The organism is Kurthia huakuii LAM0618 (assembly GCF_000505545.1).
Lineage (GTDB): Bacteria > Bacillota > Bacilli > Bacillales_A > Planococcaceae > Kurthia > Kurthia huakuii.
On the sequence record NZ_AYTB01000008.1, the window covers coordinates 57672 to 115342 of the forward strand.

57 protein-coding genes, 4 tRNA genes and 2 rRNA genes (2 of these 63 cut by a window edge) are annotated in these 57671 nt (G+C 41.8%); 41 read left to right on the forward strand and 22 right to left on the reverse strand.

Annotation, left to right across the window (positions count from 1 at the left end; translation table 11 throughout):
- Positions 1-303: the 5' portion of a ComEC/Rec2 family competence protein gene (locus tag V514_RS0104510; RefSeq protein WP_029498578.1), read on the reverse strand. The gene continues 573 nt to the left of window position 1, outside the view; the window shows 303 of its 876 coding nt (coding positions 1-303); its start codon is at positions 301-303; its stop codon lies beyond the left edge, outside the window.
- A gap of 93 nt (positions 304-396) precedes the next feature.
- On the opposite strand from V514_RS0104510, the gene V514_RS0104515 reads away from it, so the two are divergent.
- Positions 397-1173 carry an SMI1/KNR4 family protein gene (locus tag V514_RS0104515; RefSeq protein ID WP_029498579.1) on the forward strand — a complete coding sequence of 259 codons (777 nt, stop codon included), beginning with the start codon at positions 397-399 and terminating at the stop codon, positions 1171-1173.
- A gap of 119 nt (positions 1174-1292) precedes the next feature.
- Here V514_RS0104515 and V514_RS0104520 read toward each other — a convergent pair whose 3' ends face one another.
- The 3 genes from V514_RS0104520 to V514_RS0104530 all read right to left on the reverse strand — a co-directional run bounded on the left by V514_RS0104520 (position 1293) and on the right by V514_RS0104530 (position 3952).
- Positions 1293-2327 (reverse strand): PTS transporter subunit IIC, encoded by a 1035-nt coding sequence (locus V514_RS0104520; protein ID WP_029498580.1) that lies wholly within the window; start codon positions 2325-2327, stop codon positions 1293-1295.
- 173 nt (positions 2328-2500) lie between these two features.
- Positions 2501-3403 (reverse strand): EamA family transporter, encoded by a 903-nt coding sequence (locus tag V514_RS0104525; protein WP_029498581.1) that lies wholly within the window; start codon positions 3401-3403, stop codon positions 2501-2503.
- Positions 3404-3466: 63 nt separating this feature from the next.
- Positions 3467-3952, reverse strand: coding sequence for a nucleoside 2-deoxyribosyltransferase (locus tag V514_RS0104530; protein WP_029498582.1), 486 nt, complete (start codon positions 3950-3952; stop codon positions 3467-3469).
- A gap of 275 nt (positions 3953-4227) precedes the next feature.
- Here V514_RS0104530 and V514_RS0104540 point away from each other — a divergent pair, with 275 nt between their 5' ends.
- The 3 genes from V514_RS0104540 to V514_RS0104550 all read left to right on the forward strand — a co-directional run bounded on the left by V514_RS0104540 (position 4228) and on the right by V514_RS0104550 (position 7266).
- Positions 4228-4428: a DUF6501 family protein gene (locus tag V514_RS0104540; protein ID WP_029498584.1), complete on the forward strand. Its 201-nt coding sequence runs from the start codon at positions 4228-4230 to the stop codon at positions 4426-4428.
- 74 nt (positions 4429-4502) lie between these two features.
- The gene (locus tag V514_RS0104545; RefSeq protein WP_029498586.1) at positions 4503-5363 is read left to right on the forward strand and encodes an AAA family ATPase; all 861 of its coding nucleotides are present in this window, start codon (positions 4503-4505) and stop codon (positions 5361-5363) included.
- Positions 5364-5373: 10 nt separating this feature from the next.
- Positions 5374-7266 (forward strand): vWA domain-containing protein, encoded by a 1893-nt coding sequence (locus V514_RS0104550; RefSeq protein WP_029498587.1) that lies wholly within the window; start codon positions 5374-5376, stop codon positions 7264-7266.
- Between the two features lie 41 nt (positions 7267-7307).
- Here the strand turns inward: V514_RS0104550 and V514_RS0104555 are convergent, their stop codons facing one another.
- From V514_RS0104555 to V514_RS0104570, 4 genes are all read right to left on the reverse strand, one after another.
- Positions 7308-7946, reverse strand: a complete 639-nt coding sequence (locus V514_RS0104555; RefSeq protein WP_029498589.1) for a DUF1269 domain-containing protein — start codon at positions 7944-7946, stop codon at positions 7308-7310.
- A gap of 740 nt (positions 7947-8686) precedes the next feature.
- Positions 8687-9862: a toxic anion resistance protein gene (locus V514_RS0104560; protein WP_029498590.1), complete on the reverse strand. Its 1176-nt coding sequence runs from the start codon at positions 9860-9862 to the stop codon at positions 8687-8689.
- A 14-nt stretch (positions 9863-9876) separates the two neighbouring features.
- Entirely contained in the window at positions 9877-10728 is an 852-nt protein-coding gene (locus V514_RS0104565; protein WP_029498591.1) for a 5-bromo-4-chloroindolyl phosphate hydrolysis family protein, read from the reverse strand.
- 139 nt (positions 10729-10867) lie between these two features.
- Positions 10868-12595 carry a globin-coupled sensor protein gene (locus V514_RS0104570; protein ID WP_029498592.1) on the reverse strand — a complete coding sequence of 576 codons (1728 nt, stop codon included), beginning with the start codon at positions 12593-12595 and terminating at the stop codon, positions 10868-10870.
- 111 nt (positions 12596-12706) lie between these two features.
- Between V514_RS0104570 and V514_RS0104575 the strand changes: the two genes are divergently transcribed.
- From V514_RS0104575 to V514_RS20755, 4 genes are all read left to right on the forward strand, one after another.
- Positions 12707-12982: a DUF1033 family protein gene (locus tag V514_RS0104575; protein WP_029498594.1), complete on the forward strand. Its 276-nt coding sequence runs from the start codon at positions 12707-12709 to the stop codon at positions 12980-12982.
- A 230-nt stretch (positions 12983-13212) separates the two neighbouring features.
- On the forward strand, positions 13213-13413 hold the full coding sequence (locus V514_RS0104580) for a cold-shock protein (RefSeq protein WP_029498596.1): 201 nt from the start codon (positions 13213-13215) through the stop codon (positions 13411-13413).
- Between the two features lie 97 nt (positions 13414-13510).
- A complete protein-coding gene (locus tag V514_RS0104585) occupies positions 13511-13867 on the forward strand; it encodes an ion channel (RefSeq protein WP_029498598.1) in 357 nt (118 codons plus the stop codon).
- A 35-nt stretch (positions 13868-13902) separates the two neighbouring features.
- Positions 13903-14034 carry a hypothetical protein gene (locus V514_RS20755; RefSeq protein ID WP_268744206.1) on the forward strand — a complete coding sequence of 44 codons (132 nt, stop codon included), beginning with the start codon at positions 13903-13905 and terminating at the stop codon, positions 14032-14034.
- 159 nt (positions 14035-14193) lie between these two features.
- On the opposite strand, the gene V514_RS0104595 is transcribed toward V514_RS20755, so the two are convergent.
- Positions 14194-15033, reverse strand: a complete 840-nt coding sequence (locus tag V514_RS0104595) for an aldo/keto reductase (protein WP_029498601.1) — start codon at positions 15031-15033, stop codon at positions 14194-14196.
- Between the two features lie 104 nt (positions 15034-15137).
- On the opposite strand from V514_RS0104595, the gene V514_RS0104600 reads away from it, so the two are divergent.
- From V514_RS0104600 to V514_RS0104690, 18 genes are all read left to right on the forward strand, one after another.
- Positions 15138-15659 (forward strand): dihydrofolate reductase family protein, encoded by a 522-nt coding sequence (locus V514_RS0104600; protein ID WP_029498603.1) that lies wholly within the window; start codon positions 15138-15140, stop codon positions 15657-15659.
- Positions 15660-15902: 243 nt separating this feature from the next.
- Positions 15903-15977 (forward strand) — tRNA-Gly (locus tag V514_RS0104605).
- 5 nt (positions 15978-15982) lie between these two features.
- Positions 15983-16071, forward strand: a tRNA-Leu gene (locus tag V514_RS0104610).
- A gap of 17 nt (positions 16072-16088) precedes the next feature.
- Positions 16089-16165, forward strand: a tRNA-Arg gene (locus V514_RS0104615).
- A gap of 107 nt (positions 16166-16272) precedes the next feature.
- Positions 16273-19201, forward strand: a 23S ribosomal RNA gene (locus V514_RS0104620).
- A gap of 243 nt (positions 19202-19444) precedes the next feature.
- Positions 19445-19560, forward strand: a 5S ribosomal RNA gene (gene rrf / locus V514_RS0104625).
- Positions 19561-19633: transfer RNA gene (locus V514_RS0104630), tRNA-Lys, on the forward strand.
- A 350-nt stretch (positions 19634-19983) separates the two neighbouring features.
- A complete protein-coding gene (locus V514_RS0104635) occupies positions 19984-21219 on the forward strand; it encodes a dihydrolipoamide acetyltransferase family protein (protein WP_029498605.1) in 1236 nt (411 codons plus the stop codon).
- A 12-nt stretch (positions 21220-21231) separates the two neighbouring features.
- Positions 21232-22260 (forward strand): pyruvate dehydrogenase (acetyl-transferring) E1 component subunit alpha, encoded by a 1029-nt coding sequence (gene pdhA / locus V514_RS0104640; RefSeq protein ID WP_029498607.1) that lies wholly within the window; start codon positions 21232-21234, stop codon positions 22258-22260.
- On the forward strand, positions 22260-23237 hold the full coding sequence (locus V514_RS0104645; protein WP_029498610.1) for an alpha-ketoacid dehydrogenase subunit beta: 978 nt from the start codon (positions 22260-22262) through the stop codon (positions 23235-23237). Before pdhA ends, V514_RS0104645 begins: the two co-directional genes overlap by 1 nt.
- A gap of 577 nt (positions 23238-23814) precedes the next feature.
- Positions 23815-24570: an adenosylmethionine decarboxylase gene (gene speD / locus V514_RS0104650; RefSeq protein ID WP_029498613.1), complete on the forward strand. Its 756-nt coding sequence runs from the start codon at positions 23815-23817 to the stop codon at positions 24568-24570.
- A gap of 6 nt (positions 24571-24576) precedes the next feature.
- Positions 24577-26040, forward strand: coding sequence for an aminotransferase class I/II-fold pyridoxal phosphate-dependent enzyme (locus V514_RS0104655; RefSeq protein ID WP_029498614.1), 1464 nt, complete (start codon positions 24577-24579; stop codon positions 26038-26040).
- Entirely contained in the window at positions 26041-26895 is an 855-nt protein-coding gene (gene speE / locus V514_RS0104660) for a polyamine aminopropyltransferase (RefSeq protein WP_029498616.1), read from the forward strand. It begins immediately after the preceding gene.
- Positions 26882-27739: an agmatinase gene (gene speB / locus V514_RS0104665; RefSeq protein ID WP_029498618.1), complete on the forward strand. Its 858-nt coding sequence runs from the start codon at positions 26882-26884 to the stop codon at positions 27737-27739. The genes speE and speB overlap by 14 nt, the downstream gene beginning before the upstream one ends.
- Positions 27740-27757: 18 nt before the next feature.
- Positions 27758-28957, forward strand: a complete 1200-nt coding sequence (locus tag V514_RS0104670; RefSeq protein WP_029498619.1) for a saccharopine dehydrogenase family protein — start codon at positions 27758-27760, stop codon at positions 28955-28957.
- Positions 28957-30084: a carboxynorspermidine decarboxylase gene (gene nspC, locus V514_RS0104675; protein WP_029498620.1), complete on the forward strand. Its 1128-nt coding sequence runs from the start codon at positions 28957-28959 to the stop codon at positions 30082-30084. The genes V514_RS0104670 and nspC overlap by 1 nt, the downstream gene beginning before the upstream one ends.
- Before the next feature lie 321 nt (positions 30085-30405).
- Positions 30406-31101, forward strand: a complete 696-nt coding sequence (locus tag V514_RS0104685; RefSeq protein WP_029498621.1) for a YjjG family noncanonical pyrimidine nucleotidase — start codon at positions 30406-30408, stop codon at positions 31099-31101.
- 127 nt (positions 31102-31228) lie between these two features.
- Positions 31229-31663 carry a hypothetical protein gene (locus V514_RS0104690; RefSeq protein ID WP_161630165.1) on the forward strand — a complete coding sequence of 145 codons (435 nt, stop codon included), beginning with the start codon at positions 31229-31231 and terminating at the stop codon, positions 31661-31663.
- A 23-nt stretch (positions 31664-31686) separates the two neighbouring features.
- Here the strand turns inward: V514_RS0104690 and V514_RS0104695 are convergent, their stop codons facing one another.
- On the reverse strand, positions 31687-32853 hold the full coding sequence (locus V514_RS0104695) for a cation:proton antiporter (RefSeq protein ID WP_029498623.1): 1167 nt from the start codon (positions 32851-32853) through the stop codon (positions 31687-31689).
- 570 nt (positions 32854-33423) lie between these two features.
- Here V514_RS0104695 and V514_RS0104700 point away from each other — a divergent pair.
- The gene (locus V514_RS0104700; protein ID WP_029498624.1) at positions 33424-33819 is read left to right on the forward strand and encodes a hypothetical protein; all 396 of its coding nucleotides are present in this window, start codon (positions 33424-33426) and stop codon (positions 33817-33819) included.
- A 72-nt stretch (positions 33820-33891) separates the two neighbouring features.
- Here the strand turns inward: V514_RS0104700 and V514_RS0104705 are convergent, their stop codons facing one another.
- Positions 33892-34215: an AzlD domain-containing protein gene (locus V514_RS0104705; RefSeq protein ID WP_029498625.1), complete on the reverse strand. Its 324-nt coding sequence runs from the start codon at positions 34213-34215 to the stop codon at positions 33892-33894.
- Positions 34212-34919: an AzlC family ABC transporter permease gene (locus tag V514_RS18765; protein WP_035944300.1), complete on the reverse strand. Its 708-nt coding sequence runs from the start codon at positions 34917-34919 to the stop codon at positions 34212-34214. The genes V514_RS0104705 and V514_RS18765 overlap by 4 nt, the downstream gene beginning before the upstream one ends.
- Before the next feature lie 171 nt (positions 34920-35090).
- On the opposite strand from V514_RS18765, the gene V514_RS0104715 reads away from it, so the two are divergent.
- On the forward strand, positions 35091-36308 hold the full coding sequence (locus V514_RS0104715) for a PPC domain-containing protein (RefSeq protein WP_029498626.1): 1218 nt from the start codon (positions 35091-35093) through the stop codon (positions 36306-36308).
- A 60-nt stretch (positions 36309-36368) separates the two neighbouring features.
- On the forward strand, positions 36369-36647 hold the full coding sequence (locus V514_RS0104720) for a hypothetical protein (protein WP_029498627.1): 279 nt from the start codon (positions 36369-36371) through the stop codon (positions 36645-36647).
- A gap of 68 nt (positions 36648-36715) precedes the next feature.
- Here the strand turns inward: V514_RS0104720 and V514_RS0104725 are convergent, their stop codons facing one another.
- Positions 36716-36934, reverse strand: a complete 219-nt coding sequence (locus V514_RS0104725; protein ID WP_029498628.1) for a KTSC domain-containing protein — start codon at positions 36932-36934, stop codon at positions 36716-36718.
- Between the two features lie 239 nt (positions 36935-37173).
- Positions 37174-37962: a pyrroline-5-carboxylate reductase gene (proC, locus tag V514_RS0104730; protein ID WP_029498629.1), complete on the reverse strand. Its 789-nt coding sequence runs from the start codon at positions 37960-37962 to the stop codon at positions 37174-37176.
- A gap of 261 nt (positions 37963-38223) precedes the next feature.
- On the opposite strand from proC, the gene cyoE reads away from it, so the two are divergent.
- Entirely contained in the window at positions 38224-39147 is a 924-nt protein-coding gene (gene cyoE, locus V514_RS0104735; RefSeq protein ID WP_029498630.1) for a heme o synthase, read from the forward strand.
- Positions 39148-39186: 39 nt separating this feature from the next.
- On the opposite strand, the gene V514_RS0104740 is transcribed toward cyoE, so the two are convergent.
- Together V514_RS0104740 and V514_RS0104745 are read right to left on the reverse strand one after the other, a co-directional pair.
- Positions 39187-39801 (reverse strand): DUF4352 domain-containing protein, encoded by a 615-nt coding sequence (locus V514_RS0104740; RefSeq protein WP_029498631.1) that lies wholly within the window; start codon positions 39799-39801, stop codon positions 39187-39189.
- A 13-nt stretch (positions 39802-39814) separates the two neighbouring features.
- A complete protein-coding gene (locus V514_RS0104745; protein WP_029498632.1) occupies positions 39815-41197 on the reverse strand; it encodes an alkaline phosphatase in 1383 nt (460 codons plus the stop codon).
- A 189-nt stretch (positions 41198-41386) separates the two neighbouring features.
- Between V514_RS0104745 and V514_RS0104750 the strand changes: the two genes are divergently transcribed.
- Complete coding sequence (locus V514_RS0104750) at positions 41387-41731, forward strand: zinc ribbon domain-containing protein YjdM (protein WP_029498633.1); 345 nt, start codon at positions 41387-41389, stop codon at positions 41729-41731.
- A gap of 49 nt (positions 41732-41780) precedes the next feature.
- On the opposite strand, the gene V514_RS0104755 is transcribed toward V514_RS0104750, so the two are convergent.
- Positions 41781-42626, reverse strand: a complete 846-nt coding sequence (locus V514_RS0104755) for a cation transporter (RefSeq protein ID WP_029498635.1) — start codon at positions 42624-42626, stop codon at positions 41781-41783.
- A gap of 103 nt (positions 42627-42729) precedes the next feature.
- Here V514_RS0104755 and V514_RS0104760 point away from each other — a divergent pair, with 103 nt between their 5' ends.
- On the forward strand, positions 42730-43431 hold the full coding sequence (locus tag V514_RS0104760) for a YwaF family protein (RefSeq protein ID WP_029498636.1): 702 nt from the start codon (positions 42730-42732) through the stop codon (positions 43429-43431).
- 26 nt (positions 43432-43457) lie between these two features.
- Here the strand turns inward: V514_RS0104760 and V514_RS0104765 are convergent, their stop codons facing one another.
- Positions 43458-44621, reverse strand: coding sequence for an iron-containing alcohol dehydrogenase (locus tag V514_RS0104765; protein ID WP_029498637.1), 1164 nt, complete (start codon positions 44619-44621; stop codon positions 43458-43460).
- Positions 44622-44710: 89 nt separating this feature from the next.
- On the opposite strand from V514_RS0104765, the gene V514_RS19620 reads away from it, so the two are divergent.
- Positions 44711-45181, forward strand: coding sequence for a GNAT family N-acetyltransferase (locus V514_RS19620; RefSeq protein ID WP_029498638.1), 471 nt, complete (start codon positions 44711-44713; stop codon positions 45179-45181).
- A 36-nt stretch (positions 45182-45217) separates the two neighbouring features.
- Positions 45218-45391, forward strand: coding sequence for a hypothetical protein (locus V514_RS20315; protein WP_161630166.1), 174 nt, complete (start codon positions 45218-45220; stop codon positions 45389-45391).
- Between the two features lie 105 nt (positions 45392-45496).
- Here the strand turns inward: V514_RS20315 and V514_RS0104780 are convergent, their stop codons facing one another.
- Positions 45497-46879, reverse strand: coding sequence for an FAD-binding oxidoreductase (locus V514_RS0104780; RefSeq protein WP_029498639.1), 1383 nt, complete (start codon positions 46877-46879; stop codon positions 45497-45499).
- A gap of 123 nt (positions 46880-47002) precedes the next feature.
- On the reverse strand, positions 47003-47173 hold the full coding sequence (locus V514_RS20320; RefSeq protein ID WP_161630167.1) for a hypothetical protein: 171 nt from the start codon (positions 47171-47173) through the stop codon (positions 47003-47005).
- Between the two features lie 203 nt (positions 47174-47376).
- On the opposite strand from V514_RS20320, the gene V514_RS0104790 reads away from it, so the two are divergent.
- The gene (locus V514_RS0104790; protein ID WP_029498640.1) at positions 47377-48537 is read left to right on the forward strand and encodes a M20 peptidase aminoacylase family protein; all 1161 of its coding nucleotides are present in this window, start codon (positions 47377-47379) and stop codon (positions 48535-48537) included.
- A 45-nt stretch (positions 48538-48582) separates the two neighbouring features.
- Here the strand turns inward: V514_RS0104790 and V514_RS0104795 are convergent, their stop codons facing one another.
- Positions 48583-49482, reverse strand: a complete 900-nt coding sequence (locus V514_RS0104795; protein WP_029498641.1) for an ADP-ribosylglycohydrolase family protein — start codon at positions 49480-49482, stop codon at positions 48583-48585.
- Between the two features lie 64 nt (positions 49483-49546).
- Positions 49547-50845 carry an aminotransferase class I/II-fold pyridoxal phosphate-dependent enzyme gene (locus V514_RS0104800; protein ID WP_029498642.1) on the reverse strand — a complete coding sequence of 433 codons (1299 nt, stop codon included), beginning with the start codon at positions 50843-50845 and terminating at the stop codon, positions 49547-49549.
- Between the two features lie 262 nt (positions 50846-51107).
- On the opposite strand from V514_RS0104800, the gene V514_RS0104805 reads away from it, so the two are divergent.
- From V514_RS0104805 to V514_RS0104830, 6 genes are all read left to right on the forward strand, one after another.
- Positions 51108-51743: a LysE family translocator gene (locus V514_RS0104805; protein ID WP_029498643.1), complete on the forward strand. Its 636-nt coding sequence runs from the start codon at positions 51108-51110 to the stop codon at positions 51741-51743.
- Between the two features lie 249 nt (positions 51744-51992).
- Positions 51993-53552, forward strand: coding sequence for a tetratricopeptide repeat protein (locus V514_RS0104810; protein ID WP_029498644.1), 1560 nt, complete (start codon positions 51993-51995; stop codon positions 53550-53552).
- A gap of 136 nt (positions 53553-53688) precedes the next feature.
- On the forward strand, positions 53689-54009 hold the full coding sequence (locus tag V514_RS0104815; protein WP_029498645.1) for an ArsR/SmtB family transcription factor: 321 nt from the start codon (positions 53689-53691) through the stop codon (positions 54007-54009).
- Between the two features lie 12 nt (positions 54010-54021).
- A complete protein-coding gene (locus V514_RS0104820) occupies positions 54022-54990 on the forward strand; it encodes a cation diffusion facilitator family transporter (protein ID WP_029498646.1) in 969 nt (322 codons plus the stop codon).
- 119 nt (positions 54991-55109) lie between these two features.
- Positions 55110-56591 (forward strand): multicopper oxidase family protein, encoded by a 1482-nt coding sequence (locus V514_RS0104825; protein ID WP_029498647.1) that lies wholly within the window; start codon positions 55110-55112, stop codon positions 56589-56591.
- Positions 56592-56726: 135 nt separating this feature from the next.
- On the forward strand, positions 56727-57671 hold the 5' portion of the coding sequence (locus V514_RS0104830; protein WP_029498649.1) for a Na+/H+ antiporter NhaC family protein. 345 nt of this gene lie beyond the right edge of the window; the window shows 945 of its 1290 coding nt (coding positions 1-945); it begins with the start codon at positions 56727-56729; its stop codon lies beyond the right edge, outside the window.

Genomic DNA, 57671 nt, shown 5'->3' on the forward strand with positions numbered 1-57671 from the left:
ACCGACATGATCGGCGTCAGGGTGCGTTGAAATGATCGCATCGAGCTCTTTTACGCCATGTTGTTCTAAGTAGGCAATCATCGTTTTTCCTTGTCCTTTATTCCCGGCATCAATGACGATGTTTTCGTTGCCAGTATCAATCCAAATGCCATCACCTTGTCCAACATCAATAATATGTACGCGGACATCGCTAGTCGTTGTGCCGTCGTTTGTAGGCGAGATAGTATCGGTTGTTTTTTCGATGAACAATGCGGCAATCACGCAAATAATAAGTGCAATAATAATTGTTGCTATTTTCTTCATACGAGCCCTCCTTTTGTAAATAATGTACCATATTGCAGGATTATTTGCTGAGGACGGGGAATAAGAACAATAATGACTGAAAGGGTGAGTAGCATGAACATTTGGCATGAACAAGAACAAACAGCTGGCGTGACGTATACAGAGATTGTCGCGGTAGAACAAGCACTTGGCGTGAAGTTACCAAAAAGTTATATTGAGCAATTAAAATATCATAATGGCGGGACATTGCGCTACACGAGCTACAATAATGAAGCGTTAGCAGAGCCGCTATTAATTGATTTTATGTATGGTACGGCAGGCTCGCCGTCATTAAAAGATACACCCGAATTAATTGAGGATTATCATTTAGAACATCATATTGTCATATTTGCCGGCGATGGTGACGAGTGGTTTGCGTTTGATTATCGTGAGGATACTGCGGAGCCGGCTGTGCTCGTTTTTACGGCCGATGAAGATATTATTGAACTAGCGCCGTCATTTGATGCTTTTGTTAAAGGGCTTGGTCATGACGGTGAGCAGTTTATGGAAGATGATGACGGGGATGTTGAGGACGACGGAGAGATGCCGATTTATGATATAAAAGAACAACTGAACAATGCCGAGTCAGCCGATGAATTGCGCGAGGCATTGGAAGCGGCCACGCATTATATGCAGCATAATCCCGATGACGAAGCGGATGTGTATTTTGTTGGCGAGTTGCTTGATGTCGCACGTTATGCAAGCCATGAAGCACACCAGTTTGTACCGCATTATTTAAAGCTATGGGAGCGTCAAACGATTATTACATCGTCGCAAGTCGCAAAGTGTATCGAGCGCCTAAAGGAGCAGCAGCTTTGGAGTGATGCGATGCAGCAAATTTATGAAGCATAAGAAGAGGTTGGGACAGAACTAAAATAAGGGTTTAAAAAACAAATCATTTTCTAGCAATTAAGTTATAATAACGACAAAAAGCGAACAATGCTGAAGATTTAGCATCGTTCGCTTTTGTATTATTCAATATCAATTTTATAATCTGCTGGCTGAATCAGTTTTACTTTCACCATAAATAGTTTAATTAATATGAAGTTTAAAAGGAATGGCACAACGAAGAACGTTAAGAGCATGACAACGGTATTCGTTAGTGACCAGCCACCATCAACAAGGTTCATATGATTTAGCGGTCCAACAAGACCAGATAAACCAAAGCCTGCTGACATCGGCGTTCCTTGAATGTTTAATAGTCCCGCCATCGCGCCGAGTACAGCAGCCGTAATGAGCATCGGTGTGACCATTTTTGGTTTCATAAAGAAGTTGCGCATTTGAATTTTTGGTGAGCCCAGTACGTGCGCTAGGGCAGTTCCTACAGAGTTCGCTTTTAAGCTTGCTAAAAACAAGCCTGTACCCGCTGCGACAATACCTAGATTAGCGGCACCAGAGGCGATACCAGAAAGTGAAATGACGGTTGCAACGCCGACCGTTGAGAGAGGTGATAAAATTAAAAGGCAGAAAATGACGGCAAGTAGTGCACCCATCACAACCGGTTGCAGACCTGTTACATAGGCAATACCTTCGCCAACATAGTCTGTACCAGATTTGACGAATGGTAGGAGCATATAGCCAATCATGCCGGGAATTAGTACGGTTAACGTTGGCATTAATAAAATCGTATAGCCTTTTAATTTTGTTCCAATCGTTTGAACGAATAGCACGGCTAATGCAGCGGTAATGCCGGTATTTAACACAACGCCAATGCCGGCGATGACCATACCTTGTTCGGTAAACGTAATAACGCCACTACCAAGTACGGCTGCTAAACCGATACTTGCGGTTTGAATCGGTGTTAATTTGAAGCTCATGCCGATTGTAATCCCGATTAATACCGGGAGCATACTCATGACGAGGACGGTGGCGTTTAATAAGTGCGATAACGCAGGGAATGTCGGAATGAGTAGCTTTAAAATTTCGCCAATTAAGGCGTTCGGAATGAGTGCAACGACAATCCCGATACTCATGCCGGTTAATAATTTATTGAAGAAATCTTTCATACTGTACAGCTCCTAATCGTGTGTAACATAAAGTAGACTTAGTTTATCGCGTTGAAGTGTAAAAGTAAATAATTAATTCTGAAAATTCGATATTTCTGAACAAAAACAACAATTTAATGCTTTTTCGAGCACAAAAAACCAGTCATTGCACACAGCAATGACTGGTTCCTAGCTTAAACGTCCAAATAACCTAAAATCATAATCCCAATAAAGATAATGAAAATAACGCCGTATTGAGCTTTTGATAATTTTTCTTTTAAGAAAATGCGTCCTAAAATCATTGAGAACACGAAGAACGACGCGATGATTGGTGCTGCTAATAATGAAGCAGAGGCCAACGCATACGTATAGAAAAATTGACCGGCTGTTTCAAGTACAGCAGCAATCGTCCCATTTTTTTGATCGCGCAGCTTGAAGTCGGCACCTTTTACTTTTAAGTAAATAAAGTACACAACCGCTACCGTAAACCACGTATATTCGTAGGCGATAATGGCAGGGCCTTCTTTAATTAACGCTAATTCATCTAATACAACGCCATCTGCGAATGTTCCAAGACCATCTAGTAGCGCGTACAATAACGGGAATGTTAAGGCGATAAAGCCGTAGCGATATTTTGAATCGACTTGAATGCCTTTACGACGTAATTCGAGGTCGTCGTATTTTTTCTCGATAAAAGCGAGCCATAAAATCCCGGCTAAAATGAGTACGAAGCCGGTAATGTGCAACCACGTAATGTCTTTTGGGAAGAAAATTAAGAATAAGAGCACGGTAATGGCACCAGAAGCATTTTGCAGTGGCGCAACAATGGATAATTCTAAATAACGTAAACCGACATAACCGAATACCATCGAAGAAATATATAGTGCAGATACTGGTAAGTACGTAATAAAGTCTTGTACTTCAACTTGCACATCTGCGGTAATCCAGTAAATCGTCGCGTGAATCCCCATAACAAGCCCGACCATAATGGCAATTTTGGCATGGCTATAACGGTCATTTGGTGATGATGCTTTCTTGTAAAATAGGTTAGCCGAACCCCATAAAATCCATGTTAAAATGGCAAATAAAAACCACATAATAAATAAAACTCCTTTTAATTGTTACGTCATTTGTTTGCATGAAAGAAATGGCCGAACAATTTAAGGGGAATCTTTTTTGCTTAATGCCGCGATTAATTCTTCAATTGACGTCGCAATGATGCCGTGTTGTTTAATTAAGCCGACAACGAATAAATTGCGGTAAATAAACTGATTTTCGGTTGCATCTGCTTTGAGTGCCGCGATTTTTTTCACATTATCGCGCCCTTGTTGACGCGTGTCTGTAAGCAAGCCAAAAATCGGACGCTGTAATGTCGCAAACGCACCGATTTCTGCTGCTACACCGCTATCGATTTCGACACCGTCTAAAACGGCAATTAAAAAATCACTGTTCATAAGCGCTGTCATATCGGCCGCAGCAATTTGTGCGCTATCTGCATACGCCTCTTTATCATTAATCGCAGCATTTTCTTGTGGCACATATAACTCGACGCCAGGAAGCGCTTGGCGTACCTCTTTTGCGATGATGTCATTGACCAGACGATCGCCAAGGCTAAACAAACCGTTTGCTAAATAACCTGTGTTCATATAGAAAAGACCTCCATTCTGCCTAAGTTTAAAGGGTGTTTCATCCCACCGCAACTAGCGGCGAGAATTCCACTCTGAATAAGCGATAAACGCAATGACAAACAGGAAGGCGCAAACGAAAAACCATGTTGGCACACCTGACATAAAGCTCAAAATCATCGAATCCCTCCTCATTCTCTTAATGATAGCATAGCCTTTTTCACCGTGGAACTACACAATGTGCGCAAAATCGGGTAAAATAAGAAAGAATTTAATAGAAAGAGGTTGTGACTGAAATGACAATCCATTTAAACTGGAAAGATGCACCAACAATTAAGAAAGTAACATGTACAAATACCGATGCGAAAAAATTCTTAGTATCAAACGTTTTAACGGTTGGAAAAGAATATGACGTAAAAAATGAAACGGAAGAATTTATTTTTGTTGTAGACAATTCTGGCCATGTTGGCGGTTTCTACAAATCGTACTTCGCGTAATTATTAGACGCTAAAGCGACTGTTTGCTACGATAAAGCAAACGGTCGTTTTTTTTTAATGGAGGAGGAATTTTCATGGAGTTAATCGAACACGTACGTGTAGCGCGTCACAAACGCTTGTATACAACGGAAGAAACAACACTCATTGCACAAGGCGGTTACCGTTCACCGGACGCATATTTATTAGAAGATGTGCTTGTGAGCATCGCACTTAAAAAACCGGTGTTATTAAAAGGGCCGTCGGGTTCAGGAAAAACAAAGATGGCTGAAACGATTTCGGCGTATTTTAACCAGCCCATGCATAGTATTAACTGTTCGGTCGACCTAGATGCCGAAAGTATGCTCGGCTTTAAAACCGTCGTGCAGCAGCAAGGACAGACGATCATTGATTTTGTCGAAGGGCCGGTTGTAAAAGCGATGAAAGCGGGCCATATTTTGTATATTGATGAAATTAATATGGCTAAAGCCGAAACGTTGCCGATTTTACATAGTGTGCTTGACCACCGGCGTATGTTGACGAATCCATTTACCGGCGAAGTCATTTACGCGCATGAAGATTTTAATGTCATTGCTGCCATTAACGAAGGCTATATTGGGACGACACCGATGAATGAGGCGCTTAAAAACCGCTTTGTGTCGTATAGCGTGCCTTATATTTCTGGGGAGCAGCTGAGCGAGCTATGGCAGGAGCGTTTTCCGACATTACCGGCCGCAACTAAAACAATGATGCTGTCATTAGCTGAAGATTTAAAAAATCAAGTGCAACAAGGTATGTTGAGTGAAGAAGCGGCATCGATTCGTAGTTTGTTGGATGCAACTGAGCTAGCACAATATATCGAGCCACTGCGCGCGATTCGTTATGCGATTGCCGAAAAATTAGCCGATCAAACGGAGCGTGAATTGGTCATTGAACTTGCAAAAACGTGGATAAAGTGAGGCGATAAAGATGGCGGAAATGGGCCGTTTTATTCAATTTAATAATGAACAGTTAAATGCACGCCAAATGCTCCAATACGACATGCTCGCCCGCGCGTTAGCCGGCAATAACGAGCTGTCGATTACCGAGCGCCAGCTAATCGAAATGAATCCGCAACAACAAAAATTATCGTTATCGGTCTTTTGGCGTCACCGCGACGAACAGGTGATGCATTTAGGAAGGTTATCGGATATTTATTTGATGGCTGCGGGATTTTGGCGCTATTTTGACGTGCGTGCGTATGTCACATATTTAGACGATATTCGTACGGCATCCTTGCCACGTTTACGGCGCCAATTATTGCTGTTAATTGAAGAGTTTCGCTTAATGGAAAAGGTCGAAAAGCTACGTCCTGGTACGAACACCGCTTTTACGGTGCGCCGTCAAACGTATGTTGTCACGCATCGCCAACAAATGAATGTCCATCGCCAAAAGCATCTTTACGCTGAATATGCGATGAACTATTTATATATCGCTGCCAATGAAGGGCTGTTAAAGCTACCATCAGACGGTTTTGAAGAGCTTCGTTGGCAAATGCAAGGGATTTATGATGTGCAATCAACAGACGATAGTATTGCGCTTACGTGGCGTCTTATGCACTTAATCGAGCCGCGCGTGCATCGCGATTTAGCGACAAATTTTTATGCGCTCGTTAATACGGTGGCGGATGCCGTTACTTTTGTAGAATCACGAGGTGCTAATTGTCTAACAAGCGGTGATACCGAGCGCGCGAAAGAAACGATTGAGGAAGTATTTCGCTCGTGGCATCGTGAAACGAGCGAACAACAAGGAACGCATTTACGCTTTGATTTAGAGCGCGGGAACAAAGGCCGTAGTTTGTCGACTGAGGCCGAACAAGGCGATGATGCCAACGATGTGAGTGAAGTTGGTATCGGTGGGGCGATTAATCACGAGGCAACACCAAAAAAGGACGCCGTACCCGACACAAAAAAACTGCAGCGTAGGGACAAAAAGCAAGCAGGGAACGCTTTTGGCGACGATAATCGTCACGTCACATACGAGGAGACGCGCGTTGAAAAAACGACCGAAGCCGAAAAGTTAGCACAGCTAATGCGTTGGCGTACTGAACAACAGCCACTTGTCAAAGCGATGATGATTGAGTTTCAAAAACAAATGGCGCAAAAACAAGTCGCAAAGCGCACACAGTTGTCATACGGCCGCTTAAACAGTAGGGAATTGCTCCAATTTGTGACCGATGAACGACCGAAGCCCTTTTATAAAAAGGATGCCCCAGCAAAGCCACTTGATGCGGTATTTGGGTTATTGATTGACGGTTCGGCATCGATGCTTGATAAATTACCGGAGACAAAGCAAGCCGTATTATTATTCCATGATGTGTTACGCAAGCTAGCGATTGCGCATGACATGGTTTGTTTTTATGAAGATGCCTATGAAGCGACGCCAGAGGAGCAACCGAATATATTTGAATGGTTACATCGTTTAGAGGACGGGGCAGCTGATGATGGTGCGCGCATTATGGCATTAGAGGCGCATGAAGATAACCGCGATGGTTTTGCCATTCGTTGGATGGCCAAGCGTTTATTACAGCGCGCTGAAAAACATCGATTTTTATTGATTTTTTCTGATGGCGAACCTTCCGCTTTCCGCTATGCGAATAACGGGGTGTTAGATACGGCCGAAGCGGTGATGGAAGCCGAGAAACAAGGTATTTCGGTTGTTCATTTATTTTTAAATACCGAGCGGCCGACCGATGAACAGCGCCATCTTTTTCAGACGATTTACGGCAATAAATCTGTCGTAACGGACGATGTCGCGCAGTTTAGCGACAGTACATTGCGATTGTTGCGCAAATTAATTCGTTATGTTATTCAAAGTACGTAAAAAGCAGGACCTACTGAATGAAAGTAGGTCCTGCTTTTGTATTAATTGTTGCGTTTAAATTTTTCTTTTAGTGACTCAAACCGAGTATGGACGCCACCACGTTTTGCGGCGGCGCGTTTTTTTCGTTCGTCGGAGCGCTCTTTCTTCATCGCAGCTTGCGCCTGATGTGCGAGATCTTCTTGCAATTTTTCCGCATATTCGATTTCTTCTTCAATGACACCGGCATCGTAGCGAATAATCATCGTATCAAATTTACCGAAATAGCGATCTAAGTCTTGTTCATTTTCTTCTTGTACGACGGCTAAAATGGCCATCTCACCGTCTTGTAAGCGTGTTGTCACAGAACGAATCAAACTATTTTTTTCTTCGGCATCATTTAAAGCGGGGAGTGAACCGAGCGTTGCACCAGCGCCCATGCCGAGTAACACGCCAAGCGGTCCACCTAAAATGCCAATAAAGCTTCCAATGACGCCGCCAATCGCCATACCGCCGCCAATTTCTTCACCATTGTGGAAGCCATCTTTTATTAAAACATTGCCATGCTCACGCTTGATGAGCGACACTTGTTCGAATAATACGAAGCCATGATGTGCTACCGCATTTTGACGAATTTCTGACAGTGCCTGAAACGCTTCACTTTCCACATTAAAATAAACGATTAAAACATGTTCATTTGCCATTGCGTAAATCGCCCCTTCATGTTTGAAATTAGTGTTCACTATTTTACTACCACAAAAATGACAACTTAAGCAGCCAATTGCTCATCAGAATTGGCTATTATGTGAAACAGCGGGTTTTCGATACAACATATATTTCAATATGCGCCAGCTCTAAGAAAATAAACCTAGAAAATAGCGAATTATTTGCGTTACATTGTCCATTTCTCAAATAAATAACATAGACGTGGCGATAGTTACAATCATTTTGTAATACAGCATTACAAAAATGGACAAAAAATGTCCGTTAGAGCCGCATTTTTAACCATTTTTACTCGTTAATCGAGCTTTTCAACACAGCGCTGTAAGGGAATCATTGATTTGATAGTGCAAGTTGTCGTTTTTTGAATAAATGACATGCTCGAATTTTTGGCGCTAAATTTTGTGTGAAAAATGCCCCGCAGAGCTTCGAAATCGACCGCTTTTGTCCTGTTTTGGGCAAAAAAGGGCAAAAGTGATGGAGCAAAAATCGTAATGATCTGATATTGAGGGCATAAATAAAAATTTTTGTTGACAGCATATGCGAGATAATTACGAAATGATGATTTTTTTGTGCAACAATGGTCGTTGTTTGGCACTTATTCTCAACTATGTTGTATCCAAAACACGCTACTTGGGCTGCTAGCTCATTTCTGACAACGATTTCATAATAGCGTGCGCCATAAAAAAAGAAGCTAGCGCTGCTGGCTAGCTTCAGAAAAACATTAACGATATTGCTGTTCATTTTTTGTGTATTGCAATTGTAGTAAGCGTTGCTTTAAGTCTTGTTCCATTTGACCAAGTTCAATTTCAGCGGCACGACGTTTTTCGCGGCCCTCTGCTTGAATTTGTAATGTTTCTTCAATCGTTTGGACAAGGTTGTCTTGTGTTTTCTTCAACGTTTCAATTTCAACGATGCCGCGTTCATTTTCACGCGCTGTTTCAACGGTATTCATGCGCAGCATTTCAGAGTTGCGCAGCAATAAATCATTTGTCGTTTGTGTTACTTGTTTTTGTGCTTCAACAGCTTTACGTTGGTTGTTTAATGTTAGTGCAATGGCGATTTGATTGCGCCATAGCGGAATCGATGTCATAATCGATGATTGGATTTTTTCGGCTAGCGCTTGGTTCGTCGATTGAATCATACGAATTTGTGGTGCTGATTGCAACGTGATTTGGCGTGATAGCTGCAAGTCATAAATTCGTTTTTCAAGGCGATCGACAAATTGATTTAAATCGTTTACTTCCTGTACTTTCATTTGGTCATTCGATGCCGCTGCTTCCGCATGTGCTTGCGGAATGATATCATTGACGATTTCATCACGTTTAATTTCAGCCGCCGCAATGTAAACATTTAACGCCTCGAAATACGTTTTGTTTTGTTCATAAAGTTGGTCAAGCATACGGACATCATCGACTAGGCCGCGTTTAGAATGTTCCAATTGCACACCAATGCGGTCGATTTGTGTACTTAATTTTTGATATTTGGTCATCATTTCGTTGACCGATTTTTGTACTTTATGGAACAATTTTTTTAAGCCTTTTGGTTTTTCTTCACGTAAATCTTCTGGGTCTAGTTGATTCAGTTTGTTCATTAAATCGGTTAAAATTGCGCCGACTTCACCGACATCTTTTGCTTGAACGTGGTCAAGCATTTTATTAGAGAACGATGATAGGGCAGCTTGCGCGTTAGCACCGTATGATAAAATCGCCTCTGTTTGGCCGATTGGAATTTGTTTTGCTAACTCATGGGCTTTTTGTTGTTCTTCAGGTGTTAGGCGGTCCATTTCACGTACAGGTTTTGCGGGTTGTACCGCTTCAACCGGTTTTTGTTGTGGTAATTGGTCCATCGTAAATGGATCTGCTAATAAGTCGTCAAGCGATTTATCATTTTGTGTCATAAAGTCATCTCTCCCTAATTGTTAAAGTGGCGGCGTTCCATGCGTGAACGTGGTTTTGTTTGCTCGCGGCGCTCTAGTGGTACAAGCTCGGGTTCGCGGAACGGGACATCTTGTTGTTCTTTTAATTCCTCTTTTTTATCAAGTGAAACGGGCTCTTTTGCAGGTTTTTGCAGTGCTGCTTCGAATTCATCCATTTCCTCTAATTGTTCAGGTTGTTCGGGCATAACAGGTTCTGTTTCGGCGCGCTCATGGAAACGTTTCGCGGTAATACTCGCAAAATCAAGCTCCATTTTTAACGATTGAATATCGTCGGCTAAGACTTCACGTAAATCTTCGTCTAAAATACGATTGTATTCATCTAACGCGTGCTGTGTTTGGCGCAACGCGATTTGGACGTCGTGGTCTTTAATTTTTTCACGTGATAATGTGACATATTTTTCAGCTAACTCACCGACAGAAGGCAAATGCGCATAGAAAAATGTTTCTGCTTGGTAAAACTTTTGTGGATTATTTCTGACGATATTGACGATGCGTTTGGCTGTTTTATTCATATCATATAGTTGACGAAAACCTTTAATTGAACGGACTTTCGTAAATAAACTAGAGAGCATACTTGTCGTATCAAGTGCTTCTTGCAGTTGCTCGTCGATTAATTTATATTCTGATTTCGTTAAATTGAATTGTTTGCGAATGGCACGTTTTTGGAAAAGTTTTGTCGCGATGGCTGTAGCACCAAAGCCAATAATTCCCGCAAAAACACTAATGAAAAATGGTAGACCGAAGCCCATCCATGTAATGCCCGTAACAATTGGCCCGATTACGAAGGCGAGTGCGTAACGCATAAAGTGATGGCCTATATTGAGCATGTGAATCCTCCTCTTTCGTTGAAAATACATTGTAGTAACTATACGAATAGAATATAGGAAAGTTTCATTTTTTCCAAAAAAAATGATTGTGTTGCCATGAAAAAGAGCCGTACCTGTAAAAGATGCGGCTTTTTTTCGTTTATGAACGTAGACGTTGTGAAGAAATTTGGTCAATCAATGCATCGATATGATGCAAGACGTTATTCGAAGCTTCTTCAAGCGTTTGCAAATGTTGTTCGGCACGCGCAATTTGATGATCGTTAAATTCGATTGCAGCGGCTTTGGCAGATTCATGGACTTGTGCGTGATAACGCTCGAGTTCGATATAAGCCTGGTCGTGACCAAAACGTTCAATCGTTTGATGATCGTTATACCACTGACCAAGGCGACAGTCGTGATGCGATGATACGTCTTCAGGATTAATCGTTTCTAAGCCGAGGAACATATTGTAAACGCGCCATTTCCATAAAATATGGTCGGCTTTTGACAGTTGTAATAACGCAAAACTAGATAGTTGAATATTGTTGTCAGCAACGATGTTGAGGCGGAATGTGTTAATTTCTTGACTCAATTTATAAATGCCGCTTGACGTTAGTTGACCAAGGCGACGAATATCTTCTTGTAAGTCATTGATTTCAACCATACGATTGGAAATATCATCAACCGCCATCGCTTGTTCTTCTGAAATCGCGGCTGTCGTACGAATATCCTCATTGATTGTTTCAATTGTATCGACAATATCTGTTAACAGCGGCAGCGAACCTTTTGCTTCGGCTGTCGCATTTGTAATAATGCACGTCGTTTCAGCGATAGAGTCGGCCACTGAACTTGAATATTGTTTTAAATGTTGGACATTGTCGGAAACGTCTGAGAGCGCATGAACGGTATTTTCAGCGAGTTTACGAACTTCCTGAGCTACGACTGCAAAGCCTTTGCCGTGTTCGCCAGCGCGCGCAGCTTCAATCGACGCGTTGAGTGCTAACAAGTTTGTTTGATCGGCAATGTCATTAACGAGCGTCACAACGTTTTCAATTTTATCGACGCGCTGTTGTAAATGTTGGAATGATTGGACGATGGCATCAAATGTTTTTTCAGTCTCAAAAATTTTCGTTAGCGCATCGCCGATTGTTGCTTTAGAATGCTCGGCCTTACTGCGCGATATTTCGGTTTTTTCAGAAATCGTTGATGTCGTAGAAGCGACTTCAGCAATCGAGGCGCTCACTTGCTCTGTCGCGGCCGTTGATGACTGGATTTCCGATGCTTGGCGGTCGAGATTAAGCGCTAAATCTTTCATATACATAATTTGTGAAGCGGTATCCATTAAATGTGATACTTCGCTAACGGAATGTTCAAGAATACGCTCGGTAATCGACTCAAACAGCATCTCTTGGTCGATGTTCATCGCCGATTGGAATGAGCGCATCAAGTCGAATGCTTTGGCAGGTTTAAAGCCAAAGTTATACAATATATGTGTAGTGATATAAAATGTAAATTGATTAAAGACGACAATTGTACGGCCTGGTTCGTATTTGTAGTGACGGAATTGGTAAAAGAAATGCAAAACATTTTCTACATAAGCTTCATCGCGTGGCTGTAAGAAAAAGTTTGTTAAGTAATCACGAATGGCTTCATCTAGAATGACATCGGTGCTATTTGGCGCAATTTCAGTTAAGTATAGACGGAAAATTTCTTCCATCGATGGTTTGACAGACGTTAATTGATCGTATAAAAATTGTAAGTTTTGTTCATCGCGATGTGAGAAGTGATTAAAGGCAAGTGTGCGCTGAAAACGCTCGAGCGTTTGAATATCGGTGCCACGTTCTAACAACTGATGTAATTCAAGTTTTGGACGAAGTGTAGAAAACATAAAAATCCCCCCGGAAAATAAGTGTTACTAGTTATCTTATCATAAATAAGATGCGCTGTAAGTGACATATCGGACTTATATTTGGTAATTATTTTCAAGGAGATGGTATGATTGTATAAAATTATTTATATGAAAGCAGATTATGAGCCATGGTGGCAATTTGATGGCTGGGAACAGCATATTGTACGCGAGCGTGCTTTTGATAATAAATTTGAAGCCGAGCGTTTTTTAAAGCAAACATTGTCGGCGATGAGTGAGCAATATCCGCATCAGGAACACCGGAAAGAATGTTTTTGGGCATTTTGGAGCGAAGAAGAAGTCGCATTTTGTGAATCATGCGATGATGATATTCAAACGTATCACGGCATTATTTGGAAAAAAGCATAAAGGGATTTTTTTGATAATTTGACAAAAAATTAGAATTTTATTTGACAATGTCTATCAACATGATATAATTAATGCAACAAATGAAATTCTGATTGACCGCGAACTTCCATTCACATATTACAAAAAGTGATCGGCTTGTCTTGAACGGTACTTTATGTAATATGTGAATTTTTGTTTTGCGTAGATTTCGTTGTTTCTTTGTTCATTTTATTTTTTGGAGGTTTTTTCACATGAAACAAGGTACAGTTAAATGGTTTAACGCAGAAAAAGGTTTTGGCTTCATCGAAGTAGAAGGCGAAAACGATGTATTCGTACACTTCTCAGCAATCCAAGGCGAAGGATTCAAATCTTTAGACGAAGGCCAAGCAGTAGAATTCGAAGTAACTGAAGGCAACCGCGGCCCACAAGCTGAAAACGTTGTAAAACTTTAATCGTTTATTTTAAGACTAGGAGCAATCCTAGTCTTTTTTTTTATGTAGAAAAACAATTTATTTTAATGTTAAAATAATAGCGAAAGGGGTGGCGACAATGATTTCGTTTATTTTGACGATTTTACGCTTATTAAAAGCAGTTATGCATATGATGAAACGTAAAATTTTCTGGTCGATTTTAATGACCGTGTGTTTTATTTTATTATCGGGAACGTTATTTTATCATCAAATCGAACAATGGAGTGTACTTGATTCATTGTATTTTGCATTCACGACACTTGTACCAACAAGCTTAGATACAGGACTTATACTCACAAACAGTTTTTCAAAAGTGTTTACGATGTTTTATTTAGTTGCAGGAATGGGGGCCATGCTGTCGCTATTATTGCTATTTGGGAGCGCAGTGCTCGAATTTGAACGCGAAGAATTGCAGGAAAAAGAAACGAAAAAGTAAGGCGTTCGGATTAAATGTTAGCAGGAATGGGAACAATGAGTGTAAGAGGTGATATGATGCTTGAAAAATTAACAACGGATTCACGTTTACAAGCGGTGATTATTACAGGGGTTGTACTTATTGGCATTGCTTGGCTCTCAGAGAAATGTGCGATTGATTTATCATAATCGACGAGGAAAGATGCATCGGTATCTTTCCTCTTTTTTTATTACATATGTTGATAAAAAAAGAGTGAGGAATGTGTCGAATAACTGACGAACGAGTAGGTTTTACACGGCATAAAAAAACAGGAAGCGCTTAACGCACTTCCTATTTTGTTTTGATTATTAACGCCCGAAGTCAAAATTTTCTGGGTCGGGACCATAATGACCATTTTCATTTAAATTTTCAATTAATAAAATATCTTCACCGTCTAATTCAAAATCAAAAATTTGTGCGTTTTCGGCGATGCGACTTGGTGTCATCGATTTTGGAATCGTCACAATATTCGTTTGTACTTGCCAGCGCAAAATAATTTGTGCCGTCGTTTTATTATATTTTGAGGCGATTGTTTTTAATGTCGCATTGTCAAGTACGGCTGCATTCATTAGTGGCGACCACGCTTCAATTTGAATGCCTTTTTCAAGACAATAAGCGCGTACTTTCTGTTGCGTTTGTAGCGGGTTTAATTCAATTTGATTAACGGTCGGGACAATCGTTGTTTCCGCTAGTAATTTATCGAGATGATGTACGTGGAAGTTGCTGACGCCAATCGATTTTACGCGCTTGTCCTTATAAAGTGTTTCAAGCGCTTGCCATTGTGGAATGAAATCGTTGTTTGTGCCTGGCCAATGCAATAAATATAAATCTAAATAATCGAGTTGCATACGCGCTAACGCATCATCATAAGCTTGTAATGTTTCTTCATATGAAATGCCATCATTCCATACTTTAGATGTGATAAACAATTCTTCGCGCGTTACAAGTCCGTCATTGATAGCTTCTCGAATGCCTTGGCCGACTGAAGCTTCATTGTTATAAATAGCCGCCGTATCGATTAAACGATAGCCTTCTTTAATCGCTGTTTTGACGGCAACTGCTAAGTCAGCGCCTTCTGGTACGCGGAATGTACCATACCCTAATTGAGGGATTGCTTTACCATTATTTAATTCTACCGTGTTTGTCACACATACTCGCTCCTTTGTAAAGAAAGATGTAAACCTATCATAGCGTATTGTTATCGGTTTTGGAAAGAAAAGGTATCTGCTAAAATGAATGTAGGGGGGATTTCATGAAACGCGTTAAAGTGTATATTGCGATGAGTTTAGACGGGTATATTTCAAGACCAGATGGCTCGATTGATTTTTTAAATGCCGTCGAAGGAGAAGGTGATAATGGCTATTTAGCGTTCTATTCAACGATAGGAACGGTTGTTATGGGGAGTCTTACATATGATTGGATTTTACGTCATGCGCGCGTCTTTCCATATGCACAGCGTAGTTGTTATGTTATGACATCGAAAGAGCGCATGAACAATGCGAATGTGACGTTTACGAATCAGTCGCCAGCAGAGCTCTTATCACAAATCCGAGCGGCTAGTGATCGCGACATTTGGCTTGCAGGTGGAGCGAAGCTTGTCGAAAGTTTTTTAAATGAAGATTTAGTTGATGAATTGATTATTACGATTGCGCCCGTTGTGTTAGGAGAAGGCGTGCCATTATTTTCAGCGGGCGTACCAATGAGCGATTGGAAGCTCATTCAAACGCAAAGTTACAATCAATTTGCTGAACTTACGTATAAAAAAGATGACTAATGATGCTAAGGAGATGTTTTGCGACATCTTCTTTTTTGTTAACGCGTAGCGAAAAAAACGCCAAAATAGCTTGTTGGTGTTTTAATTAGAAAGCGCATTGTAGCGGGCGTTGTCGCATGAAAATAAATAGCTTTTTTTTTAGAAAAGTATTGCATTCCATGTTTATACGCTATATAATAATTTATGTTCTTAAGAAAACAAGACATAAAACATTTGAATATTTAAAAAAGTTAACAAGCACATGCGGAAGTAGTTCAGTGGTAGAACATCACCTTGCCAAGGTGGGGGTCGCGAGTTCGAACCTCGTCTTCCGCTCCATATGTGCCGGGGTGGCGGAACTGGCAGACGCACAGGACTTAAAATCCTGCGGTAGGTGACTACCGTACCGGTTCGATTCCGGTCCTCGGCACCATTTATTAACTTTTATTTGCGCCCATAGCTCAATTGGATAGAGCGTCTGACTACGGATCAGAAGGTTGTGGATTCGACTTCTGCTGGGCGCACCATTGTTCTTTGAAAACTGGATAAAACGACATTGAAAGTAACAAACAAATTTCTATTATAGATTTTTTTATTATTAAGTTTTAATTTTTTAGGCTTAATAACTTATATAGGTTAAGTTATTAAGGGCGCATGGCGGATGCCTTGGCACTAGAAGCCGATGAAGGACGGCACTAACACCGATATGCTTCGGGGAGCTGTAAGTGAGCTTTGATCCGGAGATTTCCGAATGGGGGAACCCACTGTTTTTAATAGGACAGTATCTACACGTGAATTCATAGCGTGATGATGGCAGACTCAGGGAACTGAAACATCTAAGTACCTGAAGGAAGAGAAAGAAAATTCGATTCCCTTAGTAGCGGCGAGCGAAACGGGAAGAGCCCAAACCAAGGAGCTTGCTCCTTGGGGTTGTAGGACACTCTATACGGAGTTACAAAGGAATGAGTTAAGCGAAGCGGCATGGAAAGGCCCACCAAAGAAGGTAACAGTCCTGTAGTTGAAAGTTCATTCCCTCCAGAGTGGATCCTGAGTACGGCGGAACACGTGAAATTCCGTCGGAATCTGGGAGGACCATCTCCCAAGGCTAAATACTCTCTAGTGACCGATAGTGAACCAGTACCGTGAGGGAAAGGTGAAAAGCACCCCGGAAGGGGAGTGAAAGAGATCCTGAAACCATGTGCCTACAAGTAGTTAGAGCCCGTTAATGGGTGATAGCGTGCCTTTTGTAGAATGAACCGGCGAGTTACGATCCCATGCAAGGTTAAGCTGATAAGGCGGAGCCGTAGCGAAAGCGAGTCTGAATAGGGCGAATGAGTATGTGGTTGTAGACCCGAAACCAGGTGATCTACCCATGTCCAGGGTGAAGGTAAGGTAACACTTACTGGAGGCCCGAACCCACGTACGTTGAAAAGTGCGGGGATGAGGTGTGGGTAGCGGAGAAATTCCAATCGAACCTGGAAATAGCTGGTTCTCTCCGAAATAGCTTTAGGGCTAGCCTCGCGGCTAAGAATCTTGGAGGTAGAGCACTGTTTGGACTAGGGGTCCATCCCGGATTACCGAATTCAGACAAACTCCGAATGCCAATGATTTATACGCGGGAGTCAGACTGCGAGTGATAAGATCCGTAGTCAAAAGGGAAACAGCCCAGACCACCAGCTAAGGTCCCCAAGTAATCGTTAAGTGGAAAAGGATGTGACGTTGCTTAGACAACCAGGATGTTGGCTCAGAAGCAGCCATCATTTAAAGAGTGCGTAATAGCTCACTGGTCGAGTGACGCTGCGCCGAAAATGTATCGGGGCTAAACGATTCACCGAAGCTGTGGATGGACATCTCAGATGTCCGTGGTAGGAGAGCGTTCTAATCGCTGTGAAGTCAGATCGTAAGGACTGGTGGAGCGCTTAGAAGTGAGAATGCCGGTATGAGTAGCGAAAGATGGGTGAGAATCCCATCCACCGAATGACTAAGGTTTCCTGAGGAAGGCTCGTCCGCTCAGGGTTAGTCGGGACCTAAGCCGAGGCCGATAGGCGTAGGCGATGGATAACAGGTTGATATTCCTGTACCACCTCCTCACCATTTGAGTAATGGGGGGACGCAGTAGGATAGGGTAAGCGCGCTGTTGGTTATGCGCGTCTAAGCAGTGAGGTGTGAGTGTAGGCAAATCCGCACTCTTTAACATTGAGCTGTGATAGCGAAGCTCTTAGAGCGAAGTTCCTGATTTCACACTGCCAAGAAAAGCCTCTAGCGAGGTGAGAGGTGCCCGTACCGCAAACCGACACAGGTAGTCGAGGAGAGAATCCTAAGGTGAGCGAGAGAACTCTCGTTAAGGAACTCGGCAAAATGACCCCGTAACTTAGGGATAAGGGGTGCTCTGGTAGGGTGCAAGCCCGAGAGAGCCGCAGTGAATAGGCCCAAGCGACTGTTTATCAAAAACACAGGTCTCTGCTAAACCGTAAGGTGATGTATAGGGGCTGACGCCTGCCCGGTGCTGGAAGGTTAAGAGGATTGGTTAGCGCAAGCGAAGCTGAGAATTGAAGCCCCAGTAAACGGCGGCCGTAACTATAACGGTCCTAAGGTAGCGAAATTCCTTGTCGGGTAAGTTCCGACCCGCACGAAAGGCGTAACGATTTGGGCACTGTCTCAACGAGAGACTCGGTGAAATTATAGTACCTGTGAAGATGCAGGTTACCCGCGACAGGACGGAAAGACCCCATGGAGCTTTACTGTAGCTTGATATTGAATTTTGATACATTTTGTACAGGATAGGTAGGAGCCTGAGAGACCGGAACGCCAGTTTCGGTGGAGGCGTTGTTGGGATACTACCCTAAATGTATTGAACTTCTAACCCGCACCCCTTATCGGGGTGGGAGACAGTGTCAGGCAGACAGTTTGACTGGGGCGGTCGCCTCCTAAAAGGTAACGGAGGCGCCCAAAGGTTCCCTCAGAATGGTTGGAAATCATTCGCAGAGTGTAAAGGCACAAGGGAGCTTGACTGCGAGACCTACAAGTCGAGCAGGGTCGAAAGACGGGCTTAGTGATCCGGTGGTTCCGCATGGAAGGGCCATCGCTCAACGGATAAAAGCTACCCTGGGGATAACAGGCTTATCTCCCCCAAGAGTCCACATCGACGGGGAGGTTTGGCACCTCGATGTCGGCTCATCGCATCCTGGGGCTGTAGTCGGTCCCAAGGGTTGGGCTGTTCGCCCATTAAAGCGGTACGCGAGCTGGGTTCAGAACGTCGTGAGACAGTTCGGTCCCTATCCGTCGTGGGCGTAGGAAATTTGAGAGGAGCTGTCCTTAGTACGAGAGGACCGGGATGGACACACCGCTGGTGTACCAGTTGTCTTGCCAAAGGCATCGCTGGGTAGCTATGTGTGGACGGGATAAGTGCTGAAAGCATCTAAGCATGAAGCCCCCCTCAAGATGAGATTTCCCATTACGCAAGTAAGTAAGACCCCTGAAAGACGATCAGGTAGATAGGTTCGAGATGGAAGTATGGCGACATACGGAGTTGACGAATACTAATAGGTCGAGGACTTAACCAAATATACTTTCATGTCACAATTTTATCCAGTTTTGAAAGAACAATTCTTTCAAGGAACTTACGCTAAGTTCACAACGTCCATGTTGTAACGCGTAAGTCAGTACATCCTTGTACGTAAGGGTTCTGATAGGCTAGTAATACGAGGAAGCAATGAATGAACACCGGAGCATACTTCAGTATGTGAGGATGTGAATGAAACAGCTGACAATGTAGTACGAAGCAGAGCAGAAGCCGTAACTAAGAGTCTAGTGATGATGGCAAAGAGGTCACACCTGTTCCCATGCCGAACACAGTAGTTAAGCTCTTTAGCGCCGATGGTAGTTGGGGGTTTCCCCCTGCGAGAGTAGGACGTTGCTAGGCGAGTCATTAGCTCAGTTGGTAGAGCATCTGACTTTTAATCAGAGGGTCGCTGGTTCGAATCCTGCATGACTCATTTCAAAAAAACACGTTGTTTTAACTAGAGAAATCTAGTTAAACAGCGTGTTTTTTTCTATGCTGTAAACTTAAAATCTATATGTTATACCTCATACTAGTATGAAATGACAATAATCACTATAGCAACGAGAGAAAAGTCATTATACTGATGAATGTATGAAGCTCATTATTATATTCATAAAGAAATATATAATATATTACATTAGAAAAGAATGATAAAATAAGTAATTTTCAGAAAATTAAGAATATACTTATATATTGTAAAATAATTCGCAATCGAATATGATGATGATACAGACAATAAAATAACTTTAAACAGCTAAAAATAACATAAACGAGGTGATTTCTGTGGAAAGAGTGTTGTTTACAGACGTTGGTGAAGGGCTACATGAAGCTGAAATTTTGCAGTGGTTTGTGAACGTCGGCGATACAGTAGAACGTGACGAGGCACTGGTAGAATTGCAAACAGATAAGGTGGCCATCGAAGTAACAGCTCCAAAAAAAGGAATCATTATGCAACGTATTGGTGATATTGGGCAACGAATTATCGTTGGCGATACACTTGTTGAAGTAGATACAGGGGAAGGCGCAGCCGCAGCACAACCAGCCGAACTTGAAATAGCGTCCAAGCCACAATCGGAGACGGCTGCAATGGTAGCACAACCGGCGGACCGTGGGCAAGGGCCTGTACGTATTAAGGCGGCACCAAGCGTTCGAAAGTTAGCGCGCGAATTAGGCGTAGATATTCAGCTTGTCCATGCTTCTGCTGCGCATGGCCGCATTACAAAAGAAGATGTACGACATGCGGCAACCGGCGAAACACCAACAGAACCATCACAAAAACAAGAGGCAGCGAAAGTGTCGGTACATCGCGTTGCACCAGTGATGGGAGAAAAGCGCCGTGAAAAAATTTCTGGTGTGCGCAAACAGATGTATCAAAATATTGCACATTCATTGGCGACAATTCCGCACACAACAGCGATGTACGACATGCAAGTAGATGAACTTAATCGCGTGCGTAAAGACTTGAAAGCGTTTACAGAACAGTCGTTAACGTATTTGCCATTCTTTATTAAAATCGCTGTACATGTGTTGCAAGAAAATCCGATTTTTAATGCGAGTATCGATGAGGAAAATGAAGAAATTATTTACCATGAAAATATTAATATCGGCGTGGCGATGGCGACAAAACAAGGTTTAATCGTACCGGTGATTCATAATGTCGAAACGCTGTCATTAGAAGAAATTGCGGCACAGCTTTATGACTTAACAGAGCGTGGTCGCGATAATAAGTTATCACTGCATGAATTAAAAGGCGCAACGTTTACGATTTCAAGTACGGGTATGCGCGGCGGCGTCTATGCAACACCTGTTATGACGGCGCCACAAGTAGCAATTTTAGGCTTGCATGCGATGGCTGAAAAACCGGTCATTTTGCCAGACCGTACAATTGGTATTGGTACGGTGATGGGCTCGAGTTTATCATTTGATCACCGCGTTATTGACGGGGAAGCCGTTGGGTACTTTATGGAAGCCTTTAAAAGTTATGTGGAAAATCCAAATCGCTTGTTATTAAAATCATAGGAGGTGCCAGAGATGGATATGACAAAATGGCTAGACGAACAAGGAAATTTACTCGGTGATGTAACGTTGCCATCAGACGAATTGCTAACGACGATGTACGCTGAAATGAAACGTGGGCGCATGATTGATACAAAGATGTTTAAAATGCAACGTCAAGGGCGTATGGCACTTGTGGCGCCTGTTAGTGGACAAGAAGCGATTCAAGTAGCGAGCGCACTCGTGCTCAATAAAGAGGACTGGATGGCACCGAGTTATCGTGATTCTGTAGCAACGATGTTACATGGTATGCCACTAGAAAATATTATTCGTTATTTCAAAGGCTATAGTGATGGCGGCGGAGCTCCTGAGGGTGTAAATGTGTTGCCTGTGCAAATTATTATTGCAGCGCAAATGCTTCATGCCGTTGGTGTCGCTTTTGCTTCAAAAATTAAAGGAGATAGCGCGCGGACGATTACCTTTTTTGGCGATGGCGCGACGAGTCAAGGGGACTTCCATGAAGCACTTAACTTTGCCGCCGTCTATAAGCTACCTGTCGTATTTGTTTGTCAAAATAATCAATATGCCATTAGTACACCGGTGCGTAAACAAATGAATACCGACACGATTGTCGAGCGCGCCAAAGCGTATAATATGGCGTATGAGTATGTCGATGGTAACGATGTGTTAGCGTGCTATGACGTCATGAAACGTGCTTATGACAAGGCGCAAAATGGCCCGGTGTTTGTCGAGGCTGTAACGTATCGTTTGGGACCACATACAACATCGGATGACCCGAAAAAATACCGTGAACAAATAGAAGAGGAGCAGTGGCAGCAAAAAGACCCGCTTGTGCGTATGCGTGCTTTTTTAACAGCGCGTGGCTTATGGGATGAGGCATTTGAGCGTGCAATTGAAGAACGCGCTTCAGCGGAGATTGAGGAAGCTGTGGCGAAAATTGAAGAAACACCGCCACCAACATTAGCAGATATGCTCGAAAAAGTATATGCAACACCACCAACGCTTATTCAAGAGCAAATCGACGGGTTAAGGGGGAACGCATAATGAGCGAAAAAACGATTGTACAAGCGATTAATGAAGCATTATTCCAGGCGATGGAGCATGATGATGTCGTGTTATTAGGCGAAGATGTTGCGACAAATGGCGGCGTATTCCGCGTGACAGATGGCCTTAAAGAGAAGTACGGAGCGATGCGCGTTATCGATACACCGCTCGCTGAATCGGGCATCATTGGGACGGCGGTTGGCATGAGTGTCAACGGCTTACGTCCCATCGCAGAAATCCAATTTTTTGGCTTTATTTATGAGGCGATGGATCAAATGGTTAGCCAAGCAACGCGTATGCGCTATCGTTCAAATGGGCGCTTTCATGCACCGATTGTCGTGCGTAGTCCGTATGGTGCGGGTGTCAATACACCGGAACTTCATGCCGACAGTATCGAAGCGATTTTTAGTCATTCGCCAGGCATGAAAATTGTGATGCCTTCAAGCCCTTATGATGCAAAAGGTTTATTGCTTGCGGCGATTGAAGACCCGGACCCGGTACTTTTTTTAGAACCGATGAGTATTTATCGCTCAGTGCGTGAAGAGGTGCCAGATGAGGCGTATACGGTAACTATTGGTGAAGCGAAAATTGTGCAAGCCGGGAGCGATGCGACGATTGTTACATGGGGGCCCCCGGTTGTGTGGCTACAGCAAGTAGTTGAAGAATATGCGACAAATGGAGTGTCAATCGAGTTAATTGACTTGCGGACGGTCGCACCACTCGACATTGATACGATTGTTGCTTCTGTCGAAAAAACCGAACGATTGTGCATTGTGCATGAAGCAGTCAAAACGAATGGTATCGGTGCGGAAATTGCGGCGCTCGTGTCAGAACGTGCGATTTTCTCACTTGTTGGGCCAATTAAACGCGTGACAGGCTTTGATTCGCCGTACCCTGCTGGCACGATTGAGCGCGACTGGATGCCAAATCCAAGCCGCGTTAAAACAGCAATTGATGAACTATTAACATACGAATAAAAAAACCGAAAGTCACATGGAATGTTCGAGAAATGTGACTTTTTTTCATGCTGTAAAAATGTAAGAATGGCAGGTTTTCTTTAATTGTAAAATAAAAAAACACTATGAGAATTTTCTAAAAATTATTGACATGCTTGCAGTGTGTTGGTACGATAAGTGCGTTGTTCAACAGGAAAGTCGTTTTCGAGTGAGTCTTTCCGAGCAATGATTATTTGACCACTCCTACGAGAGGAGTTAAGGCCATACGGACAGCCGGGTCGACTGCCGCTTGGTGGAGCCATTCCACCTATTGATTGAGTTAGAAGCTCAAGTTTTATAAGTTGGTTACTTTACAACCAGTGTTTAAATGCACATCAACTTGTGAAATTGGTCAATATGAGTAGTAAAAGTAATTGTTTGCTATATAGACTCTAAAAAGCCATGATAGGATTAACTTCGAAACCGATACGGAATGTAGGCGATTTTTTCTGTTTTTTTCTGAACTTGTCTATTTTTTACGACTTCGTATGTTTATATCCAGAGCAAGTGATGCCCAAATGTGCATTGCTTGCTCTTTTTTTTGTTGGAGGTGTGAGAAATGGAACGGCTAAAGCTTTATGGTTTTAATAATTTAACGAAGGCGCTAAGTTTTAATATTTACGATATATGCTATGCGGAGACGTCTGCAGAGCAGCGAGCGTATATTGAATACATTGATGAGCAATATAATGCAGAGCGGCTAACAGAAATTTTATTGCATGTGACCGACATGATTGGTGCACGCGTGTTACATGTTTCGAAGCAAGATTATGATCCACAAGGTGCGAGTGTGACATGTTTAATTGCTGAGCATCAACTAGCGCGTTACGGCAGCGATACGCTTGTGGCACATTTAGATAAAAGTCATGTGACGGTGCATACGTATCCAGAATTTCATCCGGAAAATCATTTAGCGACGTTTCGCGTAGACATTGATGTCGCGACATGTGGTGAGATTACACCGCTGTCGACACTCGATTATTTAATTTCATCATTCGATTCAGATGTTATTACGATGGATTACCGCGTGCGAGGATTTACGCGTGATGTTCGTGGTAACAAAGTATATATTGATCATCTAGTCCACTCGATTCAAGACTATATTGCATCAACGACACTTGAAAAATATGATGTTGACGATATGAATGTCCCTCGCGCTAACTTGTTTCACACGCGTATGCGTTTAAAAGACTTACCACTCGAAAATTATGTCTTTGATATGGATTTAGCTGACGTGTCGCCGCTGAAAAAAGAGCAGATGCTCGCAGCGCTTCATGTCGAAATGGAAGAAATTTTTCACGGAACGGGAGTGTAACGATTCATGCAGCAACTCGTAACAATGCAGCATAAGGCACCGCTTTATGAAGCATTGATGGACTTTAAAAAACAGCGCATCGTACCGTTTGATGTGCCAGGTCATAAGCGTGGCCGCGGCAATCCAGAGCTTGCCGCATTTTTAGGCGAACATGCATTGGCTGTCGATGTCAATTCGATGAAACCACTCGATAATTTATGTCACCCTGTATCGGTCATTAAAGAAGCAGAAGAAATAGCGGCGCAAGCTTTTGGTGCGCACGCCGCATTTTTTATGGTCGGTGGTACGACGTCTGCTGTGCAGGCGATGGTCTTTAGCACGACGAAACAGGGCGATGAAATCATTTTGCCGCGCAATGTGCATCGCAGTGTACTAAATGCGCTCGTATTAAACGGGGCGATTCCGGTTTATGTGAACCCGGAGGCCAATGAAGAACTTGGCATTGCGCTCGGTATGTCAATTGCACAACTAGAACGCGCGATTACCGAGCATCCAAATGCGAAGGCCGTCTTTGTCAACAACCCAACCTATTACGGCATTTGCTCGGATTTAAAGGGCATCGTGGATGTCGCACATAAAGCAGGTATGAAGGTGTTAGCAGATGAGGCACATGGCACGCATTTTTATTTTGGTAAAAATATGCCGATGACAGCAATGAATGCTGGTGCCGATATGGCCGCCGTTAGTATGCATAAGTCTGGCGGTAGTTTGACGCAAAGTTCCTTTTTATTAATGGGACCGGACATGAATGCCGATTATGTACGACAAGTCGTCAATTTGACGCAAACGACAAGCGCGTCGTATTTACTCATGGCCAGTTTAGATTTATCACGCCGTAATTTGGCATTAAACGGTCATGCGATTTTTGAGCAAGTCGTCGATTATACAAACTATGTGCGCAACGAATTACATACTATTGGCGGTTATTATGTGTTTGGTCGCGATTTGATCAATGGCGACAGCGTCTATGATTTGGACCCGACGAAACTGTCTATTCATACTTTAAACGTAGGTTTAGCGGGAATTGAAGTGTACGATATTTTACGTGATGATTACGATATTCAAATTGAATTTGGCGACCTTGGTAATATTTTGGCGTATCTTTCCGTCGGTGACCGCGAGCGCGATATCGAGCGTTTAGTTGGCGCATTAGCCGATATTAAACGTCGCTTTGAACGCTCAAAAAAAGGCATGCTGACACAAGAATATATCGAACCACTTGTCGCAATTTCACCGCAGCAAGCATTTTATGCACAAAAGGAATTAGTACCGCTTCAGGCCGCAGTTGGTCGTACGTGCGGTGAATTTGTGATGTGTTATCCGCCGGGAATTCCGATTTTAGGACCAGGTGAAGTCGTAACGAACGCTATCGTTAATTATATTGCTTATGCAAAAGAAAAGGGCTGCCAATTAACGGGCACTGAAGATTTACACGTAGAAAAATTAAATGTCGTGAAGGAAGGTGTCTAAATGGAGCTTTGGTATAGCGAGCCGCATACAAAAGATGTGAAGTTTTCGATTAAAGTGAACAAGCAGCTTTATAGCGCACAAAGTGAATTTCAGCGCATCGACGTATTTGAATCCGCTGAATTTGGCCGCTTTTTAACGCTTGATGGTTATATGATGCTCACTGAAAAAGATGAATTTATTTATCACGAAATGCTCGTGCATGTGCCGATGGCGGTCCATCCGAATGCGAAACATATTTTAGTCATTGGCGCCGGTGATGGTGGTATTTTACGTGAGCTAGCACATTATGACACGATTGAACACATTGACCTTGTCGAAATCGATGCGCAAGTAATCGAGGTTTGTAAACAGTATCTACCGCAAACAGCGTGTGGTTTTGCCGATTCACGCGTGCATATTCATATTGCAGATGGCTTAAAATATGTCCGCCATGCCGAAAACCAATATGACCTGATTATTGTTGATTCAACGGACCCGTTTGGACCAGGTGAGGGGTTATTTACGAAAGAATTTTATGGTAATTGCTATAGCGCATTGAAAGCAGATGGTATCATGGTCAATCAGCACGAAAGTCCATTTTATGCCGAGGATCGTTTAGCGATGCAGCGCGCGCATAAGCGTATTGTCGAAAGTTTTCCGATTAGCCGCGTTTACCAAGCGCATATTCCGACGTATCCATCGGGACATTGGCTTTTTGGATTTGCATCAAAACATTATCATCCGATTAATGATCAGCAGGCGGAGCGCTTCAAAAGATTGAATATTCCGACGAAATATTACAATCATCAGTTACATGTCGGCGCATTTTGCTTACCAAATTATGTAGAGGAGTTGTTAGCCGATGTTGAAGCCTAACATTCAAACATTTATCGGTTGCGAAGCGGCTTATACCGACGCAACGCATGTACTATATGGCGTTCCATTTGATGGCACGACGAGCTACCGCCCCGGGACGCGTTTTGGTCCGTCAGCGGTCCGTGCCGAATCATTTGGCTTAGAAACGTATAGCCCGTACCAACAAAAAGATTTAACGGATTATGCGGTATTTGATAGTGGCGATTTAGAGCTGCCATTTGGCAATCCAGCGCGCGTACTAGCAGACATTGAAGCGCGTGCAGCAACGATTTTAGCTGACGGGAAAGTGCCGTTTATGATTGGTGGCGAACATTTAGTAACGCTTGGTGCTGTGCGCGCGGCCGTTAAAAAATATCCGGATTTACATATGATTCATTTTGATGCGCATACGGATTTACGCGATGACTATTTAGGTGAAAAGTTATCGCATGCGACTGTCTTACGCCGTTGTCATGACTTAGTTGGCGACGACAAAATTTATCATTTCGGTATTCGTTCGGGAGACCGCCCGGAATTTGAATGGGCCGATGCCGGGCATACGACGTTACAAAAATTTAATTTTAATGGCTTGGCTGAGGCGCTTCAAGCGATTGGTAATAAGCCCGTTTATTTCACGATTGATTTAGATGTGCTAGACCCGTCAGAATTTCCAGGTACCGGGACACCAGAAGCGGGCGGTGTGACCTTTACGGAACTTCTTACCGCCTTGATTACTGTTAGTCAACAAGCGAATGTTGTTGCCTGTGACGTCAACGAATTAGCACCAATGTATGATCCATCAGGCCGCTCAACAGCACTTGCTGGTAAAGTGATTCGCGAATTTTTAATTGCACTACAAAAATAGAAAAGAGGTTATGTAACAATGGGAAAAGCGTTAATTATTGGCTGCGGCGGTGTCGCGTCTGTAGCCATTCATAAATGTGTACAAAATAGCGAGATATTTGAAGAAATTTGCATTGCGAGCCGTACAAAATCAAAATGTGATGCGTTAAAAGAAAAATTAGACGGTCAAGGTACAATCATTACAACGGCGCAAGTAGATGCCGATAATGTCGACGACTTAATCGCCTTAATCAAGACCGTTAAACCGGATATCGTCATGAATTTAGCGTTGCCATATCAAGATTTAACGATTATGGATGCTTGTCTTGCGACGAAAACACATTATATGGATACGGCCAATTACGAGCCTGAAGATACCGCAAAATTTGAATACAAATGGCAATGGGATTACCGCGAACGCTTTGAGGAAGCAGGCATTACAGCACTTCTTGGCTCAGGTTTTGATCCAGGCGTAACGGGCGTCTTTTCAGCGCACGCGTTAAAACACCACTTCGATGAAATTAATTACATCGATATTTTAGACTGTAACGCCGGTGACCACGGCTATCCATTTGCGACAAACTTCAACCCGGAAATCAACATTCGCGAAGTAACGGCAAACGGCTCGTACTGGGAACACGGTGACTGGGTTGAAACGGCACCGATGGAAATTAAGCGCGTCTACAATTTCCCAGAAGTCGGTGAAAAAGAGATGTATTTATTGCATCACGAAGAATTGGAATCATTGGCATTAAATATTCCTGGAATCCAACGCATTCGCTTCTTTATGACATTTGGCGAATCGTATTTACGCCACTTACAATGTTTAGAAAATGTTGGTATGACATCGATTGAGCCGATTATGTACGAAGGCAAAGAAATTATTCCGCTGCAATTTTTAAAAGCGGTATTACCAGACCCAGCGTCACTTGGCCCACGTACAAAAGGAAAGACGAATATCGGCTGTATTTTCCGCGGTAAAAAAGATGGCCAAGACAAAACGTATTATGTTTACAATGTATGTGACCATGAAGCGTGCTTTGCAGAAGTTGGTTCGCAAGCGGTATCGTATACAACAGGTGTCCCAGCGATGATTGGCGCAGCGCTTGTCATGAATGGTACGTGGCAAAAACCAGGTGTTTACAATGTCGAAGAATTTGACCCAGATCCATTCATGGACGCATTAAATAAATGGGGCCTACCGTGGCAAGAAAGCTTAACACCGGAGCTTGTTGATTAATGAACATTACCGAGATTGCGACACCTGCTTATGTCGTAGATGAAACATTAATTGAGCGTAATTTGCGCATTTTAAAGCAAGTCATTGAGGATACTGGCTGCCATATTTTACTCGCACAAAAGGCGTTTAGTATGTTTAGCCTCTATCCGTTAATTGGTCGTTATTTACATGGGACAACGGCGAGTGGTTTATATGAAGCAAAGCTTGGGCATGACGAGATGGGCAAGGAAAATCATATTTTCTCACCCGCTTATAAAGACAGTGAATTTCCGGAAATTGTCGAACTTTGCGACCACATTGTGTTCAATTCCTTTTCGCAACTCGCACGCTTTGGTGAGCAAGTTATCGCGGCTGGTAAAAGCATTGGCTTGCGTATTAATCCAGAGCATTCAACGCAAGTCGGGCATGAAATTTATGACCCATGTGCAAAGGGCTGTCGTTTTGGTATTACGGCAGCACAATTTGAACGCGAGGCATTAACGCATGTTTCCGGACTCCATTTTCATACATTATGCGAGCAAGATAGCGATGATTTATGGACGACGATACTCGCAGTCGAACAACGCTTTGGTGATGTACTGCATGATATGGAATGGCTTAATTTTGGCGGCGGTCATCATATTACAAAGCCGGGCTATAATCTCCCGTTGCTGAAAAAATGCATTACGTATATGCAGCAAAAATATGAGTTGCGTATTTATTTAGAACCGGGTGAGGCGATTGCCTATGACGCTGGGTATTTAGTGACGACGGTTTTAGATACAACGTATAATGATGGTGATATCGCGATTTTAGATACGTCTGCATCATGCCATATGCCAGATGTGCTTGAAATGCCGTATCGCCCGCCATTACAACAGAGTGGTGAGGCCGGCGAAAAGCCGTTTACGTATCGTTTAGGTGGACCGACATGTCTTGCCGGCGATGTCATTGGCGATTATTCGTTTGATGCGCCACTAAAGCCGGGCGACCGTCTCGTATTTGAAGATATGGCGATTTATTCGATGGTGAAAAATAATACATTTAATGGCATGGCTTTACCGGATATCGTGATTCAACGTGCGGATGGCCAATGTCATGTACAACAATGTTTTAGTTATGCAGATTTTAAAGGGCGGTTATCCTAATGAATGGGGGAGTGGCGTGTTATGCGCGACTTCCCTTTTTTTCTTGAACTACCCCACTTAGCGTTTTCACGAGCTCGCTTGAAGTGGGGGATTCTTTTAGTAGGTGAACACCTCCTTTTTGTTTGCCTTCTAGTTTAACGAAAACAAATGTTCTGTTTATGCTTTTAAGCACCGCATTTATCCCCCTCCTACTCACTCCACGCGTTGAGGAGGATGTCTTCTGCAAAAAAATGATAAAAGTCAACATCATACAAAATCCCTACATTGATGGCGATTCTATGATAGGATAAGATTTAATTGAAATGATTTTGGAGGAACAGCATGAAGAACTATACACATTTATTATTTGATGTCGACAATACGATTTTAAATTTTGATGCGGCTGAAGAAGCGGCATTGTCAACAATTTTATCGACCTATGGACCAACGCTTGACCAAGAAAGTTTACATGCGACATATCAAAAAATTAATCGCAGTATGTGGCGTGCATTTGAACGCGGTGAAATGACACGTGAACAGTTACTAGAAACGCGTTTTTTTGAAACGTTTTATATTTATGATATTACCGTAGACGGCGTCGCGCTTGCAGCGGAGTATCAAGCATTATTAGCGGAGGGCCATGAACAAGTGGCAGGCGCTAAAGAAGTGCTTGAAGCGCTGCGAGATATCCCAAAATATATCGTGACAAACGGCATTGCTTCAACACAACATCGCCGCTTGGCTGACTCGGATTTTGCGAAATATTTCGAAGCGATTTATGTGTCCGAGGAGTTAGGCTATCATAAACCACAGCGTGAATTTTTTGATATCGTGTTCAATGAATCCCCTGAAATTATTCCTGAAACGACGCTTATTATTGGCGATTCATTAACGAGTGATATTCAAGGGGGCATCGTAGCGGGCATTGATACGTGCTGGTTCAATTTCCACGGCATCGACAACGATACGACGATTACACCAACGTATACGATCGATTCTATTGAGGGTATTTTAGCGTTATTACCAAAACTTGTATAATTACTGAGGGGTCTGTGCAAATGTGCAGACTTTTTTACTAGAATAAAAGTTTTTACTAGAATAACATTGATTTTTTTAGAAAAAATAGCACATAATAGAGACGGAGGTGGAAGACGATAATATGGTAATGAAATGGCATTCTATTGGGGAAGAAATGTTGAAATTGGGGAATTATGAAGATTATTTTTTTCAAAGCGTTACATTAAAAGACGAGGAGCAAGCGATTGTTCATGCATCGATTCAAGGCCGCTTTTTAGTCGATTTTGCCGATGCGCTCGTTGAACTATATGAGCAAGATGGCGTCAAAGAAATTAACACGTATCATAATAACACCGTGAAATTGACACGTACAGCGCAACAGCTCATTGTAGAATCAGCAACATGCGGACGCTTTGTGTATGCGTTTCATGATGGTTTTGAGCAAATTTTTACGGCGCTAAAACGCTATCTAACAAAAATCAAGCGCGACAATGCGCGCGTTGCACTAAACGATGAATATCCGCAACTTGCGAGCCGCGTTTATTGGTATGACCGCTTAACTGTCGTACATAATTCAATTTAATGAGAGTAAAAAAAGGAGTTGCATTATGCAGCTCCTTTTTGTTGTTTCGAAATAAGCGCCTTTAACATCGGTGGTGTGACCAGCGTTGAGACAACGATGGCAATGACCATTGGCGTGTAATATTGTTGTGAAAATAATCCTGCTGCTAGCCCAATTGATGACGTAATGAGTGCAACTTCCCCACGTGAAATCATCGCTGTCCCGATAATGAGTGACGATGATAAGTCAAATCCTGTAATGCGTGCGCCGAATCCGGCACCAATAATTTTCGTTGCGACCGCGACGATCGATAATACGAGAATTAATAACAGATGCTCACGGAGTCCATCTAACGATACCGCAAGACCGATGCTCGTAAAGAATACCGGAATTAGCAGAACGTTAACTGATGGCAATAATTTTCCTTCGAGATTTTCGCGTAATATATCGTTATTAGCTAATGCTAACCCAGCGAAGAAGGCGCCGATAATATTACTAATGCCCATAAATTCAGCAAACCATGAATAAAAGAAGCATAGTAGGACGCCGTAAACAATCGCTAAATCTGGAATCGGTATGCGCACGATCAGTTTTGTTATGCGCGGTAAGAGCTTATGCATAACAATAATTGCGATGAAGAATAGTACTTGTTTTAAGACAATAATCGAAATAGGCTCACCATTGCCGACAGTCATACTAATCATAATCGCTAAAATAATTAGGCCAATAATGTCATCAGCAATGGCGGCACCGAGTACAGTAGCACCTTCACGCGTCCCCATATAATTTAGCTCGCGGAATGTTTGCACCGAAATACTAACCGATGTAGCTGTTAAAACAATCCCTAAGAAAATGGCATGGAGTGTATCCATACCGAAGCTTACACCGACAACATAGCCACCAATAAACGGTAAGATTACACCGAATACCGCAACGGTTAATGCCGATTTCATACTGCTCGTTAAATCTTTTAAATTCGTTTCGACACCGGCAAAGAACATTAAGAAAATAACGCCTAATTCACTGAGTAAATGAATGACATCCTGTCCATCTGTATGTACAAGGCCAAAAACGGCCGGACCGATTAAAATCCCGGCAATAATTTCGCCTAACACGCTCGGTTGACCAAAACGCGAGGCGATTGCGCCACAAACTTTTGCTGCGACAATAATAATGATGAGTTGAGCTAATAATTCGCTTAACTCTAGCATATAAAACCCTCCAGTTATGAAAATCCAGAAAAATACATCGTTTTCATTACTTCGCGATATTATTTTTTCATAGGCATGGGTTACTAAAAGTACTGAACAAATGCCGATACTATTATATCATAATATATCGAATATGTCTGACGCTTTACGTTGGAATAACGGGAGACAATGCATGCATAAAAATAAATTTTTTGAATTAAATATACATTTTGGTCTTTTTGGTAAACCGGAACCATTAGGCAATTAATAGTTTGAATGTTCGTTAATAAATGAAATATATCGTATAATTTTTTTGAATGTTCGACTATACAACGTGCGAAAATAACTGTATAATACGCATTTTAACAGCAAATAGCATAAAAATAGAAAAAATAATGCGTAGTTAACAAAAAATAAATAATGACATAAAGCGACTTAATTGTTAGAATTATTTTATTTTTTTATATACGTTGACGGCGCGAAAATGAATTGATATTGTATATTTACAACAATATAATTTCCATATTGGGATTGGAAATATACTGCTATAAAAAAACGAGTGATTCATTTTCACAAAAGGGGAGTTTGCTTATGACAGTAACAATTGAACTAACACAAGCATTACAAATCGAGGCATTACGCAGTAACGGTTTAACGAATGATGAAATTTTATACAAATTAAAACGCCATCAATTGGAAGCGTTCACGAAAAAAGTGGCGAATTTAGAATTTGATACGTTATTAGAAGCGTACAATGAGAATACGACCATTTTCGAACAAGTATTACGTGTAGGATACGAAGCAAAAACAATGACAGTTGACGCTGCCATTGCATTACTCGGTTATTTATTCTCTGCAAAAGAAGGCGATCATTTTGTAGTGGCCGATGATCGTATCCAAATTATACGTCTATCTGATAAGCAACGCGCGACATTTAATGCCATCTTACCAGCGAGCTGGAAAGAATCGATGTTACAAGCAAACTAGGGGTTATGAATTGTTTTCACAAAGAATAATTCATAAAAAAAGAGGTTCGGATTATGTCCGAACCTCTTTTTTTTATGCGAAAAAATAACGTAATATTGCCATCGTGATGACGCCAACAATTACCGTTTTCGATAAGCTTTTTGTCCAAAGCGCAATGAAGAGCGTTGGAATAAATGCGCCGAAATTGAGCCATGCTACAGTCGTCATATGTTCGCCTTCTGTAAATAACGATTCAAAGACGAGCGCGCTTAAAATACAAATGGGAATGTAGGCCAACAAGCGCATCACAAACGAAGGAAGTGTCACGCTTTTGACGAGTATAAACGGGATGACGCGCGGCAACCACGTAACGAGTGCGCAAGCGGCAATTAACAAAACCATTGTCCATGTTGTCATTTTTCTGTTAACACCCCAATCAACGCTACAAGCAATGTGCTAATTAACACAGCTAAATGGCCCGGTAAAAAATTCATCAGCACAAACATCGCGATGCCCATATAAAGAATAAGCAATAAATAATGCGTTACTTTTCCTTTTGGTGTGCTCTGTAAATTTAAAATAAGCAACGCCACAAACATCGCTGTTAATGCGAAATCTAACCCCCAACTTTCAGGGTTTGGAATCCATTTACCAACGACGGCGCCGATGACAGAAGCAGCAATCCACGACAAGTAAGCGGTCATATTTAAGCCGTCCATCCAGTTAGCGGATAAGCGTTGTCCTTGTGCTAATTTTGTCATGGCGACACCATACGTTTCATCGGTTAATAATGTACCGAAGCCGACATTGCGGAGCATCGAGTCCTTTTTAAATGTAGGTGCGACCGAGAGAGCCATTAAAAAATGGCGTAAATTAACGATAAATGTTGTTAAAATAATGGCTGATGCGGGTGTTCCAGCGACAAAAAGACCGCAAAAAATAAATTGTGCTGCCCCCGCATAAACGAGCAGTGATAATAAGAAGATTTCAAACGTTGATAAGTGCGATGCGATGCCAACGACACCAAAAGCAAAGCCAATGCTAATATAACCAAATAGCGTTGGAAGACAGTCTTTGACGCCATCAAAAAATGTTTTTTCATTATGTATAGGTTCTGTCACAAGTCACACCTCCGCTTCAATAGTACCGAATATTCTGATTAAAGTCTATGCGTTGTTTTGTAGGTCTTTTGCGGAGATATAAGTAATAGGAATTATTTTGAAAAAACGACTGTAGAATCTACTATTTTATTGCTATTATTAATAAATATAAGAGATTTAGGGGGATTATAGATGAAAAACATCATGAAAAAAAGCGTCGTAACATTGTTTGCTGGAGCGATGGCTGTGAGTGCTGCAACGATGCCTGCGAGTGCATTAGAACAACGTGTAATTGACGAAACAACAGCAAAAACAACAACGACTTCGATAAATGGACAATTAGACAGCGATACGATGGACGTTATTAAAGTAACGGTGCCAGAAAATGGCGAATTAAAAGTACATATTGCTGATGCAAAAAATAAAGGATTGTCGGTCATGTTAACGACAAAATTAAACCCGTTTTATTCATATGAGTTTAAAACACTTGGCGATATTTTTGACTATTTACGCCCGGTAAAATTAACGGATATTGAAACGGTATTAGAAGAGTTACTTGATTCATCATCGGCGATTAACTACGGTGTGAACGAAAAATTCTTAACAGAAGGCGATGATTCGTATGAAAGTTTAACAGGCGAATACTTACCATTAGAAGAACCGTCCCCAACGTTTAAAACAGGTGTGAAAAAAGGCACGTATTATTTAGTCGTGACAGGTGCATCATTAAAAGAGCAAAAAGATCCAAGCTATCGTTTAGCGATGAAATATGAGGCGAAAAACAACGTCGAATTAGAAAGCAATAATGACCGTAAAACCGCAACAGCATTACCACTCAATAAAACATTTACAGGTGTGGCACATGATTTAGACCCAATGGATTACTTTAAAGTGGACGTAAAGGAATCTGGGAATTTAGTTGTGAATGCAACATCATCAAATAGTGCGGCAGACCTTGGCTATGTTTTATATGATGCCAATCGTAAATTAGTCAATAATTTTGAATATGTTGCCAATCGCCAAGCGACGACGTTAAAAAGCTCAACATTCGTCAACAAAGGCACGTATTATGTACGCGTAGCAGGCTCTGACGAGGAAGTATTTGGTCATACAAACTACACTGTTAAAGCCAATGTCGTCTCAAAAACAATGAAGCGTTCAAATGTGGCTATAAAAAATGCGGCAACGAGTAGCATTACTGTAAAAGCATTACCAATCGGTGCAACAGTAAATGTGTATAGCGATGCAAAGAAAACGACAAAAATTGCTAGCTTTAAAGCGACAAAAGCAACGGAAACGAAAACACTTAAAGGGCTAAATAAAAAAGGCGGCAATGTGTATGTGACGCTGAAAAAACCAACGCTTGCAGAAGGTGCTGTAACAAAGGTGCCGTACAACAAAGCAAAATAGTTTACGGGATTATCTAGTGGGTATAAAAAAGGTAAGACGAAACTAGGGGAGTTGATGGTGTTGAGTTTACTTGATTTGCTTGGACAGGTGCAGGCCATTACAGGAGGGAAATATGGTTTATCTGATTTATTATCAGAGGATTTTATCCGTGAAAAAACCGATTTTGCTTCTGTTGAGCAATTGTTAAAAGAATTGCCAATTGATGTTAGCAATGTTGCCGATGTCCAGCAGTTATCAGAGAGCGACTTAAATGTTTTTGTAAAAGAACATTCTTGTTACGACACATGGAAAGAACTATTAGCAGAGGCCATGCATTTTCTCGACAATCAACAACACTAATCAACATGTTGGCGTATGCAAAGATAAAAAAAGCAGGAATCCGCGGATTCCTGCTTTTTTTATCGAATTTAACCAACTTTCACGTAGCGATAACGGTCTTTAATCGAGCGCGTGAAGTAAGTACCATGCGAATCTGCTTCCATAAGATCGTTGTACACAAGCTCAGGTACACCATAGTATTCAAAGACGCCATCTTTATGGAATTCAACACGCAAAATCATCGGGCTTGCCTCGTAGCCAATCGCCTGAATTTTAGATGATTCTACCGGGATCATATGTGAGTGCATCGTAAAAACTCCTTTCTTTTATGAAAACGTTTACATTTTGTAACTAAACTATATCGAAAAAGAAAATGAAAGTCAATCTAATTACGACAAACAGTAAGAGAGGCTTTGACAAAACAGTTCCTGTTCCTTTTTTAGCGTTCGCCACAAAAAACCGGAACCGCGCCACTGCGCGATTCCGGTTTTTCTTATGCTCATATGAGATGGTGTTGTTAGACGTATGTCCGAGCTTCTCTACACTACTATTCAAATGTACGGTCTTTTTCAATCACTGCATGAACCGCTTCGTGGATAGCGTGTTCAAAAGACTGTGCCTTTAATGTCATGACGCCTTCAATCGTCGTACCACCAGGAGAACATACTTGATCGACAAGTTCAATTGGGTGTGTATGACTTTCTAAGACCATTTTAGCACTACCTAAAACAGCATCTGCCGCAATTTGTAGCGCTAACGGTTTTGCCATGCCTTCTTTTACAGCGGCGCGTGCAAGTGCATCGATATAGACGTAATGGAACGCAGGTGCAGCACCAGCAATCGCTGAAAAAATTGCGAACTGTTCTTCAGGCAATGCAATCATTGAACCAGTTGCTTCTAACAGCGCAATTGCTTGTGTTTTTTGCGCGTCAGTTACGGCGCTTGAAACGGCATAACTCGTCGTAGAATGCCCAACAGCAGCATTAACATTTGGCATAATGCGCATAATCGCCTCATGTGCAAACATCGTTTGGAGTGCGGCGATATCTTTTCCTGCTGCCATCGAAATTAGGAGTTGAGAAGGTTTTAAGTACGGCTGAAGTTGCACCGCAATATCGTCTAACTGCTGTGGTTTCACACCAAGAAAAATAATATCGGCCGCTGCTGCTTGCGTCAGTGAAGTTGCGACGGTAATCCCAGTGTCAGTTGCCAGTGCCGTTGTTTTTGAAGTTGTTCGGTTATAACCAGTGATAAATGTGGCGTCGTCGTGTGCGCTAGCAATACCGCGCACAATCGCTGATGCCATATTACCAAGACCAATAAAACTAATCGTCATGAATAAAAACCCCTTTCGAATGTTTTTAGTATAGCGAATGGGGCATAAGAAATATAGACATTTGCTTACGATAGTAAAAGTGTAAAAATTACTGATGAATCGTGACTTTTATGTGAAATCGTCAAATACAATAGGTAATTGAATTATTTTTTGTTATGATAGGAGTATTGCAAGAAGTAAGCACGAATAGAATTAGTCTTATTAGCTCGACTAATTTGTAAAGGAATGAAGTACATGCGAAGTCAGCAAAAAACAAAAAATATGGCAAGTCAAAATGCCGCTGTCGTCGTCGAGAATCCTACGATGATGGAAATGTTAGCGCAAACAGTTAAAACCGGCATTATCAAATCGAATTTGATTACGATGATTGCAGGTCTTATGCTTGCGATGTACACATATCGTGTCAATCCATTTGATGAAAAGCTTGCCATTTTATTAGCGATTGCAGGGACAGCTGCTGTAATCGGTGGAGCTGGTGCGTTTAATAACTGGTATGACCGTGATATTGATGCAAAAATGCGGCGTACGCAAAAGCGTCCAACGGTGACCGGCGAAGTATCGCCTGTTGCGGCGTTAGTCATTAGTTTCTCATTATTAATTGTTGGTGTGGCGATGCTTTATTTCGCATCGCCAATGGCTGCGTTACTCGGCTTTTTAGGGTGGTTCCTCTATGTAGTGCCGTATACAATGTGGACAAAACGTCATACTGTATACAATACAGAGGTTGGTAGTTTATCAGGTGCGATGCCACCATTAATCGGTTGGGGTGTTGTTAGCAATGATATTTTTCACCCAGCGATTATTAGTTTGTTCGTCATTGAGTTGATTTGGCAAATGCCGCACTTTTATGCGATTGCCATTCGTAAGATGGAAGATTACCGCGCGGCGAATGTGCCCATGTTACCGGTAGCAAAAGGGATGAAGCGCACATACATTACAACGAATGTGTACTTAGTCATCTTAATATTATGCTGTATTCCACTTGGCTCATTGAGCACCGGCTTAATGTTAGTAGCGATTATTTTAAGCGCAGTATGGCTCGTATTAAATATTTACGGGTATCATAAAAAAGATCCGAAGAAGTGGGCAAACCTGTTATTCGTTTATTCATTACTTCATATGGTTATATTATTCTCAACGGTCATTATTTATTCGTTGATTGGTCTCTATTTAGAATTTAATTAACATGATAAAAAAGCAGGAATCCGCGGATTCCTGCTTTTCTTATGGTTTTAATGTGTAGGTTGCTGGTGTTGTCAGCTCTTTTTCATGCGCATCAAAGACGGCACTTGTCGTGACCGTCCACGATGTATCGCCATCGTGGATAATATAGCCGATATTGCCTTGTTTTTTCTCACCGGGCGCCAATTTACCGTTAAGCGCATCTAAATAAATATCGCGCTCAAACGTTTGCGTACCGGAAGCGGCTTGAAGCGTTGCAACAGGCGAGAAGTAGCGTACATGTTGTGCCGTATTTTCAACCGTTACAAAGGCTTTGACAATATCAAATGTTGTGTCACTTGTTAATTGATGGAAATAGTCAACCATACTATAATCAGGTTCTAATGCGATCGTTTTAACATCGTGAATCGTTATGCGAATATCACCTACATCGATTGTTTGTGGTTTAAAATTGGCTTGTTGTAACGTCATAAAGCCTTTTTCCGCTTGAATCGTATCACCTGATTGTAGCAAGGTGCGATCGTCGGGAATTTGCGCGTTGACTTGATAATCAACTGCATAGTCGGTCGTTGGTTTATGGTCATCTGCCGTCGCATGTTGTTGGCACCCAGCTAACGATGCAATGAGCAAGATGCCAGTTAGCAAGCGAAAGGGCATCACATAAACTCCTTTAGTTCATTTTTTTATCGTTGATTTTTGTTTTTGATGTCGTGTTTTGTTCAAGTAGTTCGAAAATAAGTTTTGCTTGGTCGGTATTATCGATGTGACCGGCAAATTTGTCGGCTTGTGGACCGTAAGCGTAGACGTTGACATCTTCACCCGTATGCCCACCTGTTGTCCAGCCTGTATTTGAACGTGTATCGGCAATTTTTTCAATCGCATTGTCGATATCCGTTACTTTTTTCGATGCGGCTGCTTCTTTTACACGCGCGATTTCGTCTGCGGATAACTCAAGTTTGATATGTTTTTTCAATGTTTCTTCGACATCGGCGCCACCAGCGATTTGCGCTGCTAAATAATCCGGTGTTTTTGAGAACGCTTGCAATGCTTCAGGGTTCCAGTTATATTCACCGTTTGCAGCGACAGAAAAGCCACCTGTTGAGTGGTCAGCTGTGGCAATAACGAGCGTATTTTTATCCTTTTTCGCGTAATCAACCGCTTTTTTGAATGCTGCATCAAAGTCTTTCATTTCACTCATCGCACCAACGATATCATTATCATGACCTGCCCAGTCAATTTGACTTCCTTCAATCATCAAGAAAAAGCCGTCATCATCTTTTTTCAACTGTTTTAATGCCGCGGTTGTCATATCGCGCAGTGACGGCGTTTGGCTGTCGCGGTCAATCATTTTATCAAGGCCACCATCTGCGAATAAACCGAGCAGCTTTGCATCGCTATTTTTTGATAATGCCTTTTTATCGGTTACATAGTTGAAGCCGGCTTTTTCAAATTCTTTCGTTAAATCGCGGTCCTCGCGCACGAAGTTTGATTTACCACCACCAAGCATAACGTCGATTTTATGCTTTTTGCCAACTAATTCATCGAAGTAATCATCGGCGATGGCATCCATATTTTTACGTGATTCGTCATGCGAACCAAATGCAGCTGGTGTGGCATGTGTAATTTCAGAAGTTGCTACAAGGCCCGTTGCTTTTCCTAATTCTTTCGCGCGTTCTAACACAGTTTTTACCGGCTTGTTATCGTTATCAACAGCAATGGCGTTATTGTATGTTTTAATTCCTGCAGACATGGCTGTTGCTGCAGAAGCGGAGTCGGTCACATTTTGCGCTGGGTCTTCTGGATATGTCATTTGTTGACCGATTAAGTATTGATCGAGCTGTGTTTGTTTTACGAATTGCTGTTGCGGTGTATGTTGCATGTAACGATACGCAGATGTGTACGAGTTCCCCATACCATCGCCAATTAAGAAAATAATATTTTTCGGCGATTCTTTTTTTGAAGATTTTGCTTCGGCATCAATGGAACTAAAGGCACTTAATGCAATAGCTGAGCTTGCGAGTACTGCGGCGAATTTTTTAGACCAAATTTTCATGTAACTTCCTCCTTAAATGGTATAACGTAACTGTATCGAATGAATGTAAGTGTGAGTTTAAGTGAACGTAAAGAAATGTAAAATCCGTGAACAACTGTGCAGTAAATTATGCGAAAATTTGTTAAAAGGCTGTTCGAGATAGCAGAGCTATGGCATGATGGAGAGAATGTAGGAAGGGAGAGATAGCTAATGGAGAACATTCCAAACTGTCCGAAGTGCAATTCGGAATATACGTATAATGATGGCTCGGCATTCGTATGTCCAGAATGTGGCAATGAATGGACGGCATTTGAACAACAGCAAGAAGAGGAGGCCGCGCTTATTCGCGATAGCGTCGGCAATATTTTAAATCCTGGCGATAGCGTGACGATTATTAAAGATTTAAAAACAAAAGGTGCACCGTCGGATTTAAAGGCGGGTACAAAAGTGAAAAATATTAAATTTTGTGGCGATATAGATGGGCACAACTTAGAAGCGAAAATAGAAGGCTTTGGCACATTATATATTCGCTCAGAATACGTTAAAAAAATTTAATGAACATAACAAAAAGCAGGAAGTGCATGCTTGGCATTTCCTGCTTTTCTTATGCGGATAAATGTTGGCTTTCGTCGGTATCAACAATAAAACGAATGGCTGTTTTCGTGATGTTGTACTCATATTTCAACACCGTCAACACTTCTTGGCGTACAGCTTCAATCGGTGTATCGCGTGCAATATACAGTTGACAGCTAAAGGTCATCTCTTCGCCAACAACGGTCCACAATTGTAAATTGGCAATATCGGTGACGGCACCTAAGTTGTATAAGCGGCCTTGAATGGCTGCAAGTTGACGTTGTTCAGGTGTCCCTTCTGTCATTAAAATAAGCGAGCGCTTTAAAATGCGATAAGCTTGTGTAAACAATATGAGTGCTAACATAAATGCCAATACTTGATCGATAATGTCGATTTGCCACCGTAATAATAGCGACGATACTAATATGACGAGGAGCGCGTTTAAGCCATCTGCACGTAATAAATAGCGCATAAACGCTTTTGAACTCGACTGTTGCGACGACAACAATAAATAACAACAAAGGTTTGTCGTTAAAATAAGCAAGGCAATTTGTAAAATTGGCTCAATTGCTACGTCAACAGGCTCGATTAGACGGAGTATGCTAGCTACTAATAAAAAACAGGCCGCAAGCGAGAATACGAGCCCACAACATAAAATTAAGAAACGTTCAAGCATCCACATATGATATGTTTGACGAGGTTTTGCTTTTTTCGCGCTATAATTATGGTTTACAATATAGAAAATGAGCAGCGAGATGGTCATGAGTAAATGACTTAATGCACAAAAAAGCGCTAAACTTTTTATTTCAAGCGCGACCGCAAGCGTGCTTATATAGGTACTCACTAATAGCAAACAGGCGAGTGCTGTTTTCGTCATCTGCCATTTTGATGTGTTCGACAGCGTAGAAATGATAAAAACCCCCTAGCATTATTATAGTTATACCCGCATTGCGCTGATTTGTAACGAAAGGAGGTAGCATATGTCAACAACAGGTTTTGAATTGTATGATTTCTTCCATATTGGCTGGTTAGCGTTTGCGGCATTAACGATTTGGTTTGTCACGCGGCAATATAGCGTTGCAATGATTGAGTCGCGCAAACAAATCCGTATCGTATTTGCCTGGCTGCTCATTATTGCAGAAATCATTCGCGATAGCTATATTTATTTTTTAGAAGTTTGGTCGATTAGTAAATTGCCACTTGATTTATGCGGTATGGCACTGGTCGTCATTTTTATCTATGCGTATACGCAAAATAACACGATTGGCGAGTTATTGTATAGTATCTTTTTGCCGGGCGCGATTGCGGCGTTGTTATTTCCTAACTGGACGCATCGAGAAATGTTTAGTTTTATGAGCAATTATAGTTTTATTTATCATTTGTTAATCATTGCATTTATTAGTATGTTGATTGCGTCAAAAGAACTGCAACCACAGCCGAAAAATTTATGGAAGCCGGCATTGTTTTTAACGATTTTAACGCCGGTTATGTATATGTTTAACAAGCAATTTGACACGAATTTTTGGTTTTTAAGCGCGCCATCATCAGGGTCACCAATTGTTCTGCTAGAGCAAATATTTGGTAACCCAGGGTATATTTTTGGCCTTGTGCTCGTGTTAATTGTCGTTTGGATTGTGCTGTATACGCCCTTTATATGGCGCAAAAAAAGAGGCTCAGACTAAATGGTCAGAGCCTCTTTTTTACGTTATTAAAAAGATGCTTTGAAAATTGCTTCTGCATCTGCTGCTGTGACGGTTGCAAAGTTGCCAAAATCTCCTTGGCGCATGGCGCGGTCAACCATTAGCTCTAACGTGGAATCATCGACATTATAGGCAGCCAACTGTGTTGGAGCACCGATTGATTCCCAAAAGGCTTCCAGTTTTTCGATGCCTTTCATCGCGACTTCTAAATCGCTTAAGCCGGTCGTATCGACATGGAACACGCGCGTTGCGAGCTTACGGAAGCGCTGCACATCTTCAGTGACATAATGGCGCATCCAACGAGGAAATAAAATCGCCAAGCCGCCACCATGTGGAATATCATGGACGGCTGAGACTGCATGCTCTAAATTATGCGTTGCCCAATCGCCGCGGTAGCCCATATTTAACATGCCGTTTAACGCCATCGTACTGCCATACATGAGCGTTGCCCGTGCATCGTAATTTTCAGGGTTTTTCAATACATCCGGTGCTGCTTCGATAATAGTTAACAGTAGGCCTTCACACATACGGTCTTGGAATTCCGTATGGTCAGCTTCATGGAAATAATGTTCGAGTACATGGCTCATGCTATCGACGATGCCATAGATTGTTTGATTTTTAGGCACCGAGAATGTGTAAGCAGGATCTAAAATCGCAAATTGTGGGAATGTTTTAGACGAACCCCAACCATATTTTTCTTTTGTTTGCCAATTTGTAATGACCGAGCCCGAGTTCATTTCTGAGCCGGTTGCAGCAAGTGTTAACACGACTCCAAATGGTAATGCCTCGCGCACTTTTGTTTGGCGCGTCACGATGTCCCAAGCAGGCGCTTCTGTTTTTGCGCCAGCAGCGATTAGCTTCACGCAGTCAATAACCGAGCCACCACCAACTGCTAAAATAAAGTCGATGCCGGTATCACGGCAAATGCGAATGCCTTTTTCAGCTGTATCGACGCGTGGGTTTGGCTCAATGCCACCAAGTTCAACAATATTTGCACCAGCATTCGATAAGACGCGATAGACATCATCATAAACACCATTTTTAAAAATGCTCCCGCTGCCATACACAAGCAACACATTTTTTCCATAATGTGAAAGTTCTTGCTCTAATTTCAATACTTGCCCCTTGCCAAAGTGCAGGCGCGTTGGATTATAATATGTGAAGTTTTCCATAAAATCCCTCCCTTTTCTTTATAGTAAGAAATTGCGCGCATTTGTACAACTATTTCATGCGATTTATAATGAAAAAAGGGGGAATTGACATGATTCGACGAGCTACGTATGAAGATATCCCGGCAATTCAAAAAATTGCTGTGGAAAGTTGGCGTAAAACATATTGCGATAGTATACCACCAAAACTACAACAACAATTTTTAGCGTTTGATTATAATCATCGCCAGTTGCGTCATCGCATCGATACGACAGCATTTTTTGTTGTCGAGCACGAACGGAACGTCGTTGGTTTTGCTAATTTTTCATGTGGTGATACGAATGAGCTTGAAACGATTTATTTAAGCCCTGCTGTGTGGCGACAAGGGCTTGGGCATTTGTTAATGGAAGCGGGTGAGCGTTTGTATGCGCCGGGTACCGAGCTTTGTGTTCGCGTAGATGCGCACAATGAACGTGCCATTGCTTTTTACAAAGCACATCATTTTACATTCAAACAGCAAAGCACCGAACGCGTCGGTGCCGTTGTACTCACGACGAATACGATGCACAAAATAATGCCATAACGTGATACAATCAACAAAGAAGAAGGGACGAACAGCATGGTGAAAAAAATTGCAATTCAGCTCGTGTTTGTCATTGTACTCATCGCCTATATGATGTATCACGATTTTGCGTTATTTGCGTTGAACGGTGTTATTGTGACCGTCATCCTTGGGTTATGGGCACTGACGACCGTCATGATGGTGACATTAGAACGTGCAAAACGCGGGTAGTAAAGCATAAGAAAAACCGGAATCGCGCGGTGGCGCGGTTCCGGTTTTTTGTGGCGAACGCTAAAAAAGGAACAGGAACTGTTTTGTAAAAGCCTCTTTTTCTAGTTAAGCGTCAGCAATTAATTTATGTGGATTTAAAATATTTTTTGGATCCAATGTTTGTTTGATTGCGCGCATAACATTGAGCGCTTCGCCATGCTCGCGTGATTGATATATCATTTTCCCGATACCAACGCCATGTTCACCAGTACATGTGCCGCCGTGTTCAAGACCAAATTCGACGAGACGTGCATTGTATGCTTTTGCGCGTGCAACATCATCGGGGTTGTTTACATCTATCATAACGAGCGAATGGAAATTACCGTCACCGACATGTCCTAGTACGCCGCCAATCATACCCACTTCATCGATAAGTTGTCGCGCAAATTCGATGGCATCGGCTAGCGAACCAATTGGCACAACAACATCAGTTGTCATCATTTTTTTACCAGGATAACCATGAATGTATGCATACGCTAAATTATGGCGTGCCTCCCATAATTCGTGCCGTGCTTTATTGTCCGTTTCAAAGAAAATTTCGAGGCAGTCATTATCATTCATAATATCCGTTGTAAACTCGACGTCTTGTTTTAAGCCCGCTTCATTGCCATGAAACTCTAAAAATAGCGTTGGTTTGATTAAATAATCCGTACCGCTATAGGCATTAACTTGTTGCATCGATTGTTCATCAACTAATTCAATCCGCGCGATCGGGACACCTGCTTGTAATACCATCGTTGCCGCTTCAATTGCTTGGCGCACAGTAGGGAAGACCGCTCGTGCGGCCATTTCAAATTCCGGAATACCATATACTTTTAAAGTAAGTTCGGTAAAGCAGCCCAGCGTGCCTTCTGAACCAACAAATAGGCCATTTAAATGATAACCTGATGATGATTTTGCGGCTAGATTACCGGTGTGCATAATGCGGCCATCTGCTAGCACGACTTCTAAATCGCGCACTTGATCGCGCATAACACCGTAGCGCACAGCAGTTGTGCCGCTCGCGTTCGTTGCGGCCATACCACCGAGCGTGGCATCGGCGCCAGGGTCAACCGAGAAGAAGAGACCATGTTTTTTCAGTTCTTTATTTAATTGCGTACGCGTGACGCCCGGTTGCACGCGCACGAGTAAATCTTCGGGACGTACTTCTAAAATTTGATTCATCTGGCTAAAATCAATTGTTAACGTATGCGTCACAGGAATAATATGACCTTCTAAACTAGAGCCGACGCCAAATGGGATAACAGCAATTTCATATGTATAGGCTACGCGCATAATTTGAGCGACTTCATCCGTTGTATGCGGGAATACAACGATATCTGGCAATGCCATTTCGTGATACGATTCATCGCGTCCATGATTTTCACGTACTGTTTCATTTGTAGAAAGTTGGTCGGTTGCTAAAAAAGTATGTAGTTGTGCAATAATCGTTTCAAGTTGAGCGTGCATAATAATCACCTGTCCTTTTGAAAATTCGTTATTTTCTGATAATTATATCGTTAAATGGCAAGTTTGAACAGAAAAAAACACCGCGTTGTTAGTTTAGGCGGTGTTTCATGTGTGTATGAATCGTTACGATGCTTGAGGACTTGGATTAACGACAAAGCTATGCGTTGACTGAATCAACAATAATAATTCTTTTAAAGCTGCTTCAATATCTTCAAATGATACAGCCGCGTCAAGGAACGCGGGAATTTCAATCGTTGTATCACGTGGGTCAACAGGAATATTTTTGGGATTCATAGTCATTCCTCCTAGTGCCTTTTCTTAATTATATCTAAAAAGACAGAAAATTTCAAACAACTTATGAAAAGATTATGTAAAGTTTGCTCTTTAAAACTCAAAATACTTAATTTTCTGAAAATGATTGCTTTTTAGTAGAAAAAGTGATAAAGTAGTGTACATTTATAGCGTATAGCGCAATAGAATTTTAAGAGGTGACGCGTGTGCAACAATTGCTGGAACAATATAAACCATTTTTACGACAAGTATATGAACAATTACATGTAATCCCTGAAGTAGGGTGGCAAGAATATAAAACAACGGCGTATTTAGCGGAAATTTTGCGCGAACAACATTTTCATGTAACAACATTTGAAGGTTCAACGGGCTTGTATGTTGAAATTGGTGAAGGCGACCCAATTATCGGTTTGCGTACGGATATCGATGCGCTTTGGCAGCAAGTTGACGGTGAATTTCGCGGCAATCATTCTTGTGGTCACGATGCGCATATGACGATGGCAGTCGGTGTGTTATTGCTGCTAAAAGAGCTGCATAACCCGGCTTCCGGAAAAATTCGTGTGTTGTTTCAACCAGCGGAAGAAAAAGGCAATGGTGCGTTGTCGTTTGTCGAACGAGGCTTAGTTGATGGCATGCAATTTTTATTTGGTATGCATATTCGTCCTGTACAGGAGATGCGCGACAATAGCTATAGTCCGGCACTTTATCACGGGGCAGCACGTTTAATTGAGGGGACGATTGTTGGTCAGGAATGCCACGGTGCACGACCGCATCTTGGGAAAAATGCGATTGAAATTGGTTCTAGTCTTGTAACAGCGCTATCGCATATTCATATTGATCCGATGATTCCATCGTCGGTTAAGTTAACAAGTTTCCAAGCGGGTGATATTCAAAATGCCAACACAATCCCTGGTATTGCTCGTTTTACGGTGGATGCTCGCTCGCAAACGAATGAAGGCATGGAGCAATTAATGGCGCAACTTCAGTTGGCCATTTTAGGTGTCGAGCAGTCGCATCGCGCGAACATCAAATTTGAAACGAAGGCGACAATCGTTGCAGCTGAAGTTGATGATACAGCGAAACAGTTAATGAAGCAGGCGATTATCGATACGTGTGGACTCGATCATTTAGCACCGGATGTTGTGACACCTGGTGGCGAAGATTTTCATTATTATACGTTGAAGCGTCCGTATATTAAGGCGACGATGCTAGGTGTTGGTTGTGGTGCAACGCCAGGGCTTCATGATCCGCATATGACATACAATCGTGATCGCCTATTTACAGGTATTGAAATTATAACAAAAACAATTTTACATGCCGTAGCGTTTAGCCAACGTACGACCGCGCAGCGCGAAACGACATTATAACGAAAAAAGTAGGGGTGACGTGTACGCGTCACCCCTACTTTTTTGTTAACAACATTGTTGTTCAAAATCTTGAATTAATTGTTCAATATCATCAATGCGTGCCAAGTCATGAATCCAGTGTGAAGGGATATGATGTAGACCGTATAACATACCTGCGAGTGAACCCGTCAGCGCGCCAACCGTATCGGTATCGTTCCCTAATTCAATCGCCGTCATAATCGCTTGCTCATAGCTCGATGTTTGAGCAATGCTCCAGCAAACGGCTTCAAGCGTATCAATAACATAGCCAGAACTATTAATGGACTCTCGTGGCGCTGTTACTATCGAACCGTCCATTAGTCGTGCAAAATGAACTTGTTCACCTTGAAACGTCATAAAGTGCGGTTGTGTATAGCGCTGTGCGAGATGCATACTTTCGGTGAAATTGTAGCCGCTTTTAAGCGCGAGTACAATATGACCAAAAAAAGTGCAACTTAAAATGCTCCGAATATGCAAATGTGTGAGCGCATAGTGGCGACTCAATGAAAAAATATCGTCATGAGTCGTAGCGGCCAACATGACGGGTAAAATGCGCATAAGCGCGCCGTTGCCATTTTGTGATTCATCGCAAGGAATCGGTGCATCAAAGCCGTGTTGCAACCATTGATCAATGGCGAGCTTCGTCGTATTGCCAACGTCAAAACTTGCCTGTCCGTTGTAAGTCCAATAGCCCTCGTAGAGCCAATCACAAAATTTTTGTTTTAAATCATCAAGCGAACTCTGTTCAATTTGATGCGCCATCGTGCAAAACAGCATCGATGAATCGTCTGAAAAGCTACCAGCGGGTACATCCCATGAACCAAAACCTTCATAATCGCTTACGGTAAATGTATCGCGCGCGCGAAATTCAAATGGCACGCCCATGGCATCTGCAATCGCATGGCCAAGTATTGCTTGTCTAATCATCTAAATCCCTCCTTTCTTTAAGCATACAAAAAAGCGCTGGCAAATGCCAACGCTTTAAGAAAAACTACTTTGTTTCGACTGCTTTTACAGCTGCGTATAATAAATCAAATAATTCTTCGATACCTTCTTCTTCAATACAAGAGAAGGCAACGCGTAAATCTGTGTCGCCAAGTGCGATTGCACCAACGCCAAATTGTTCTAATGCCACTTTGCGTAGTGCGTCAGATGAAACTGTTTTTAATTTTAGGCACATGAAGTAACCTGAGTTGAATGGGTAGTAATCCCATGCATCATTATATTTACCACTATCAAGAACCGCTTTTGTTTTTAATGCGCGACCTTTCATAATGTCGAATTTTTGTTGTTTTTGTGCTTCAAATTCATCGCTTTGTAATGCTTTTAACACGAATGTTTGAGAAGGGTGTGGGCCTGAAGAAATCGTAGCGCGAATAATCCCACGTGCTTTTTCTTCTAGTGCGTGTAACACGTCTTCTGATTGTGCAGCAAATGTGATGAACCCAACGCGGAAGCCCCAAACGTATTCTTCTTTTGTTGCGCCATCGATTTTAATCGCTAGTACATTTTCGTGAATATCAGCTAATTTACCGAATAATGATTCTGTAATTGAATCTTCAAAGAATAATGAGAAGTATGCATCATCCGTTACAGCCACAACTTTTACGCCTGTTTCTGCAGCTTCTTTAATCGCTTGCACGATTGAATCACCTTCAGCAGCAGTTGGTGTGTAACCAGTTGGGTTGTTCGGGAAGTTTAATAACACGATTGCTTTACCTGTTGCATCTTTTTGTGCAATGATTGCTTCTTTTAATGCTTGTGCATTGAAAAGACCGTTATCATCATACAATGGGTATGTAACGACGTTTGCGCCGCGGCGAATGCCAAATACCATATCGTAGTTTTCCCAGTTTTTATCTGGAATAATTAGCGCATCATTCGAATCTGCAAATAAATCTGCAACGATTGATAAACCATGTGTTAACGCGTTTGTTACAACGGGTGTACCAAACGATTTACCTTCTAATGAAGGGTTTTCTTTTAACATTTTTTTACGCCATGCTTGGCGAAGCTCTGCTTTTCCTTCCGGAGGAGCATATGGATATAAATCTGTTGGCTCGTATGCAGAAAGCGTATCTTGAATGACTTTAAGGTGCATTGGTTTGCCATTTTCAAGTGCAGTACCAATTGTTGCATTGTACTTTTTCGCTGATTTTGCCTCAGCAGATTGCGATAAAATGCCTTCTGTTGGGTAGTACATTTCTTTACCAAGGTTTGAAAGCATGTTCAAAACAGTTGGTGCTTGTTGTTGTAATGTGTCGTTTAATTGAGCTGCTAATTTATGCATAAACGTCGCCTCTTTTTCATAATAGTATGCAGGTTGTGTAATGGGACGCATGAAAATAGAATTATAGAAATTATCGAATAATTTTATAAGCAGGACTATTTTCGTTTGTATTTTGCGTGAGCCTCGCCACTACTCTTCTTCATGATACGGGCTAAATGCCGCAAAATCAATGCTTTATAGCGAATATAGAAAATTTTTCTATTCCATTTAGGCATCAATTAATGATATAATTTTGAAAATTTTGAATTTGGAGATGAACGACTTGCAAGAAATTTGGATGTTTACTTTAATCGCCTTGTTTATCGTCATGGTACCGGGCGTAGATTCGCTATTAGTATTAAAAAATACGATGATTCATGGCAAGAAAGCAGGTCTCTTTACGATGATCGGCATCATTTTAGCGTTGTTCGTTTGGACGGCGTTAACGGTATTAGGCTTAGCAACGATTATTTCAAAATCGCTATTATTGTTTCAGATTATTAAATATGGCGGTGCTTTATACCTTGTCTGGCTCGGTATACAGGCATGGCGCACGAAAGCACAAAATATGGAGCTAGCACTACAACCAGCGTCAGCAACTCATAAAAATGTGGCATATAGTTGTATGACACAAGGAATAACGACGGACTTGTTAAATCCTAAAACGTTGCTTTTGTATGTGACGCTTATGCCGCAATTTATCGACCCAACAAATGCAGTCAATCAACAATTAATCGTATTAGCATTGATTTTAGTTGTGCTGTCGATTGCCTGGTTGACGATTGTCGTGCTCGTTATTCACGTTATCCGCAAATGGTTTATGAAACCGGCGATCCAAGTCCTATTTAATAAATGTACTGGCATTGCGTTGATTGCTATCGGCGTCAAAATTGCTACCGAAAAAAATATCGCTTCTTAAGCATTAGAATAGGTGCGGTTCGCTCCTTTCGATGCTTTTTTTGTTTTTTTTAACTCGACCATTAGTACAGCGTCAGCAACCTTTTTTTAACATAAATAAAATAAAAATACTTATTTAAAAGGTAAAAAAAGTAAAATAATAAAGCTGTAATACTAAAATAATGTGTTGAATATAAAACCATCTTTGAATCGATAATGAGATTTTGTTATAATGAACCGTGATATACAGAAGGTGGGAATACATTTTAACATGAAGAATATAGACAACATCACGATGTTAAAGCATTATGCCGCCTTATTAAAGGAAGAGAAAAATGCTTTACTGCAGCAAGAATATGAATTGAATTGTACGGAATCGTTTCGGGAGAAAAGTAAAATCGTCCAGCAATCGTTGCGAGGAAAACGTTTGAATGAACGATTAAATCATATAGCAAAGCTTTTAAAACATCGCCGTCAGTCGCCTTATTTACATTATTTTCGTGAAAAATCCAAAGCGGTAGATTCAAAAAAAACTGTGCAACAATTAACGAAACTTAGCGAACAACAACAATTTATGGACGTGCCTTATGCGCGCCAAATGGCAAAAAAAGCGGCGCGTTTTGGGTTGTTTGAGCAAGCGAGTGTTTATTTAGAGCAGGTGGTGAAGCGTGTGGAAGTTACTTTTGAAGATGCCTTTAATTTAAATGTCTACTATTTATTGCAAGGGAATCATGAGCAAGCGAGAAACTGGGAACAACACGCACAAGCACTTTACGATGAGCAACAGCATGCGCACTTTTTTTCAGCAGATGGCTATAAAAAGTATGTGATTCAAAAAACAGCCGATTATACGCTCGAGTTTTATAAATGGAAAGGTGTTGCACGCGGAGCTGTCGCGGCTTTTGATACCGTAGAATTGACGCGTAAGCAAGCGCTGTTCTCGAAATATTACGTGAACAATCAACAGCTTGATATCGTAGCGCTACGTCGTAATCGCATGAATTATTTTTATGAAAATTTAACGCAAGCACACTATAAAACGATGACACAAGCAATTTTTAGTAATTACGCTAACACGTATGCATACGGGACGAGTTTGGCTGGATACGGCGCGGTTTATTACGGAGCTGTTATTCCGAATGTGCGTATTTTGGCATTTGCACCGCGTAACTCAGGGCATCCGCAATACGGCATTAAACGAAAAATTACGTTTGAACATGAATTGCAGCTTCCAACGGTAACGGCGCCTGTGACGTTATTGCTCGATTTAAAAAATGATACGGATCGCGTTTATTATTATGAACAGTTAAAGCCAGCGTTAGTTAATTGTACGTTTCTGCCAATCTATTATGCGGGGCATCGCGTACCACGCTATTTAAAAGAAACAGGTTGCTTGCGTACGACGTTTGAACAATTTTTTGCTGATGAACCGATTGCGTTGACATCTATACGTGAACAGCGCCGTGAATCACCAGAATATTTTACAATTTTAGCTGAAGAATTGCGCAAGCATCATCATTATAGGTGGGCCATTCAAGCGAGTGAGCAAGCATTGCGGTTGTCGCAAGGTTTTGATCGACCGCTTTACCAACAAGCATTAGCGTGGCAAGCACTCGGTCGTCTTGATGAAGCGGTGCGTTGTTTAGAAGAAGCACTTGCGAACAACACGATGTTAATTAAAGTCACGTATTTATTGTCGGACTTGTATAATGAGCTTCAGCAGCCAGAAAAGGCACTTGATGTGTTATCGATTTTAGCGGAGCACCATCAATCAAAATCGTTAACAAATCGCTTGCACAAAGCTGAGCAATTACGTATACAATTACAATAAGCTTTAGAAAGAGAGGCTGCCGCGATGCAGGCTCTTTTTTTTTAGCGGAAACACGCGTGAAATACGTTGACACGTACATAACGCCGTCATATACTATATATGAACATATAATCATATATGCATAAGGGGTGACGGAATGGATTCACAACCAACGATTGATTTTACACAGCAATTAGATGAAGAAACACTGTTTATTGTGTCACAAACGTTTAAAGCGATTAGTGACCCAACGCGTATTCGCATTTTATATTTATTATTTGAACGTGAATACGCAGTCAATGAAATTAGTGATGAATTAAGCTTAAAGCAGTCAACGGTGTCGCATCAGTTACGCTTTTTAAAAAATATGCGCCTCGTCAAATCACGCCGTGACGGTACGAGCATTTATTATTCACAAGCGGATAAGCATGTGATGCAAATATTAAAACAAATGATTGAGCACGCTGCTCATTGCTAGGGAGGGATTATTATGGCACATTCACATGATCACGATCACGGGGGCCATGGCCATGATCATACGCATGGCGCGAACAAAAAAACGTTATTAATCGCATTTATTATTATTACAGCCTATATGATTGTGGAAGTAATCGGGGGGTTTATGACTAATAGTTTAGCGCTATTGTCTGATGCGGGACATATGCTGAGTGACTCGATTGCACTTGGCGTTGGTGTTGTCGCGTTTACGATGGCTGAAAAAGTCGCCAATACGAATAAAACATTTGGGTATAAACGCTTTGAAATTTTAGCGGCAGTATTTAATGGTGTCACGCTTATTGCGATTGCGCTATTTATTTTTTATGAAGCGATTCAGCGCTTTAGAGAGCCGGCGGAAATTGCGACAACCGGCATGATGATTGTCGCGATTATTGGCTTACTCGTTAATATTTTAGTCGCATTTATTTTATTGCGTGGTGGCGATACGCACGATAATTTAAATATGCGTGCAGCATTAGCACACGTTATAAGTGATATGCTTGGCTCATTTGGGGCGATTATTGCCGCGCTATTAATTATGTTTTTCGGCTGGGGCTGGGCCGATCCATTAGCGAGTATTGTCGTGGCAGTTCTTGTATTGCGTAGCGGTCTTGCGGTCACGAAAGATTCTGTACACGTTTTAATGGAAGGAACACCGACAAATGTCGCGTTTGATGACATTGTAAAAACGATTGAAGACACACCGGCAGTAAAGCATTTACATGACTTGCATATTTGGACGATTACGAGTGGTACAAATGCATTGAGCTGCCATATCGTTGTAGATGATAATTTAACGATTCGCGAAACGCAAAAAGTGTTAGATGATTTAGAACATAAACTACAACATCAAAATATTACGCATATTACCGTGCAGTTTGAATCAAGTGAAACACCGCACCATGCAGATTTAATTTGTAATTTAAATGAAGAGCATCATCATGACCATGCGCACGAATAACGGACTACAAGCAGCAATCGCGATTGTTGCTTTTTTCTAACCGCTGAAATTGTCAACAGTTGTTCATATACAATACACATTTGTTCGGTATACTAAAAATGATGAAAGGGTGGGGGATTATGAAAAAAACAGTTGTCGCAACATTACTTATTGGAACCGCATTATTAGCAGCATGTAGTAGCGACGATGCACAAAAAGAGCAACAAACGGATTCAGCGGCGCAGCATGAACATTCGATGGCCAATACGCAACAAAATGGCCCGATGGATCATGAGCAGTTAGTGTTAAAAGACAATACAGGTACGGCGACATTAACATTTCCAGAAATCTTAGAGCCAGATAGCAAAAAAGGCAACAACGTCGAATATTCATTAGCGGCGCAATCGGGTACAACCGAATTATTTAAAGGGTATGAAACGACAACCTATGGCTATAATGGCAGTTTACTTGGTCCGACACTGCGGTTAAAAGAAGGGCAACATGTGACCATTCATTTGAAAAATGAATTACCGGAAGCAACGACATTTCACTGGCATGGTTTAGAAGTATCGGGAAAAGCAGATGGCGGACCACATGCTTTAATTGAGCCCGGTGAAGAAAAAACGATTCAATTTACCGTTACACAACAAGCAGCAACATTATGGTATCACCCACATCCAATGGGCAATACAGCGCAGCAAGTGTATAAAGGCTTAGCGGGGTTATTGTATATTGATGATGCCAAAACAACGACATTGGATTTACCACGCGATTACGGAGAAAATGATTTCCCAATTGTGCTACAAGACCGCGCATTTGCTGATGGGAAACAATTAGATTACAGTGCCGTAGCGAATATTGATGGTACGTATGGCGATACGATGATGATTAATGGCGTTATTAACCCTGCGCTAAAAACCGATAAACAACTCGTACGCCTGCGTATTTTAAACGGCTCGAACGCACGAAATTATTTATTCCATTTTGATAATGATATGAGTTTTACGCAAATTGCGACCGATGGCGGGTTGTTAAATAAGCCCGTGAAAACAAAAGAGCTGTTGTTAGGAGCCGGCGAGCGCGCTGAAATCTTAGTTGATTTATCGCAAGTAAAAGGCGACCGCGTATCACTTGTCGACGATAAAGATGTCGTGTTATTGCCAATTGAGTTGAGCAAAAAGACCGCAACAGCTTCCACATCAACGAATTTAAATGAAATTCGTGTTGATAAGAGCCTTGAGAAACAAGAGCCAACAAAAGTCGTGAAAATGGAAGGTATGCGCGAAAATGTGACGATTAACGGTAAAAAGTTTGATGAAAACCGCGTTGACTTCACGCAGAAAAAAGGCGTCACAGAAGTTTGGGAAATTGAAAATGCGATTACCGATGAAGGTGGCATGATTCACCCATTCCATATCCACGGGACGCAATTCCTTGTGTTAAGTGTCAACGGTGAAAAACCAGAGCCTAGCTTACAAGGTTATAAAGATACGATTACACTGCAACCTGGACAGAAGGCACGTATTGCGGTGAAGTTCCCGTATGCAGGCATGTATATGTTCCACTGTCATATTTTAGAACATGAAGATAATGGCATGATGGGGCAAATTGAAGTAAAATAACGTCAAGAGGTTAGCGTCCATGCTAACCTCTTTTGCGCTTCATAACGAAAAATTGTGAAAAAACAAAAAATTTACACTGTTCTTTAATTGACGTATGATATAGGTTGTCTTATTTAAAATTACTGGAGGAATGACATGCAGCGAGCAAATAAATGGGCGTTATTGCCCTTCGTTGCGTTTATCGTGTTATTTATTGGCACAGGAATCATCAGTGGAGATTTTACGGCAATGCCGCTAAATGTCGCTGTTTTGATTGCTTGTATGATTGCCTTTTTGATGAATCGACAAGAGAAACTAGCAACGAAAATAGAAATTTTCACGAAAGGTGCCGGCAATTCAAATGTCATGCTAATGGTGTTGATTTTTATTTTAGCAGGCGCATTTTCAAGTGTTGCGAAGGGAATGGGTGCCGTTGATTCGACGGTTAACTTAGGCTTAGATTTCATACCACCAAGTTTATTGCTTGTTGGACTCTTTATTATCGGCTGCTTTATTTCATTGTCGATGGGGACATCGATGGGGACAGTTGTGGCACTTGCGCCAATTGGTGTAGGAATCGCAGAAAGTACCGATATTTCGATGGCACTTTCGATGGCAACGGTTGTTGGTGGTGCGATGTTCGGCGATAACTTATCGATTATTTCAGATACGACGATTGCAGCCGTACGCACGCAAGGCACGAATATGCGCGATAAATTTAAAGTGAACTTTTTTATCGTGTTACCAGCGGCGATTTTGACGGCTATTATTTTATATGTATTAACGGCAAATAGTAGCGCCGATGCTGTAGAAGTTGCAGCGTATTCATTTGTTGAAGTGTTGCCGTATTTAATCGTCTTAATTATGGCATTAGCTGGACTAAATGTGATGCTCGTATTAGTAATGGGTATTTTGTTATCCGGCGTGATTGGATTTGTTAACGGTTCGTATACGTTCATCACGTTTATTAAAGCGGTTAGTGAAGGTATGCTTGGCATGGAAGATATTGCGATTATTGCGATTTTGATTAGTGGCCTTGTAGCGCTAATTGAACATAATGGTGGTCTCGCTTATTTACTATCGGTCATTACGAAGCGCGTA

What these genes read in the sequence shown, in the direction of transcription:
- V514_RS0104570 (WP_029498592.1), bottom strand. Translation starts at nt 12,595, where the DNA reads ATGTTTTCTACACTTCGTCCAAAACTTGAATTACATCAGTTGTTAGAA.
- V514_RS20315 (WP_161630166.1), top strand. Translation starts at nt 45,218, where the DNA reads ATGGTGAAAAAAATTGCAATTCAGCTCGTGTTTGTCATTGTACTCATC.
- V514_RS0104600 (WP_029498603.1), top strand. Translation starts at nt 15,138, where the DNA reads ATGAAACGCGTTAAAGTGTATATTGCGATGAGTTTAGACGGGTATATT.
- V514_RS0104715 (WP_029498626.1), top strand. Translation starts at nt 35,091, where the DNA reads ATGAAAAACATCATGAAAAAAAGCGTCGTAACATTGTTTGCTGGAGCG.
- V514_RS0104725 (WP_029498628.1), bottom strand. Translation starts at nt 36,934, where the DNA reads ATGCACTCACATATGATCCCGGTAGAATCATCTAAAATTCAGGCGATT.
- V514_RS0104810 (WP_029498644.1), top strand. Translation starts at nt 51,993, where the DNA reads ATGAAGAATATAGACAACATCACGATGTTAAAGCATTATGCCGCCTTA.
- V514_RS0104750 (WP_029498633.1), top strand. Translation starts at nt 41,387, where the DNA reads ATGGAGAACATTCCAAACTGTCCGAAGTGCAATTCGGAATATACGTAT.
- V514_RS0104695 (WP_029498623.1), bottom strand. Translation starts at nt 32,853, where the DNA reads ATGCTAGAGTTAAGCGAATTATTAGCTCAACTCATCATTATTATTGTC.
- V514_RS0104645 (WP_029498610.1), top strand. Translation starts at nt 22,260, where the DNA reads ATGAGCGAAAAAACGATTGTACAAGCGATTAATGAAGCATTATTCCAG.
- V514_RS0104765 (WP_029498637.1), bottom strand. Translation starts at nt 44,621, where the DNA reads ATGGAAAACTTCACATATTATAATCCAACGCGCCTGCACTTTGGCAAG.
- V514_RS0104655 (WP_029498614.1), top strand. Translation starts at nt 24,577, where the DNA reads ATGCAGCAACTCGTAACAATGCAGCATAAGGCACCGCTTTATGAAGCA.
- V514_RS0104780 (WP_029498639.1), bottom strand. Translation starts at nt 46,879, where the DNA reads ATGCACGCTCAACTTGAAACGATTATTGCACAACTACATACTTTTTTA.
- speE (WP_029498616.1), top strand. Translation starts at nt 26,041, where the DNA reads ATGGAGCTTTGGTATAGCGAGCCGCATACAAAAGATGTGAAGTTTTCG.
- V514_RS0104550 (WP_029498587.1), top strand. Translation starts at nt 5,374, where the DNA reads ATGGCGGAAATGGGCCGTTTTATTCAATTTAATAATGAACAGTTAAAT.
- V514_RS0104795 (WP_029498641.1), bottom strand. Translation starts at nt 49,482, where the DNA reads ATGATTAGACAAGCAATACTTGGCCATGCGATTGCAGATGCCATGGGC.
- V514_RS0104700 (WP_029498624.1), top strand. Translation starts at nt 33,424, where the DNA reads ATGACAGTAACAATTGAACTAACACAAGCATTACAAATCGAGGCATTA.
- pdhA (WP_029498607.1), top strand. Translation starts at nt 21,232, where the DNA reads ATGGATATGACAAAATGGCTAGACGAACAAGGAAATTTACTCGGTGAT.
- V514_RS20755 (WP_268744206.1), top strand. Translation starts at nt 13,903, where the DNA reads ATGAGTGTAAGAGGTGATATGATGCTTGAAAAATTAACAACGGATTCA.
- nspC (WP_029498620.1), top strand. Translation starts at nt 28,957, where the DNA reads ATGAACATTACCGAGATTGCGACACCTGCTTATGTCGTAGATGAAACA.
- V514_RS0104800 (WP_029498642.1), bottom strand. Translation starts at nt 50,845, where the DNA reads ATGCATAAATTAGCAGCTCAATTAAACGACACATTACAACAACAAGCA.
- speB (WP_029498618.1), top strand. Translation starts at nt 26,882, where the DNA reads ATGTTGAAGCCTAACATTCAAACATTTATCGGTTGCGAAGCGGCTTAT.
- V514_RS0104560 (WP_029498590.1), bottom strand. Translation starts at nt 9,862, where the DNA reads ATGACACAAAATGATAAATCGCTTGACGACTTATTAGCAGATCCATTT.
- V514_RS0104580 (WP_029498596.1), top strand. Translation starts at nt 13,213, where the DNA reads ATGAAACAAGGTACAGTTAAATGGTTTAACGCAGAAAAAGGTTTTGGC.
- V514_RS0104515 (WP_029498579.1), top strand. Translation starts at nt 397, where the DNA reads ATGAACATTTGGCATGAACAAGAACAAACAGCTGGCGTGACGTATACA.
- V514_RS0104585 (WP_029498598.1), top strand. Translation starts at nt 13,511, where the DNA reads ATGATTTCGTTTATTTTGACGATTTTACGCTTATTAAAAGCAGTTATG.
- V514_RS0104815 (WP_029498645.1), top strand. Translation starts at nt 53,689, where the DNA reads ATGGATTCACAACCAACGATTGATTTTACACAGCAATTAGATGAAGAA.
- V514_RS0104690 (WP_161630165.1), top strand. Translation starts at nt 31,229, where the DNA reads ATGAAATGGCATTCTATTGGGGAAGAAATGTTGAAATTGGGGAATTAT.
- V514_RS0104820 (WP_029498646.1), top strand. Translation starts at nt 54,022, where the DNA reads ATGGCACATTCACATGATCACGATCACGGGGGCCATGGCCATGATCAT.
- V514_RS0104530 (WP_029498582.1), bottom strand. Translation starts at nt 3,952, where the DNA reads ATGAACACAGGTTATTTAGCAAACGGTTTGTTTAGCCTTGGCGATCGT.
- V514_RS0104545 (WP_029498586.1), top strand. Translation starts at nt 4,503, where the DNA reads ATGGAGTTAATCGAACACGTACGTGTAGCGCGTCACAAACGCTTGTAT.
- V514_RS0104760 (WP_029498636.1), top strand. Translation starts at nt 42,730, where the DNA reads ATGTCAACAACAGGTTTTGAATTGTATGATTTCTTCCATATTGGCTGG.
- V514_RS20320 (WP_161630167.1), bottom strand. Translation starts at nt 47,173, where the DNA reads ATGAATCCCAAAAATATTCCTGTTGACCCACGTGATACAACGATTGAA.
- V514_RS0104705 (WP_029498625.1), bottom strand. Translation starts at nt 34,215, where the DNA reads ATGACAACATGGACAATGGTTTTGTTAATTGCCGCTTGCGCACTCGTT.
- V514_RS0104670 (WP_029498619.1), top strand. Translation starts at nt 27,758, where the DNA reads ATGGGAAAAGCGTTAATTATTGGCTGCGGCGGTGTCGCGTCTGTAGCC.
- V514_RS0104525 (WP_029498581.1), bottom strand. Translation starts at nt 3,403, where the DNA reads ATGTGGTTTTTATTTGCCATTTTAACATGGATTTTATGGGGTTCGGCT.
- V514_RS0104825 (WP_029498647.1), top strand. Translation starts at nt 55,110, where the DNA reads ATGAAAAAAACAGTTGTCGCAACATTACTTATTGGAACCGCATTATTA.
- V514_RS0104745 (WP_029498632.1), bottom strand. Translation starts at nt 41,197, where the DNA reads ATGAAAATTTGGTCTAAAAAATTCGCCGCAGTACTCGCAAGCTCAGCT.
- V514_RS0104540 (WP_029498584.1), top strand. Translation starts at nt 4,228, where the DNA reads ATGACAATCCATTTAAACTGGAAAGATGCACCAACAATTAAGAAAGTA.
- V514_RS0104685 (WP_029498621.1), top strand. Translation starts at nt 30,406, where the DNA reads ATGAAGAACTATACACATTTATTATTTGATGTCGACAATACGATTTTA.
- V514_RS0104740 (WP_029498631.1), bottom strand. Translation starts at nt 39,801, where the DNA reads ATGCCCTTTCGCTTGCTAACTGGCATCTTGCTCATTGCATCGTTAGCT.
- V514_RS0104555 (WP_029498589.1), bottom strand. Translation starts at nt 7,946, where the DNA reads ATGGCAAATGAACATGTTTTAATCGTTTATTTTAATGTGGAAAGTGAA.
- V514_RS0104755 (WP_029498635.1), bottom strand. Translation starts at nt 42,626, where the DNA reads ATGACGAAAACAGCACTCGCCTGTTTGCTATTAGTGAGTACCTATATA.
- V514_RS19620 (WP_029498638.1), top strand. Translation starts at nt 44,711, where the DNA reads ATGATTCGACGAGCTACGTATGAAGATATCCCGGCAATTCAAAAAATT.
- V514_RS0104565 (WP_029498591.1), bottom strand. Translation starts at nt 10,728, where the DNA reads ATGCTCAATATAGGCCATCACTTTATGCGTTACGCACTCGCCTTCGTA.
- proC (WP_029498629.1), bottom strand. Translation starts at nt 37,962, where the DNA reads ATGACGATTAGTTTTATTGGTCTTGGTAATATGGCATCAGCGATTGTG.
- V514_RS0104520 (WP_029498580.1), bottom strand. Translation starts at nt 2,327, where the DNA reads ATGAAAGATTTCTTCAATAAATTATTAACCGGCATGAGTATCGGGATT.
- cyoE (WP_029498630.1), top strand. Translation starts at nt 38,224, where the DNA reads ATGGCAAGTCAAAATGCCGCTGTCGTCGTCGAGAATCCTACGATGATG.
- speD (WP_029498613.1), top strand. Translation starts at nt 23,815, where the DNA reads ATGGAACGGCTAAAGCTTTATGGTTTTAATAATTTAACGAAGGCGCTA.